This window comes from Parafrigoribacterium mesophilum (genome assembly GCF_039652555.1).
In the GTDB taxonomy this organism is placed as follows: domain Bacteria; phylum Actinomycetota; class Actinomycetes; order Actinomycetales; family Microbacteriaceae; genus Parafrigoribacterium; species Parafrigoribacterium mesophilum.
Window position 1 is genome coordinate 1350223 of sequence record NZ_JBDJAF010000001.1, and the last position, 57671, is coordinate 1407893.

Annotated in this window: 53 protein-coding genes, 1 tRNA gene and 1 other RNA gene (1 of these 55 running past the window's edge); 19 read left to right on the plus strand and 36 right to left on the minus strand. The window is 65.0% G+C overall.

Annotated features, from left to right (window positions below; genetic code table 11):
- The 9 genes from ABFX56_RS06420 to ABFX56_RS06460 form a co-directional block, all read right to left on the minus strand.
- Positions 1-378: the start of an MFS transporter gene (locus tag ABFX56_RS06420; RefSeq protein WP_346232430.1), read on the minus strand. 885 nt of this gene lie to the left of the window's left edge; 378 of the gene's 1263 nt are visible here — the first part of the coding sequence; its start codon is at positions 376-378; the stop codon falls past the left edge of the window.
- Positions 375-950, minus strand: coding sequence for a helix-turn-helix domain-containing protein (locus tag ABFX56_RS06425; protein WP_346232431.1), 576 nt, complete (start codon positions 948-950; stop codon positions 375-377). The genes ABFX56_RS06420 and ABFX56_RS06425 overlap by 4 nt, the downstream gene beginning before the upstream one ends.
- Before the next feature lie 180 nt (positions 951-1130).
- Positions 1131-1227, minus strand: an RNA gene (ffs, locus tag ABFX56_RS06430) — signal recognition particle sRNA small type.
- A 90-nt stretch (positions 1228-1317) separates the two neighbouring features.
- Positions 1318-2385: a tellurite resistance/C4-dicarboxylate transporter family protein gene (locus ABFX56_RS06435; protein ID WP_346232432.1), complete on the minus strand. Its 1068-nt coding sequence runs from the start codon at positions 2383-2385 to the stop codon at positions 1318-1320.
- A gap of 24 nt (positions 2386-2409) precedes the next feature.
- A complete protein-coding gene (locus ABFX56_RS06440; RefSeq protein WP_346232433.1) occupies positions 2410-2778 on the minus strand; it encodes a carboxymuconolactone decarboxylase family protein in 369 nt (122 codons plus the stop codon).
- 101 nt (positions 2779-2879) lie between these two features.
- Entirely contained in the window at positions 2880-4178 is a 1299-nt protein-coding gene (locus tag ABFX56_RS06445) for a dihydrolipoamide acetyltransferase family protein (protein WP_346232434.1), read from the minus strand.
- A 9-nt stretch (positions 4179-4187) separates the two neighbouring features.
- Positions 4188-5231, minus strand: a complete 1044-nt coding sequence (locus ABFX56_RS06450) for an alpha-ketoacid dehydrogenase subunit beta (protein ID WP_346232435.1) — start codon at positions 5229-5231, stop codon at positions 4188-4190.
- Positions 5228-6304: a pyruvate dehydrogenase (acetyl-transferring) E1 component subunit alpha gene (pdhA, locus tag ABFX56_RS06455; protein ID WP_346232436.1), complete on the minus strand. Its 1077-nt coding sequence runs from the start codon at positions 6302-6304 to the stop codon at positions 5228-5230. The genes ABFX56_RS06450 and pdhA overlap by 4 nt, the downstream gene beginning before the upstream one ends.
- A gap of 114 nt (positions 6305-6418) precedes the next feature.
- Positions 6419-7336, minus strand: a complete 918-nt coding sequence (locus ABFX56_RS06460; RefSeq protein ID WP_346232437.1) for an HpcH/HpaI aldolase/citrate lyase family protein — start codon at positions 7334-7336, stop codon at positions 6419-6421.
- A 204-nt stretch (positions 7337-7540) separates the two neighbouring features.
- Between ABFX56_RS06460 and acnA the strand changes: the two genes are divergently transcribed.
- Entirely contained in the window at positions 7541-10345 is a 2805-nt protein-coding gene (acnA, locus tag ABFX56_RS06465; RefSeq protein WP_346232438.1) for an aconitate hydratase, read from the plus strand.
- Between the two features lie 70 nt (positions 10346-10415).
- Here the strand turns inward: acnA and ABFX56_RS06470 are convergent, their stop codons facing one another.
- On the minus strand, positions 10416-10859 hold the full coding sequence (locus ABFX56_RS06470; protein WP_346232439.1) for a universal stress protein: 444 nt from the start codon (positions 10857-10859) through the stop codon (positions 10416-10418).
- Between the two features lie 126 nt (positions 10860-10985).
- Between ABFX56_RS06470 and ABFX56_RS06475 the strand changes: the two genes are divergently transcribed.
- A complete protein-coding gene (locus tag ABFX56_RS06475; protein WP_346232440.1) occupies positions 10986-11984 on the plus strand; it encodes an NTP transferase domain-containing protein in 999 nt (332 codons plus the stop codon).
- Complete coding sequence (locus ABFX56_RS06480; RefSeq protein ID WP_346232441.1) at positions 11981-13162, plus strand: molybdopterin molybdotransferase MoeA; 1182 nt, start codon at positions 11981-11983, stop codon at positions 13160-13162. Before ABFX56_RS06475 ends, ABFX56_RS06480 begins: the two co-directional genes overlap by 4 nt.
- A gap of 234 nt (positions 13163-13396) precedes the next feature.
- Here ABFX56_RS06480 and moaA read toward each other — a convergent pair whose 3' ends face one another.
- Complete coding sequence (moaA, locus tag ABFX56_RS06485) at positions 13397-14479, minus strand: GTP 3',8-cyclase MoaA (RefSeq protein ID WP_346233162.1); 1083 nt, start codon at positions 14477-14479, stop codon at positions 13397-13399.
- A 97-nt stretch (positions 14480-14576) separates the two neighbouring features.
- The gene (locus ABFX56_RS06490; protein WP_346232442.1) at positions 14577-16310 is read right to left on the minus strand and encodes an FAD-binding protein; all 1734 of its coding nucleotides are present in this window, start codon (positions 16308-16310) and stop codon (positions 14577-14579) included.
- 60 nt (positions 16311-16370) lie between these two features.
- Between ABFX56_RS06490 and ABFX56_RS06495 the strand changes: the two genes are divergently transcribed.
- A complete protein-coding gene (locus tag ABFX56_RS06495) occupies positions 16371-16754 on the plus strand; it encodes a cupin domain-containing protein (protein WP_346232443.1) in 384 nt (127 codons plus the stop codon).
- Between the two features lie 170 nt (positions 16755-16924).
- Here ABFX56_RS06495 and ABFX56_RS06500 read toward each other — a convergent pair whose 3' ends face one another.
- The 5 genes from ABFX56_RS06500 to fdhD all read right to left on the minus strand — a co-directional run bounded on the left by ABFX56_RS06500 (position 16925) and on the right by fdhD (position 23982).
- Positions 16925-18718 (minus strand): molybdopterin-dependent oxidoreductase, encoded by a 1794-nt coding sequence (locus ABFX56_RS06500; RefSeq protein WP_346232444.1) that lies wholly within the window; start codon positions 18716-18718, stop codon positions 16925-16927.
- A 61-nt stretch (positions 18719-18779) separates the two neighbouring features.
- A complete protein-coding gene (locus tag ABFX56_RS06505; protein ID WP_346232445.1) occupies positions 18780-19229 on the minus strand; it encodes a hypothetical protein in 450 nt (149 codons plus the stop codon).
- Positions 19230-19303: 74 nt separating this feature from the next.
- Positions 19304-20635, minus strand: a complete 1332-nt coding sequence (locus tag ABFX56_RS06510) for an L-lactate MFS transporter (RefSeq protein ID WP_346232446.1) — start codon at positions 20633-20635, stop codon at positions 19304-19306.
- A 147-nt stretch (positions 20636-20782) separates the two neighbouring features.
- Complete coding sequence (locus tag ABFX56_RS06515; protein ID WP_346232447.1) at positions 20783-23122, minus strand: FdhF/YdeP family oxidoreductase; 2340 nt, start codon at positions 23120-23122, stop codon at positions 20783-20785.
- Positions 23119-23982, minus strand: coding sequence for a formate dehydrogenase accessory sulfurtransferase FdhD (fdhD, locus tag ABFX56_RS06520; RefSeq protein ID WP_346232448.1), 864 nt, complete (start codon positions 23980-23982; stop codon positions 23119-23121). Before fdhD ends, ABFX56_RS06515 begins: the two co-directional genes overlap by 4 nt.
- A gap of 131 nt (positions 23983-24113) precedes the next feature.
- On the opposite strand from fdhD, the gene ABFX56_RS06525 reads away from it, so the two are divergent.
- Both ABFX56_RS06525 and ABFX56_RS06530 read left to right on the plus strand, forming a co-directional pair.
- Positions 24114-25286, plus strand: a complete 1173-nt coding sequence (locus tag ABFX56_RS06525) for a ThiF family adenylyltransferase (protein WP_346232449.1) — start codon at positions 24114-24116, stop codon at positions 25284-25286.
- A gap of 2 nt (positions 25287-25288) precedes the next feature.
- A complete protein-coding gene (locus ABFX56_RS06530; RefSeq protein WP_346232450.1) occupies positions 25289-25720 on the plus strand; it encodes a molybdenum cofactor biosynthesis protein MoaE in 432 nt (143 codons plus the stop codon).
- A gap of 3 nt (positions 25721-25723) precedes the next feature.
- On the opposite strand, the gene ABFX56_RS06535 is transcribed toward ABFX56_RS06530, so the two are convergent.
- Positions 25724-25969, minus strand: coding sequence for a MoaD/ThiS family protein (locus ABFX56_RS06535; protein ID WP_346232451.1), 246 nt, complete (start codon positions 25967-25969; stop codon positions 25724-25726).
- 116 nt (positions 25970-26085) lie between these two features.
- Here ABFX56_RS06535 and ABFX56_RS06540 point away from each other — a divergent pair, with 116 nt between their 5' ends.
- Positions 26086-26361 (plus strand): hypothetical protein, encoded by a 276-nt coding sequence (locus ABFX56_RS06540; RefSeq protein WP_346232452.1) that lies wholly within the window; start codon positions 26086-26088, stop codon positions 26359-26361.
- Positions 26362-26395: 34 nt separating this feature from the next.
- On the opposite strand, the gene ABFX56_RS06545 is transcribed toward ABFX56_RS06540, so the two are convergent.
- Positions 26396-26797: a ChaB family protein gene (locus ABFX56_RS06545; RefSeq protein WP_346232453.1), complete on the minus strand. Its 402-nt coding sequence runs from the start codon at positions 26795-26797 to the stop codon at positions 26396-26398.
- 124 nt (positions 26798-26921) lie between these two features.
- On the opposite strand from ABFX56_RS06545, the gene ABFX56_RS06550 reads away from it, so the two are divergent.
- Positions 26922-28163 (plus strand): molybdopterin molybdotransferase MoeA, encoded by a 1242-nt coding sequence (locus ABFX56_RS06550; RefSeq protein ID WP_346232454.1) that lies wholly within the window; start codon positions 26922-26924, stop codon positions 28161-28163.
- On the plus strand, positions 28160-28645 hold the full coding sequence (gene moaC / locus ABFX56_RS06555; RefSeq protein WP_346232455.1) for a cyclic pyranopterin monophosphate synthase MoaC: 486 nt from the start codon (positions 28160-28162) through the stop codon (positions 28643-28645). The genes ABFX56_RS06550 and moaC overlap by 4 nt, the downstream gene beginning before the upstream one ends.
- 48 nt (positions 28646-28693) lie before the next feature.
- Here moaC and ABFX56_RS06560 read toward each other — a convergent pair whose 3' ends face one another.
- Positions 28694-29206, minus strand: a complete 513-nt coding sequence (locus ABFX56_RS06560; RefSeq protein ID WP_346232456.1) for a MogA/MoaB family molybdenum cofactor biosynthesis protein — start codon at positions 29204-29206, stop codon at positions 28694-28696.
- A 101-nt stretch (positions 29207-29307) separates the two neighbouring features.
- Between ABFX56_RS06560 and ABFX56_RS06565 the strand changes: the two genes are divergently transcribed.
- Positions 29308-29754, plus strand: coding sequence for an OsmC family peroxiredoxin (locus ABFX56_RS06565; protein WP_346232457.1), 447 nt, complete (start codon positions 29308-29310; stop codon positions 29752-29754).
- Position 29755: 1 nt separating this feature from the next.
- Complete coding sequence (locus tag ABFX56_RS06570) at positions 29756-30049, plus strand: DUF2249 domain-containing protein (RefSeq protein ID WP_346232458.1); 294 nt, start codon at positions 29756-29758, stop codon at positions 30047-30049.
- Positions 30050-30089: 40 nt separating this feature from the next.
- Here ABFX56_RS06570 and ABFX56_RS06575 read toward each other — a convergent pair whose 3' ends face one another.
- Both ABFX56_RS06575 and ABFX56_RS06580 read right to left on the minus strand, forming a co-directional pair.
- A complete protein-coding gene (locus ABFX56_RS06575) occupies positions 30090-32690 on the minus strand; it encodes a multicopper oxidase domain-containing protein (RefSeq protein WP_346232459.1) in 2601 nt (866 codons plus the stop codon).
- Positions 32687-33961: a hypothetical protein gene (locus ABFX56_RS06580; protein ID WP_428834425.1), complete on the minus strand. Its 1275-nt coding sequence runs from the start codon at positions 33959-33961 to the stop codon at positions 32687-32689. Before ABFX56_RS06580 ends, ABFX56_RS06575 begins: the two co-directional genes overlap by 4 nt.
- Before the next feature lie 99 nt (positions 33962-34060).
- Here ABFX56_RS06580 and ABFX56_RS06585 point away from each other — a divergent pair.
- Both ABFX56_RS06585 and ABFX56_RS06590 read left to right on the plus strand, forming a co-directional pair.
- A tRNA-Ser gene (locus ABFX56_RS06585) sits at positions 34061-34148 on the plus strand.
- Between the two features lie 132 nt (positions 34149-34280).
- Positions 34281-34880, plus strand: coding sequence for an NADPH-dependent FMN reductase (locus ABFX56_RS06590; RefSeq protein ID WP_346232461.1), 600 nt, complete (start codon positions 34281-34283; stop codon positions 34878-34880).
- 9 nt (positions 34881-34889) lie between these two features.
- Here the strand turns inward: ABFX56_RS06590 and ABFX56_RS06595 are convergent, their stop codons facing one another.
- Positions 34890-35177 (minus strand): hypothetical protein, encoded by a 288-nt coding sequence (locus tag ABFX56_RS06595; protein WP_346232462.1) that lies wholly within the window; start codon positions 35175-35177, stop codon positions 34890-34892.
- Positions 35174-36088 (minus strand): RNA polymerase sigma factor, encoded by a 915-nt coding sequence (locus ABFX56_RS06600; protein WP_346232463.1) that lies wholly within the window; start codon positions 36086-36088, stop codon positions 35174-35176. Before ABFX56_RS06600 ends, ABFX56_RS06595 begins: the two co-directional genes overlap by 4 nt.
- Positions 36089-36248: 160 nt before the next feature.
- Between ABFX56_RS06600 and ABFX56_RS06605 the strand changes: the two genes are divergently transcribed.
- The 3 genes from ABFX56_RS06605 to ABFX56_RS06615 all read left to right on the plus strand — a co-directional run bounded on the left by ABFX56_RS06605 (position 36249) and on the right by ABFX56_RS06615 (position 38199).
- Positions 36249-36965 (plus strand): hypothetical protein, encoded by a 717-nt coding sequence (locus ABFX56_RS06605; protein ID WP_346232464.1) that lies wholly within the window; start codon positions 36249-36251, stop codon positions 36963-36965.
- 70 nt (positions 36966-37035) lie between these two features.
- Positions 37036-37458: a hypothetical protein gene (locus tag ABFX56_RS06610; RefSeq protein ID WP_346232465.1), complete on the plus strand. Its 423-nt coding sequence runs from the start codon at positions 37036-37038 to the stop codon at positions 37456-37458.
- A 252-nt stretch (positions 37459-37710) separates the two neighbouring features.
- Positions 37711-38199: a hypothetical protein gene (locus ABFX56_RS06615; protein WP_346232466.1), complete on the plus strand. Its 489-nt coding sequence runs from the start codon at positions 37711-37713 to the stop codon at positions 38197-38199.
- Between the two features lie 14 nt (positions 38200-38213).
- On the opposite strand, the gene ABFX56_RS06620 is transcribed toward ABFX56_RS06615, so the two are convergent.
- The 6 genes from ABFX56_RS06620 to ABFX56_RS06645 form a co-directional block, all read right to left on the minus strand.
- A complete protein-coding gene (locus ABFX56_RS06620) occupies positions 38214-39887 on the minus strand; it encodes a helicase HerA-like domain-containing protein (RefSeq protein WP_346232467.1) in 1674 nt (557 codons plus the stop codon).
- 110 nt (positions 39888-39997) lie between these two features.
- A complete protein-coding gene (locus tag ABFX56_RS06625; protein ID WP_346232468.1) occupies positions 39998-40672 on the minus strand; it encodes a phosphatase PAP2 family protein in 675 nt (224 codons plus the stop codon).
- Between the two features lie 129 nt (positions 40673-40801).
- Positions 40802-42313: an arabinosylfuranosidase ArfA gene (arfA, locus tag ABFX56_RS06630; protein WP_346232469.1), complete on the minus strand. Its 1512-nt coding sequence runs from the start codon at positions 42311-42313 to the stop codon at positions 40802-40804.
- A 50-nt stretch (positions 42314-42363) separates the two neighbouring features.
- Complete coding sequence (locus tag ABFX56_RS06635; protein ID WP_346232470.1) at positions 42364-43245, minus strand: carbohydrate ABC transporter permease; 882 nt, start codon at positions 43243-43245, stop codon at positions 42364-42366.
- Positions 43242-44177, minus strand: a complete 936-nt coding sequence (locus ABFX56_RS06640; RefSeq protein ID WP_346232471.1) for a carbohydrate ABC transporter permease — start codon at positions 44175-44177, stop codon at positions 43242-43244. Before ABFX56_RS06640 ends, ABFX56_RS06635 begins: the two co-directional genes overlap by 4 nt.
- Positions 44178-44251: 74 nt before the next feature.
- Entirely contained in the window at positions 44252-45592 is a 1341-nt protein-coding gene (locus ABFX56_RS06645; RefSeq protein ID WP_346232472.1) for an ABC transporter substrate-binding protein, read from the minus strand.
- A 285-nt stretch (positions 45593-45877) separates the two neighbouring features.
- On the opposite strand from ABFX56_RS06645, the gene ABFX56_RS06650 reads away from it, so the two are divergent.
- A complete protein-coding gene (locus tag ABFX56_RS06650; RefSeq protein ID WP_346232473.1) occupies positions 45878-46951 on the plus strand; it encodes a LacI family DNA-binding transcriptional regulator in 1074 nt (357 codons plus the stop codon).
- Between the two features lie 29 nt (positions 46952-46980).
- Here the strand turns inward: ABFX56_RS06650 and ABFX56_RS06655 are convergent, their stop codons facing one another.
- Positions 46981-48210 (minus strand): multidrug effflux MFS transporter, encoded by a 1230-nt coding sequence (locus ABFX56_RS06655; RefSeq protein ID WP_346232474.1) that lies wholly within the window; start codon positions 48208-48210, stop codon positions 46981-46983.
- 228 nt (positions 48211-48438) lie between these two features.
- Between ABFX56_RS06655 and ABFX56_RS06660 the strand changes: the two genes are divergently transcribed.
- A complete protein-coding gene (locus ABFX56_RS06660) occupies positions 48439-49407 on the plus strand; it encodes an acetylxylan esterase (protein ID WP_346232475.1) in 969 nt (322 codons plus the stop codon).
- Positions 49408-49422: 15 nt separating this feature from the next.
- Here ABFX56_RS06660 and ABFX56_RS06665 read toward each other — a convergent pair whose 3' ends face one another.
- From ABFX56_RS06665 to ABFX56_RS06685, 5 genes are read right to left on the minus strand one after another with little or no spacing between them, the layout of a single operon-like run.
- Entirely contained in the window at positions 49423-50622 is a 1200-nt protein-coding gene (locus tag ABFX56_RS06665) for an ROK family protein (protein ID WP_346232476.1), read from the minus strand.
- Between the two features lie 45 nt (positions 50623-50667).
- Positions 50668-53112, minus strand: coding sequence for a beta-xylosidase/alpha-l-arabinosidase (locus tag ABFX56_RS06670; RefSeq protein ID WP_346232477.1), 2445 nt, complete (start codon positions 53110-53112; stop codon positions 50668-50670).
- 53 nt (positions 53113-53165) lie between these two features.
- A complete protein-coding gene (locus ABFX56_RS06675; protein WP_346232478.1) occupies positions 53166-54035 on the minus strand; it encodes a carbohydrate ABC transporter permease in 870 nt (289 codons plus the stop codon).
- Complete coding sequence (locus ABFX56_RS06680; protein WP_428834407.1) at positions 54035-55060, minus strand: carbohydrate ABC transporter permease; 1026 nt, start codon at positions 55058-55060, stop codon at positions 54035-54037. The genes ABFX56_RS06675 and ABFX56_RS06680 overlap by 1 nt, the downstream gene beginning before the upstream one ends.
- 9 nt (positions 55061-55069) lie before the next feature.
- Positions 55070-56377: an extracellular solute-binding protein gene (locus ABFX56_RS06685; RefSeq protein WP_346232479.1), complete on the minus strand. Its 1308-nt coding sequence runs from the start codon at positions 56375-56377 to the stop codon at positions 55070-55072.
- Between the two features lie 158 nt (positions 56378-56535).
- Between ABFX56_RS06685 and ABFX56_RS06690 the strand changes: the two genes are divergently transcribed.
- On the plus strand, positions 56536-57567 hold the full coding sequence (locus ABFX56_RS06690) for a LacI family DNA-binding transcriptional regulator (protein WP_346232480.1): 1032 nt from the start codon (positions 56536-56538) through the stop codon (positions 57565-57567).
- Positions 57568-57671: the final 104 nt, after the last annotated feature.

Here is a 57671-nt window from a genome sequence, read left to right on the forward strand (position 1 = left end):
GTTGCCCGGAGTGTCCAGCACGCCGCTAAGGAACACCAGGGTGAGCAGTGCCCAGAACGGCAGCCCCACGGTGGCGGCAAGCACGGGGATAGCGAGCACGGTCAGCCCGCTGGCCAGGTCGGCGGCGATTGCGGAGCGGCGGAAGCCGAGCCGGTCGACGAGCACGCCGCCGAGTGCCCCGCCAACGATCATCGGCACCGTCGCGAAGACTCCCGCAACCCCGGCGGCGAACACCGATCCGGTGACCTGCAGCACGTACAGCGGGATGACCACCAGCGTGACCGCGTTGCCGGCGAGCGAAAGCCCGTGCGCGGCGAGCAGTGACACCAGCGGGGCGAAGCGCATCCAGTGCACAGCCGCGGTGCGAACGCCACTCATGGTCGGCGCACCGCGTGCACGATGAGTTGCACGGCCCGGGTGCCCGCACGGTCCCGATCGCGGCCTTCTCTATGCCACTTTTCGATCACAGCCTCCAGTTCCGCGCCGGCGTCGGCCAACTCGGCGGCGGTGAGGAACGCGATGGTGTCCGAGGAGCCCGCGGCCTCCACCCATTCCCTACTCTGGCCGGGCAACGCGTCGATCGCCCGATGCAAGGTCCCGGCGTAGACGTCGATGATCTGGTGCCGGATGGCGGCGGCAGCGTGCTGCTCCGCGGCCGGGGCCTCCACGTCGACCGGATGCAGCCGGGTGACCTCGTGGGCGGCCCGCCACCAGTGCTCGCGCCGGTCCGCCGCCAGCTCCGGCACTTCCTCGACAAAGCCGAACTCGGCGAGTTTGCGCAGGTGGTAGCTGAGCGTACCCGGCGCTTCACCGAAGAGCTCTGAAAGCACTCCCGCGGTGCGCGGCCCGTTGACCCGGAGTTCTCCGAGCACCTGCATGCGCAGCGGATGCGCCAGCGCCCGCATCTGCTTCACGCTCGTGAGTGCGACCGATCGGATGTCCCTACGCATCGGCTCAGCATATATCCACAAGACTTCTTGTGCAACACTTCTTGTTAGTCTGAAACGAGGACGAACTTCTTCCGGGAATCAGTAGGGCGCCCACGAGAGTCGACCCGGCAGGACAGTCGAGCGAAGCGAGCCATCGGGTGCGCCCGCGAGCGCCGGCGAGCCGGACGTTTGCCCGAAAATGTAAGCGGCCCCTCGCGCACCCATCAGAGCCCGGTTACCCTTGCTACGTTTCCGTCCTGGGGGAGTTGGCCTGGATGACGCCACGCGAGGAGCCACCGGTATCCTACCTGCTGTCCGCCCGGCAACTGTTCCCGTTCCGGCTAACTGTTCCCCGCGCAACGGACACAGTTGCCCGCAACGGGAACAATCACGGCACGCGAACGGTACGCACCGACGCCACCATGGCGACTGTCACCACGAGCCACGCGAGTCCGGCGATCCAGGTCCCCACCTGCCCGATGCCGACCAGTATCGGCAGCTCGGCGACGCCACCGAAGTGCATGCTGGCGACCGAATACATGCCGAGCGGAAACACGATGCTCCACAGTTCCGATTCGTACCGCACGGGTTCGCGCCGGATCCCGTGCCGCCAGACGGCGAAGACGATCAGCAGGGGTATCCACCACATCCCGAAGGCCCACAAAATGTAGGTGAACCCGGAAATGAACGCCGCGGTTGCGGTGAAGACCGGCAGGTCGGGTGAGAGCGCGAGGATGCGGGACCCCGCCAGCACGGTGATGGCGGTCGCACCCATGTAGATCCAATAAGAGGGACCGAGTTTGTGGGGGTCGCGCCGGGTGGTGAGCAGCCGCAGCGTGACGAGGGTGGCGAGCATGATGTACAGCATCACGCCGATCCCCCACAGGGCGACAGCGACATCGGCCAGGGCGGCGTTGTTCGCGTGTTCGTCGAGCGCGGCTGCGGCTGTGGCCAGCGACTGAGTGCCGACCACCCACAGGAACCAGCTGCCGTTCACTTCCGCCGACACCGGGCTGTCCCGGTCTCGAAGAATGAGCGTGCCGGGCACACCGTAGGTCAGCAGCAGCCACAGTGGCACGCTGAGCACGGCCAGCACGACGGTGGGGATGGGCGCCTCCGGGGTGTACAACCGCACCCCGACGACGTTGACAGCGGCGACCACGGTGAAGAACCCGAACGCGCGAGCAGGCTCGCCGGCATCTCGGAGCACATCGGCACGGTATGCCGCCACCCGCCACACCATGGCGGCAGTGATCAGAACCAGCCCGAGCACCGCGATCACGAGCAGGGCCAGTGAGATCACGCGCTGGCCGACTAAACCATACGCCGAGGATACGATGCCGGTCGCCATCACGAAGGCGAACGCCCCCGGCGGCAGGTGCCGCACAGCATCCGTCAGCCAGGAGGAGCGCATTATCGAACTGCCGACGTCATCGAACTGCCTTGTCCGTGTCATCCGCCGGGCTCGCTGACACCGCCGTCAGGCGTGCGCGTGCGCCTCGTGGGCGGCGTCCGGAACACCTTCGCCCAGCGCGCGCAGCGCGATCGCGGAGTGCGCATAGGCGCCGCCGGCACGCATCTCGGCCGCAACCCAGATGGCTTCCATGATCTCTTCGGAGCTGGCGCCCTTGCGCTTAGCGAGCTTGGTATGACCTTGGATGCAGTAGGGGCACTGCGTCACGTGCGCCACCGCGACGGCGATCAGCTGCTTCGTCTTCTCCGGCAAGGCGCCCTCGGCAAACACCTGGTGGCTGAACGCCTCAAAGGCATCTTGGATGTCGGGGGCGAGTTCCTTGCGCCTTGCGGCGACCTCTCGCGTGGTGTGTTGGTAGACGGACTCGTCAGTCATAGAGCAGCTCTCCAAGAATCTCGCAGCAGTTTGTGCCGGTTCTTCCAGTTTACGGCGGGCAAGCCTCACCCCCCGGGCTGCTCGATCCGCGAAACCGCCGGCTAGAGCACGATGCTCAGCGGGGCCTCGAGAATACCCTTCAAATCGCGCAGGAACGCCGCGGCCATCGCCCCGTCCAGCACGCGATGGTCGACGGTGAGGGTGATCTTCATCTTCGGCACTTCGACGAGCTGGCCGTCGCGCACTTCCGGCACGGGGACCGCCGCACCGACAGCGAGGATCGCGGCCTCGGGCGGGTTGATCACCGCGGTGAACTCGTCGATGCCGAACATGCCGAGATTGCTGATGGTGAAGGTACCGCCGCTCATCTCGTCGAGCTTCAGCTTGCCGGCGCGGGCCTTCTCGGCTAGGGCGACCGTGGTCTGCGCGATCTCGCCCAGCGACTTGCGATCCGCGTCCTGCACGACGGGCACGATGAGTCCGTCGGGCAAAGCCACCGCGATGCCGATGTTGATCCGGTTGTGGCGCAGCAGCTTGTCACCGCCCCACGAGGAGTTGACCTCCGGATGCGCACGTAGCGCCACGGCGACCGCGCGCACGATGAGGTCGTTGATGCTGACCTTGCCGCCGGATGCCGCCAGTGACTCGTTGACGTCCTTGCGGAAAGCGATGAGCTTTCCGGCATCCACCACGTTCGTGAGGAAGAAATGCGGGACCGCCTGGCTCTCGGTGAGTCGACGGGCGGTGACCTTGCGGATGTTGTTGATCGGCACCTCGACGGTGTCCGGTCCGGCCTGCACCGCCGGAGCTGCTGCCGGTGCCGCCTGAGCGCTGGGCCCCGCGGCGATGGCCGCTTCGATGTCGGCGCGCACAATCCGGCCCTGCGGGCCGGTGCCGGTCACGGAGGCCAGATCGATGTCATGATCGCGGGCGATTTTGCGGGCCAGCGGCGAGGTGCGTAGGGCGCCTGCTGCCAGGCCGGTGTCCGGCGCCTGGTCCTTCTTCTCCGGTTCCGACTTGGCCGGTTCCGACTTGGCCGGTTCGGTGGTGCCGGGCTGCTGCGTGCCCGGCTCGGACTTCTCGGGTTCTGATTTCGCCGGTTCGGTCTTCTTCGCGTCGTCCTTCTTCGCGTCGCCGGCCCCAGCCGGAGCGGATGCGGCGTTGCTACCGTCACCGATCACCGCGACGGCCTGGCCGATGGGGACCACGGTGCCCGCGGTGACGAGTTGCTTCTCGAGCACACCGTTCTCAAACGCCTCGAGATCCATCGTCGCCTTGTCGGTTTCGATTTCGGCGAGCACGTCACCCTTGTGGATCTCATCGCCAACGTTCTTGAGCCAGCGGGTGAGTTCGCCTTCCTCCATCGTGTCGGACAGACGGGGCATGATTACCTCAGGCATGTTCGCCTCCTAGCGTTGGAACCGTGTGGCATCGAGCACCTCACGGATCACCTTGATCAAGTCGGCCGCATCCGGAATCGCCGCCAACTCGAGCGGCTTGGCGTACGGCAGCGGCACCTCCGCGGCGGCGACGCGACGCACCGGCGCATCCAGGAAGTCGAACGCTCCCTCACTGATGGTGGCGGCTACTTCCGCGCCGATGCCGTAGGTGAGCAGGTCGTCCTCGAAGATGACGGCGCGGCTCGTCTTGCGCGCCGAGGCGCAGACGGTGTCGCGGTCCAGTGGGCGCAGGCTGCGCAGGTCGATGACCTCGATCGAGACTCCTTCCGCTTCGAACTGCTTCGCGACTTCCAGCGCCGTGACCATGCCGCGCGAGTAGCTGATCAGGGTCAGGTCGGTGCCGGCCTTGACGACGGCGGCCTTGCCGATTTCGGCGACCTGGTCTCCATCCGGAACTTCGCCCTTGAGGTTGTACAATCCGAGGTTTTCCAAGAAGATCACCGGGTCATCGTCGCGAATCGCGGCGGTGAGCAATGCTTTGGCATCCGCCGGGGTCGATGGTGCGACCACCTTGAGGCCTGGGATGTGGGCGTACCACACCTCGAGGTTCTGCGAGTGGGTGGCGGCCAGTTGTTGCCCGCCTCCGCCAGGAGTGCGGATGACCAGCGGCACGTTCACCTGGCCTCCGAACATTGCGTGCATCTTGGCGGCGTGGTTGACGATCTGGTCGATCGCGATGAGGCTGAAGTTGATCGTCATGATTTCGACGACCGGGCGCAGCCCGAGCATCGCGGAACCGATAGCCGCTCCGACGAAGCCTTCCTCTGCGATGGGAGTATCGACGACTCGCTTGGGACCGAACTCGGCCAGAAGCCCGGCGGTGATCTTGTACGACCCCTCGAACACGCCGATCTCTTCACCGATCAGGTAGACGTTTTCGTCCCGAGTCAGTTCGGCGCGGAGTGTCTCGTTGAGCGCTTGCCGGTAGGTGATGACCCGCGAACCGGTCTCGGATTTCTGGCTGTTCTCGTTCGTTGTGACCTCGTTCGTCATGACAGCGCCACCACCGGGTCGCCGGGGAGTGCGGTGGATGCGTTTGCGACCGGTGTCGCGTAGGTGTAATCGAACAGTTGGTCCACACTCGGATCCGGACTGTCATCGGCGAAGGCCACAGCCTCGGTGACGCGCTGCTCAGCGGCGGCGTCGATCTTCTCGGCTTCCGCCGCGTCGAAGACGCCGGCGGCGATCAACCGATCCCGGAACAGCGGTATCGGGTCGGCACTGCGTGCCTCCTCGTTGTCCTCCTTGGAGCGGTACCTGGCAGGGTCCACCACCGAGTGGCCCCGGAGGCGGAAGCTGGTCGCCTCGAGGATGCGCGGCCGGCGCTGCACCCTAGCGATTTCCAGGGCCTTGCGGGCCGCGTCGCGGACCGCGATCGGGTCGTCGCCGTCGACCCGCTCCCCCTCAATGCGGTAGGAGCAGCCGCGCTTGTAGAGGTCAGGCTCGGCGGCGGCCAGGGCGACCGGAGTGCCCATGCCCAGCTTGTTGTTGATGATGACGTAGACGATGGGGAGATTCCACAGTCCGGCGAGGTTCAGTGACTCGTGGAAGGCGCCGATGTTCGTTGTGCCGTCACCGAGCAGGCACATCACCGCTTCGGAGTCCGGCCCAGCCTCGCTGCGGTAGCTGACGGCGAGCGCCGCACCTGTTGCCGGGGGAATCTGCCCGCCAACGATGCCGTAGCCGCCGAGCATTCTCAGGTCCATGTCGAACATGTGCATGGAACCGCCGCGGCCACCCGAAACGCCCGTGCTCTTGCCGAACAGTTCCGCCATCACCGGTCCGGGCTCCATGCCGCGCGCCAGCGCGTAACCGTGGTCGCGATAACTGACATAGAGGTAATCGCGTGCCTCCAGCGCGGCCATCAGGCCGGTCACGGTGGCTTCCTCGCCCAGGTTCAGATGACAGTAACCGCCGATCTTGGCCCGCGCATACATCTCGCTGGCGCGCAGCTCGAACGCCCGCACCAGCGACATCTGCTCGTAATACCCGCGTAGGACTTCCGCGGACTCATTTCCGGGAAGGCTACGGACCTTAACTTTTGTGGAGCGGGTTTTGTCCGCCATAACGCGCCTCGCTTTCGACACACCGCGTGCTCCTAGTTTATGGGCCCAACGGTGGTGGCCGAGACCGCGAGCGCTGCTCACGCCCTGCGAGGCGGGATGCGCGGCATTGAAGCGTCAGTAGGCCGGTGAAGGCGGCACCTGGAATGCCGTCGCCAGCTCGATGATCTTCTGCGCGCGACCCAATCGGGGCCGGTCGCTGCCGTCGCGGATGACGCATCCGCCCGCTTCGAAATCGGCGAGGAACTTCTGCGCCCACGCGACGTCGGTCGGCGTGGGGCTGATCACCTCGTTGACGATCGGAGTCTGTGCCGCGGACAGGCAGATCTTGCCGGTCATGCCCATGAGCACCGTCACGGCGGACTGCTCCCGCAAAATCGGATGGTTGCCACCGACGGTCGGGCCGTCGATGGGCCCTGGAAGCTTGCCGGCGCGGCTGGCGACCACCAACCGTGCGCGCGGGTAGGCCATGGCTTCTTTGTCGGCACTCATGCCCGTGTCGCGGCGGAAGTCGCCGCTGCCGAACGCGAGCCGGAACGCGCCGGTTGCACGTGCGATGGCTGTCGCTTCCTCGATGCCCAACGCGGACTCGATGAGCGCCACCACGGGCTTGCGCGCTGCCAGCCGTTCATACGTGTCGCTGACCTGTTCCGGGCCCTCGGTTTTAGCGAGCATGACTCCCAACAGGCCAGGACATCCCGCGAGGGCGTCGAGATCGTCCGACCAGAAGCCGGACGTTGCATCGTTGACGCGCACCCAGGCGTGGCCACCGGCCCTGAGCCAGTCCACGACGTCCGCCCGCGCCTCGGACTTCCGGCTGGGATCGACGGCGTCTTCGATGTCCAGCACCACGGCGTCGGCGGCGGAGGCTTCCGCCTGGTCGAATTGGTCGGCGTGCGTGGCCGGCACCAGCAACCAGGAGCGCGCCAGCTCAGCCGGGACCCGCGCGATTCGCGGTGCGGAGAGCACGTCCTCCCCCAGCACACTCTCCAATGAGGGGCCCGTCGCCTGGTCGAGGTTCGCCGGATCAAACATGCTGATCGCGGCCGCTGCTGCTGGGAATGAAAATCTGTGTGTTGGCCATTGAGAAAGGCTAGGCCGCTCGGCGCCAATCCTCCAATCCTGCCCCGCGGCCCGCGTTTCGTTGACACACGGATGCCCCAGGCGCACGATAGGGGAAACGCAGCGCGCCCTCGACGCCTGGGCGCCCCAGTTGCGGTCCAACTTCAGTGGAGGTCAATGATGACGAACGGTGCGGCGAACAGCTTCGGGGCGCGCGACACCCTGACCGTGGGCAGCAAATCGTACGAAATCTTCCGGCTGGATGCGGTGCCCGGATTCGAACGCCTCCCCTATAGCCTCAAGGTGCTGCTGGAGGACCTGCTGCGCAACGAAGACGGGACGCTGGTCACCGCCGACCAGGTGCGGGCGGTTGCCGAGTGGGATCCGGCCGCCGAACACGGCTTAGAGGTGCAGTACACCCCGGCGCGCGTGCTACTGCAGGACTTCACCGGAGTGCCCTGTGTGGTGGACCTCGTGGCCATGCGCGACGCCATGGCGGCGTTTAACGGCGACCCGCAGAAGATCAATCCGCTGATCCCCTCGGAGCTCGTGATCGACCACTCCGTCATCGCTGACTCCTTCGGTGGCCCCGGATCGTTCCGGATCAATGCCGACCTCGAGTTCTCCCGCAACCAGGAGCGGTACCAGTTGCTGCGCTGGGCGCAACAGGCCTTCGATGATTTCCTCGTGGTGCCACCGGATACCGGCATCTGCCACCAGGTGAACCTCGAGTACCTCTCCAGGGTCGTGTTCACCCGGGTTCGCGGCGGCGTGACGCAGGCCTACCCCGACACCCTCGTGGGCACCGACTCGCACACCCCGATGGTCAACGGGCTGGGGGTGCTTGGCTGGGGGGTCGGCGGCATCGAAGCAGAGGCCGCCATGCTGGGCCAGCCGATGAGCATGCTCGTGCCTCCGGTGCTGGGTTTCAAACTGACCGGAGCGCTCCGCGAAGGCGCCACCGCGACCGACCTGGTGCTCACCGTGGCGCAGTTGCTGCGGCAGACCGGTGTCGTCGGCAAGTTCGTCGAGTTCTTCGGGCCGGGGGTGGGGAATGTTCCTCTGGCCAACCGCGCCACCCTGGGAAACATGAGTCCCGAATACGGCTCGACCTGCGCCATCTTCCCGATCGACGACGTCACGCTGGAATACCTGCATCTGACCGGGCGCTCCGAGGAGCAGATCAGCCTCGTCGAGGCGTACGCGAAGGAGCAGGGCCTTTGGCATGATCCCGAGCACGTGGCGGACTACTCGATTGTCCTCGAACTGGACCTCGCCGATGTTGAGCCGTCCATCGCCGGACCGAAACGCCCGCAGGACCGCATCCCGCTCTCCCACGCCCGTAGCGTCATCGGAGCGATTCTGAACGGGGGTTCGCTGGCCCCTGAGGAGCTTGAGGGTCTGGATGAGGCCTCTGCCGAGTCTTTCCCCGCCAGCGACCCAATCGCGTTCGGCAAGATCGGTCCGAGCGAGCATCCGGTGGACCGCTCAGAGCCGGAGCCTCATCAAGTCTGGCCATCGAACCCCGCCCCGGTGACCTTCGCCGACGGACGCACCATGAGCGTGGACAACGGGCACGTCGTCATCGCGGCGATCACCTCCTGCACCAACACGTCCAATCCGTCCGTGATGATCGGAGCCGGACTGATGGCGAAGAAGGCGGTGGAGCTGGGGCTCAGTTCCAAGCCCTGGGTGAAGACTTCGCTGGCTCCCGGCTCCCGCGTCGTGACCGACTATTACGACAAGGCCGGACTCACCCCTTACCTCAACCAGTTGGGCTTCGATCTGGTCGGATACGGCTGCACCACGTGCATCGGCAACTCAGGACCGCTGATCCCCGAGGTGGGCGATGCGGTCACCGCGAACGAGCTCAACGTGAGCGCGGTGCTCTCCGGCAACCGCAACTTTGAGGGCCGCATCCACTCTCAGACCCAGATGAACTTCCTCGCCTCACCACCGCTGGTGATCGCGTACGCGCTGGCCGGCACGATGAACACCGATCTGATGACCAGCCCGCTCGGCGTGGGCACGGACGGGCAGCCGGTGTACCTGCGGAACATCTGGCCGAGCAGCCGCGAGGTGGAAGAGGTCGTCGGCGACGTGCTGGAGGCAGACATGTTCTCCAAGGGATACGCGAACGTGTTCGAGGGCGATCACAATTGGCAGGACCTGGAAATCCCCGAGGCTGACATGTTCGCCTGGGACGATTCCTCCACCTACGTGCGCCAGCCGCCGTACTTCCAGGGGATGCCCCGGGAGCCGGAACCGCTACGCGACATCACCGATGCCCGGGTGCTGGCTCTACTGGGCGATTCGGTGACGACGGACCACATCTCACCCGCCGGTGCGATCAAGAAGGACTCGCCAGCAGGAAAGTACCTGATGGAGCACGGGGTCGAACCGCGAGACTTCAACTCGTACGGGTCGCGCCGCGGAAACCACGAGGTGATGATTCGCGGCACGTTCGCGAACATCCGACTGAGGAACCAATTGGTCCCGGATGTCACTGGCGGCTTCACCCGTCACCTGCCGGACGGCGAGCAGCTGAGCATTTTTGACGCCTCGACCCGCTACCTCGAAGACGGCGTCCCGCTCGTGATCGTCGCCGGTAAGGAGTACGGGTCCGGATCGTCCCGCGACTGGGCGGCCAAGGGCACCCTGCTGCTGGGCGTGAAGGCGGTGCTGGCGGAGTCCTTCGAGCGCATCCACCGCTCGAATTTGATCGGCATGGGCGTGCTGCCGCTGCAGTTCGCTCCGGGGCAGACGGCGCAGTCCCTGGGGCTCACTGGCGAGGAGGTCTTCTCGATCACCGGATTGGCCGGAGCGACGCAGGTGCCGCACGAAGTCACCGTGCGCTACACCCGCGGTCCGCAGACCGGCGAATTCACCGCGGTCGTGCGCATCGACACACCCGCCGAGGCGGCATATTTCCGTCACGGCGGCATCCTGCAGTACGTGCTGCGCAGCCTGCTCGATCACTAATCGAGGGGATCCGGGCGGCACGCCGTTTTTCGCGGCGCGACACGCCGAGCCGGGTGCCCGATCTCCTCGGTTATTGACCGGAAGGGGGGTTCCGCACGACCAGAACCGGGCAGTGTGCGTGCGCGGTGACGGCCGCGCTCACCGAGCCGAGCAGCAGACCGGTGAAGCCGCCGAGACCACGGCTTCCCACCACGAGGATGTCGGCCTCGGCGCTTTCGTCGATGAGCACGGATGCCGGTTGCCCCTGTCGCACCACGCTGCGCAGCCCGGCGGGACGGTTATCGCCGTAGGCACGGCCGAGCGCTTCTTCGAGCACCTGCGCCGCGTCCTTCTCTGGCGACCATTCCAGAGCGACGAAGTTGTCGTACGCCGGTGGGTAACGCCAGCAGGCCACCGCCGTCACCGTCGATCCCAGCGCCTGAGCCATGGCGGCCCCCTGGCGCAGCGCCTCGATCGAGGGCTCCGATCCGTCCACGCCGACCACGATCGTCCCACGACCGAGCGAGTCAGACATTGGAACCGGCCCCCAGCCCGCGAGAGGAAGCCCGATCTGGCTCCCCGACGTTGCCATGGATGCTCATGTTCCCGAGCCTAGTGCGACCTGCCCAGCGCGACCAGGGCCGGTCAGTAGAGTGAGAGAGTGCTCGTGGATGCGCTCATTTTGGCAGGAGGCCGGTCGTCGCGCCTGGATGGCGTGCCGAAGGCCCAGCTGCGCTTCCGAGAGCACACTCTGCTTGATCAGACCATCGCCGCCGTCGTTGCGGCGATGCGCAACATCGTGGTGGTGGGCGACGTCACCGGGGCTCCCCTGCCGACCGGCGTGCTCGTGACGCGCGAGGAGCCGCCGTTCAGCGGACCGGCAGCGGGGATCGCCGCCGGCCTGACCGCGCTCGCGTCTGCCGATCCGATCCCCAGCGACTACACGCTGGTGCTCGCCTGCGATATGCCGGGCATCGACGCAGCCATCGTCCGGTTGCTCACCGCGCTGGAGGCGCAACCCGCAGACGGCGTGCTCGCGGTGGACGGCCGGCACCGCGTGCAGCCGCTGGCCGCTGCCTACCGCACGTCGCGGCTCACCGCCGCCGCCGAGGCCAAGCGCGCCGCCGGCATCCTGGAAGGCCTTTCGATGTTCCAGCTCATCGCCGGACTCGCACCGATCGAGGTCGCCGTTCCCGAAGGCGCGACGGACGATGTTGACACCTGGGCGGACGCTGGTCGCTTGGGCGTCGCCCTCCCGCCAGGACACGCGCAGCCGGCGACGACGCATCCGACGCAGAACCAACCAACACAGTCGAGGGAGAAGAAGATGGCCAATCCTGAACAAGCCAACCCGGGCATGAGCCGCGAGGACGAGGACGAGCTCTTGAAACGGTGGTCGGCCAGACTCGTGGAGGCGCTCGCGGTCGAGGGACTCGAGGTGGATCTCAAGGGTGTCTTGGGGCTGGCCGGCCGGGCAGCCCACTCCGTGCTCCGCCCGGCGGCACCGCTGACGACGTTCGTCGTCGGCTACGCAGCCGGACTGACTGTCGGCGCCGGGCAGGCCACCAGTGAGGCGGCGGTGAAGGCCGCACTTGATGTCGGATTCCAACTCTGCCGCGACGAGATGATCGCGGCGAACCCCGACCACGACAAACGATGAACGTGGAGCCGCTCGGCACGCGGCCGGACTGGCACGCCGCTCGCTCCTATAGTTACCGCGCGCCGCAGCGGTTGGAGCCGGAGTCCGTGCCGCTGAACGAGGCGGTCGGCAGGGTGCTGGCTGCAGACCTGGTTGCCCTCTGCGACGTGCCGCATTATGCGTCCTCGGCGATGGACGGTTGGGCGGTCGCCGGCGATGAGCCATGGCAGCTCGCCCCAGGGCACCGGCTGGAACCGGGACACGCGGCCCCGATCGTGACCGGCGGGCTGATCCCGGCCGGGGCGCGTGCCGTGCTCCGCAGCGAGCACGGCACGGTCCGCGGCGCCGACGGCGCCCAGGTTTTGGGAACCAGCGCTGGCGCGCGCCCCGGCGAACCGGCGGACGGCGACAACGTGCGTCCCGCTGGCGAAGAGGTGGCCCAATCCGACGTCGTCTTTCCGGGCGACACCCGCCTGAACCCTGCACACGTTGCTGTTGCGGCGGTGTGCGGACACGACGAACTGACGGTGCTACGTGCCCCGCGCGTCGCACTGATCCTCACCGGCGATGAGGTGGTCGGTTCCGGTATTCCCGAGCCCGGTCATGTGCGGGACACCTTCGGACCGCAGTTTCCGGCGTTGATCCGGATGTTGGGCGGCATCGTCACTGCGGCTGATCACCTCCGCGACGACCTCGACGTTCTGCTCGACACAATTGCCGAGGACACCATCGCGGACGTCCTGATCACCACGGGCGGCACCGGCCGCTCGACCGCCGACCATCTGCACGCTGCACTGAGGCAATTGGATGCACGCATCCTCATCGATGGAATCGCGATGAGGCCCGGTGGTCCGAGCCTGCTGGCGCAATTGCCCGACGGCCGCTACCTGGTCGGACTCCCGGGAAACCCGCTGGCCGCGATGATGGGCATGCTGACTCTCGCGCAGCCGCTGCTCGCCGGGCTGGCCGGGGCCGCAGAGCCGACCCTTGGTTCGGTGGTGACGGGGCGAGACCTTACCGGCAGGCCAGGACTGTGCCGACTGCTCCCGTATCAGTTGCAGGGCGGCACGGCGGCTAAGAGTCCCTGGTTCGGGTCGGGAATGTTGCGGGGCCTCGCGACGGCGAGCGGAGTGCTGGTGTCACCGCCGGAGGGCGCCCGCTCGGGAGAGAGTGTTGCGACGGTGCCGCTGCCCTGGTGAAAAAGCCGCGAACGGGCCGGCGCGGTTTCGATATGCGGCCTCCTTCGTCGGGCGCTACTCAACCCGCGGACCTGGTCAGTGCGAGCCGTATCGACCGCGTCAGCGGGTTGAGTGCGAGCGTATCGAAACCGCGTCAGCGGGTTGAGTAAGCGAGCGTCAGCGCGAGCCGTATCGAAACCGCGTCAGCGGGTTGAGTAGGCGAGCGTCAGCGCGAGCCGTATCGAAACCCCAAGACTACCCGCCGATGTAGTGCATCTCGATCCGCTTTGCCGAGTTCTTCGGCTTGGTTGATCTGATAACGCTCGTGTTCAGGGCGCGCTGTTCTGAGTAGTTGTCGGTGCGGGCGCGCCAGATGTGCGCCATCACCGTCGCCAGCTCCTCGTCCGTTGCGCCGGCGCGCATCAGGGCGCGTAGGTCGTGGCCGTCCGTGGCGAACAAGCAGGTGTACAGCTTGCCCTCCGAGGAGATCCGCACCCGGGTGCAGGTGGCGCAGAAGCATTGGGTGACACTCGAGATCACGCCGATCTCGCCGCCACCGTCTCGGTAACGCCACCGCGAGGACACCTCGCCGGTGTAGTTCGGGGCAACTTCCTCCAGCGGCATTTCCGCGTTGATGCGCCGGATGACCTCCGCCGACGGCACTACTTCGCCCATCTCCCAGCCGTTGGTGGAGCCGACGTCCATGAACTCGATGAACCGCAGGATGTACGGCGTCGCCTTGAAATGTCGAGCCATCGCGACGATGTCCTGGTCGTTGTGCCCCTTCTGAACGACCATGTTGATCTTGATCGGTCCGAGCCCCACCTCGTGGGCGACCTCGAGTCCGTGCAGCACCTTCTCCAGCGGGAAGTCGACTCCGTTCATCGCCATGAAGGTGTCGTTGTCCAGCGAGTCCACCGACACGGTGATGCGCTTCAGCCCGGCATCCTTCAGCGATTGGGCCTTGTGCGCGAGCGCCGACCCGTTCGTGGTCAAGGCCAGATCAAGGTCCCGACCATCCGGTGTCTTGATCTCGCTGAGCATTCCGATGAGGTCTTCAATACCCACCCGCAGCAGTGGTTCGCCGCCGGTCAGCCGGATCTTCTCCACGCCGTGAGCCACAGCAACGCGCGTAATCCGCACGATCTCCTCGAAGCTGAGCAGCATCGCCTTCGGCAAGAATTCGAAGTCGCGCCCAAAAATCTCCTTGGGCATGCAGTACACGCATCGGAAATTGCACCGGTCCGTGACAGAGATCCGCAAATCCCGAAGCGGTCGATTCCGGGTATCGGTGAGAACTCCGGTGGGGATCTCACGGTCATGAGGAATCTGAGACACCCGCCGGTAATAGCGAGGCTCCGCTGTGCGAACTTCAGTGTCTGTCACGACCTCAGCCTATGCGGAGAGGGCCGACAAGGCGAGCATGGATCTCATATCACTCGACCAGTTTCCCCACGACGCTGTCTTCGCCGGTCGGCATCAGATCCAGAATCTCCTGCGGAGTCTCGGGCACAGGCTCCTGGGTCACTCCGGTGGCCGGCGACCACAGCATGTTGACCGTGAGTTCAGGGTCTTGGTCCGGGTAATCGGCGCGATTGTGTGCACCGCGGGTTTCCCGTCGCATGAGCGCCGATTCCAGCGTGGCGCGGGCGGCGATCAGTGAACCCTTCATGTCGAGGGCGTGGGCGAGGTCACCGAATCCGGCAATGTCCGGGTGCACGGCCAGGTCGGGCATCCGGGCTTCGACGGCATCGAGCTTGATCAACCCGGCCTTCAATCCCTCTTCGTCCCGCACCACACCGGCGTGCTCACTCATCAGGTCGCGGATGGCGCGCTGCATGCTCCGCACGTTGTCGTAGCCTCGGCCTGCCAGCAGTTCGTCGATCTCATCTCGCGCCTCGGATACGGCGGCGGCGCTGCGAACCTGGGCCGGCAGCGTTCGCGAGTACGCGGCTGCGGCCGCCCCGACGATGCGGCCGTAGACCAGGAGTTCGGCCAGGGAGTTGCCGCCCAGCCGGTTGGCGCCGTGCGTGCCGGAGGATGCCTCCCCGATCGCATACAGGCCGGCGACCTCGGTGCCGTGATCGTCGGCGCGCACCAGCACTCCTCCCATCGAGTAGTGCGCGGTCGGTGCGATCTCGATCGGGTTCTTGGTGATGTCGAGCATCTGCAAATCGAGCATGTTCCGGTAGACCCGAGGCAGCCGGGTGAGCACGACGTCGCGGTCCAGGTGGGTGAGGTCGAGCAGCACGCCGCCCTTGGGCGTTCCCCGACCCTGCGTGATCTCGGTGGAGATGGCCAGCGCCACCCTGTCCCTGGTGGACAATTCCATCCGCTCCGGGTCATAGCGGGACATGAACCGCTCGCCGTCCGCGTTGAGCAGGATCCCACCCTCGCCACGTGCCGCTTCCGAAATGAGCAGGCCCTGCGCATCCGCGGGCTCGAGGATGCCCGACGGGTGAAACTGCACCAGTTCCGCGTCCCGGATGCGCGCGCCGGCCAGCACCGCGAGCCGGAACGAGTCGCCGGTGTTCTCGTCACGCCGGGACGACGTCTGCCGCCAGATCCTGGTGTGTCCGCCGGTGGCGAGGATCACCGCGTCGGCGTGGATGACCATTCGGGTACCATCGACGAGATCGAAGCCATACGCGCCGAAAATTCGCCCGTCGGCCACCAGGAGCCGGGACACGTAGACGGTGTCGATGATCGGCACGTCGACCTCGGCCGCCCGGCGCAAGAGGGTCCGCTGGATTTCCAGACCGGTGTAGTCCCCGGCGAAGCACGTCCTGCGGTAGGTATGTGCCCCGAAGAACCGCTGCGAGATCCGGCCGTCCGCTTCCCGGGCGAACGGCATACCCCAGCCTTCGAGTTCCTTGATGCCCTGTGGCGCGTTGCGCGCCACCGTCTCGACGATGCTGGGATCGGCGAGGAAGTACGCTTCCTTGATCGTGTCGGCGGCATGCTGCTGCCAGGAGTCTTCGGGGTCCATCGTGCCCAGGGCCGCGTTGATGCCGCCGGCGGCAAGGGTGGTGTGTGCGTCGTACTTGCGGCGTTTGCCGATCGCGAGGACATCCACGCCCTGCTGCTTGAGTTCGATAGCCGCACGCAGGCCCGCGCCTCCTGTGCCGATCACGAGGACCGAGGTGGAAATGACGCTTTCGTTGTTCACGGTGCTTTCTTTCTGGTCCGTGCTGGACCGTTTGGATCGATGGTCGACTATCGTGAGACGATGCAGAAGACCTCACTGACTGCCTTGATGCGCCACGAACTGGAGCACGCGCGTACCGCTCCGGCCGGCCGGAGTTCTAAGACTGTTTTCGGCGGGCACGAGAAGATCCTTCGCCAGACGGTGATCGCGTTGCGCGCCGGCGAAGGCCTGGATGAACACGTGAGTCCTGGCGAAGCCACCATCTATGTGCTTCACGGCAGGGTGTTGCTGGAAAGCGGCGGCTCATCCTGGTCGGGGTGGATCGGCGACCTGCTCATCGTGCCGACCGCGAACCTCACGCTGAAGGCGCTGGAGGATTCAGCACTGCTGTTCACGGTGGCAAAACTGGTGCAACCCGGCCAACCTGCCACGCCTGACGTCGGGGCTTCCGTCTCCACAGTCTGACCTCTCGCGTTGAGAATCCGCGACTCCGTGGCCCGAGCATGATCTGTCGAGGAGGTCGTGGAAAACAACGCTGTCCTGATTAAAAGGCTAACGAGAGGGTAGGAAAATACCAGACTAGAAACTCCCGCACCGTAGTGCTACGGTGCGGGAGTTCCGAGACGCTCACCGTGTTAAATCGACTGGCGGTACCCGAAGAACTCGTGGTCCTGGTTGTAGCCGCCATAGCCGCCGCCGACTTCAGAGAAGTGCTCGACGAACTCGATTCCCTTGATCCACTTGACCATCTTGAAGCCCAGCTGGGTTTCATTGCGCAGTCGCAGCGGGGCGCCGTGGCCGAAGGACAGCGTCTCGCCGTTCATGTCGTAGGCCAGCATGGTGAGCTGATAACTCATGTGCTCGATCGGATGCGCATCGTAGTAGATGCCCTTGTCCGGTCCGTCGCCGAGCGAGTAGAACACCACCCACTTCGCCTCGGGTTTGGGCTTCACGAGATCGAGGATGTCCTGCATCCGCACCCCGCCCCACTTCGCCACGCCGGACCAGCCCTGGATGCAGAAGTGCTGCGTGATCTGCTCGTGGTACGGCATGGCGCGCAGCTGCACGAGGTCGAGTTCGACCGGGTTCTCCACGAGACCGTTGATGCGCAGCCGGTAGTCGGCGAAGTTACCGTCGAACAGCGCCTTGTACTCCTCGGAGTCCGGGTACTGGCCGTTGTGCCACAGGTAGGGCGAGATGTCCTTCTCGGTGTACTGCCCTGGCTTGGAGTCGATGTGCTCGAACAAGCGCTGCGCCGGCCCGATCAGCGCGTAGCCGACCCGCTGCACCACCCGCGGGTAACGGATGGTGAGTGGCGTCGCCGCGACCCAGCCGACGATCATGACGACCAGGGAGGCGGCGAAGATCCAGAACCCGACCCAGGTCTCGTCGTCGCGGCTGGCGTACATGTGGTTGAGATTCCGCAGCGCGCCTGTGGTGAGCACAAGCGTCACGTGCACCACGATGAACAGCAGGAACCACACCATGACGACGAAGTGCAATGATCTGGCCACCTGGATGCTGAACACCGAACTGATCCACTTGAACTTCGTCGACAGCGCCGGCGACATGCCGAGCCCGGTGATCAGGGCGGCCGGGGCCGCGAGAAAGACGGTGATGAAGTAGGCGATGAGCTGCAGACTGTTGTAGTTCACCCAGCCGGTCTCGGCCGGCCAGTCCAACGACAGGTACTGGATGGCCACCGAGATCGAGTTCGGGATGACATCCCAGCTCATCGGCACCAGGCGCATCCACTGTCCGGTGACGAAAATGAGAACGAAGAAGACGATGCCGTTGAGCAGCCACAACGTGTCGACGCCCAGGTGCCACCAGCGGGCCAGGCCGATCGAGTGGCGCATCCCGGGCAGTCCGACCTGGTGCGGGAGACTGATCGAGTCCTTCTTCGCCGTCCACAGCGGATCATCGGGCACCGGCCGCTGCACCCGGAACCAGTCCTTGCCCGGAGTGGAGTGCCTGGTCCAGTACAGCCGGGGATGATCGGTGAGAATCTGCCAGCCACTGCGGATGATGAAAATGAGCAGGAACGCGTTGAGGAAGTGCTGCCAGCCGAGCCAGGCGGGGAAGCCGACCGGCGCGTTGTCGGGCAGTTCCGACGTTCCCGGGTACTGCGCCATGAAGTCCTGCACGGCGGGCAGTTCCCGGATGCCTTTGGCCACAGCAATTCCGATGATAAGCAGCAGCAGCCCGATCGGGATCAGCCAGAGCAGGTTGAACCACTTGCTATTGCCGATGCGCACCCGAGGTGCAATGCCGCGGTCCTGCGGGATGGTCCCGGCGAACGTGTGCGGGTCGATGACATCCTCACCCTGCCTGAGCTGGGATCGGAAGCTGTGCACGACCTCCGGTGAGATCTTGGAGGCGGCCGGACTGGGCAGGTCGGACGGGGTGGGGCGCTGTTCGGTGTCCATGGGTCCGAGCGTAGCAACGTGCGTCGTCGACCCACCAGGCGCAACGGAGTGTCGCTCGAATTTACGCTTTCAGGTTCGCGATGACCACGCCGATGGGCGTCGTGATCAGCACGATCAGGATCATCACCCGAAAGCCGTACAGCATCCACCGGTTCCCGGCGCTCGCTCCGCGCACCGACCAGATGAACAGGCCGAGCGCGACAACGATGAGCGCGGCGCCGATGTCGACCATCCACGCGGCACCGATGATGGTGCCGAGCAGCACCGCAACATGGGCCAGGTTGAAGGCCACTGCCTCGGCTGCGACTACCCGACCGGGCGGCTGATGCGACGCCAGCTGTGCCTGTCCCAGTCCAAGGACGAGTTGCGCAACGCCCGCCACCAGCACGATGTAGGCCACTGCCCAGGATGCCGTGTAACTGGGCGCCGGAGCCGCCGCTGCGGACAACACGCCACCGGCGATGACACTCACCCCGCCGAGAATCAGGAAGGGGATCGCGGGCCGCTGCACGATCTCCAGTGTAGGTGCGGCAGAACGCGAATGTGGCGCCGGTCCCCCGACGCCACACTCCAGTTCCGTTGCTGTTACACGACCGACGCTTCGTCCGCATCCGCGATGACCGGAGCCTTGACCGCGTCCACCTTCGGCTTCGGCATCCTGGTGATGATCGGGAGGATGATCGCCGCGAGGGCGATGACGCCGATCACCGTGTAGCCGGACACGTAGTTCTTGTCTCCGCCGATCAGCGCCGCGATGATGGGCGGCCCGATGATCCCGCCGAGGCTCCACCCGATGATCATCAGCCCGTAGATGGCACCGGCGTGCTTGACCCCGAAGAAGTCGCCCGCCGTTGCCGGCATCGTGCCGAATCCGCCGCCGTAGCAGAGGTAGATGATCGCCGCGAGGATGAAGAACAGCGCGGCGTTACTGGCGTGAGGGATGATCAGCAGGCAGACGCCCTGCAGGCCGAGCATCAACCCGAACGCCGTCATCCGACCGGTGAAGCCGGATACCCACGCCCAGAAGATCCGGCCGCCGCCGTTGAACAGCGACAGGATGCCGACGAGCGCCGCTGCACCCGCCACGCTGTATCCCGCGATGTCGATGGCGCTGGAGTTGGCCTGCGCAATCAGCGCGATACCCACTGTCACGTTGAGTGTCAGGATGGCCGCAAGCAAGTACCACTGCACGGTGTGCAGCGCCTCGCCCTCGGTGAATTGCTTCGCGCTGTCCCGGGTCCGACCGGTTGTCGCTGGCACCCAGCCGGGAACGGTGTAACCGGCCGGCGGGTTCCGGAAGAACGACGCCCCGACGAGCGAGAGCACGAGGTATCCGATTCCCAGGGGAAGGAACGCCCAGTTCGGTTCCGTCGGACGCATGGCGATGAGCCACTGTGCCACCGGGGCCGTCAACACGGCGCCGAAGCCGAACCCTGCGACGGCGAGGCCGGTGATGAGGCCGCGCTTGTCGGGGAACCACTTCTGCAGCATGGCGATCGGCACAATGTAGGCGAAGCCGAGTCCAAACCCGCTGATCACTCCGTAACCGAGCACGAGCAGCCACAGTTGTGAGTGGTCGTGCGACAGTGCGAACGAGGCGAGGATGCATCCGACGGCGTAAATGATGCCGCCGGCCAGGGCCACCGGACGTGGTCCTACCTTGTCCTGGATGCGGCCACCGACATAACTGCCGATGAAGATCATCCCGATGGTAACGGTGAACGGAAGGGAAGCTTCCGGGTTGGTCAACGCCATGGCGTCTGGTTTCTTCAGTGCCGAGCTGAACACACTCCACGCATAGACGGCGCCGATGGAGAATTGCAGCAACAGTGCGGCAATGACGATCCACCATCGACCGTGTGTTGGGTTCTGCCTGTTCCCGAGCGCGGACGTCGACCCGGTAGCGGATTGGGACATCGTTGTACCTTTCTGTTCGCGCCCGAGTCACTCCCTGATGGGACGGGCGACGCTTTTGGGGTCGCTGAACGACCCGAGGGTGTTCCGAAACAAAGCTGGCGGTCGCGAGCGACCGGGCACCGCCCGGCCGCCGCGAGGGGTCATCATTCAGACGCCTGCCAGGGCGCCTTCCGTCGTGCCGACGTGCCGTTCATGTATTGTCCTGGACGGTTCCAGCCGCACCACGACCGACTTCGAGGCGGGCGTGTTGCTGCCCTGCGCCGTGAAGTCCAGGGGCACCAGCGGGTTCGCCTCCGGGAAGTACGCAGCCGCGCATCCGCGACTGGTGGGGAACGCGACCGCCTTGAACTGGTGCACGACGCGATCGACGTTGTCGGTGAACTCGCTGTGCACATCGACCAGTTCGCCGTTGTCGATGCCGAGCGCGGCGAGATCATCAGGATGCACGAAGATCACCTTGCGGCCCTTCTTGATGCCGCGGTAACGGTCGTTCAAGCTGTAGATCGTCGTGTTGAACTGGTCGTGCGAACGCATCGTCTGCAGCAGCAGCCGTCCTGGCGGGCACTGGATGTACTCGAGTTCGTTCACCGTGATCTTCGCCTTGCCCGTGTCCGTCGTGAAGGTGCGGGAGTCGCGGGGGCCGTGAGGCAGGATGAATCCGCCGTCCTGGCGGATCAGCTGGTTGTAGTTCGCGCAGCCCTTGACCACGTGGCCGATGTGCTCCCGGATCAGATCGTAGTTGCCCTCGAATCCGGCCCAGTCCACGTTCACCTTGTTCCCGAGCACCGCACGCGCCAGCCGGGTCACGATCGAGACCTCGGACAGCAGTTTCGGTGAGATCGGGTCGACGCGGCCGTGCGTCGGGTGCACTGCGCACACCGAGTCCTCGACGGAGAGGAACTGTTCCCCGCCCTTCTGCATGTCGATCTCACTGCGACCCATCGTGGGCAGGATCAGTGCCTCCTCGCCGATGACGGCGTGGTTGCGGTTCAGTTTGGTCGAAATCTGAACCGTCATCTCGGTCTTCTGGAACGCGGCTTCGGCGGCCGCGGTGTCGGAGATGGCTGCCACCATGTTTCCGCCGAGAGCTATCCAAACCTTGATCTTGCCGTCCCGCATTCCGCGGATGGCCTGCACGGAGTCGACGCCCTCTTCACGGGGCGGGTTGAATCCGAATTCCTTCTCGAGCGCGTCGAGGAAGGCGGGTGGCATCTTCTCCCAGATGCCCATCGTCCGGTCGCCCTGAACGTTGCTGTGTCCCCGGATCGGAGACGCGCCAGCACCGGGCTTGCCGATGTTGCCGCGCAGCAGCAACAGGTTGATGATCTCCTTGATGCTGGGGACCGCCTCCTTGTGCTGCGTCAGTCCCATCGCCCACGTGATAATCACCCGGTCTGCCTTGAGGTAACGCGCCGCCAACTCGTCGATTTGCTCCGTCGTGAGGCCGGTGGCCTCCCGCACCGCAGCCTCGTCGAGGTGCAGCAGGTGCTCCCGGAATTCCTCCAGGCCTTGGCAGTGCTCGGCGAGGAACTGGTGGTCAAGCACCTTTCCCGGGTTCTTCGCCTCAGCCTCGAAGACACGCTTCGAGATTGCCTTCATCAGCCACCCGTCACCGCCGAGGCGGATCTGGAGGTACTGGTCGGCGAGACCGGTGCCGTGGCCGAGGACGCCCTTGACCTTCTGCGGGTTCTTGTAGCGCATCAGTCCGGCCTCTTGCAGCGGATTGACCGCAACGATCTCGGCCCCGTTTTCTTTCGCCTCCTCAAGAGCAGTGAGCTGACGCGGGTGGTTGGTGCCGGGGTTCTGGCCCATGATGATGATGAGGTCGGCCTTGCGGAAGTCGCCGTACGACACCGTATTCTTGCCGATGCCGATGGTCTGGCCCATCGCCAGGCCGGTGGACTCGTGGCACATGTTCGAGCAGTCCGGCAGGTTGTTGGTGCCGAAGGCGCGCACGAACAGTTGGTAGGCGAAGGCCGTCTCATTGGCGGTCCGTCCGCTGGTGTAGAACGCCGCCTGGTTGGGCGAGTCGAGGCCCTTCAGCTTGTCGGCGATGATCTGGATCGCCTTGTCCCAACTGACCGGCTCGTAGTGGTCTTTGCCCGCCGGCTTGTAGACCGGCTCCACGAGCCTGCCCTGCATGCCGAGCCAGTAGTCCGATTTGGTCAACAGGTCGCTCACCGAGTGTTCTCTCCAGAAACTCGTCGGCACGGTCAGTGGAGTCGCCTCCCAAGTGACCGCCTTCGCGCCGTTCTCGCAGAACTCCGCAGTCTTACGGTGTTCCGGATCCGGCCAAGCGCAACTCATACAGTCGAAGCCGTCCTTCTGGTTCATGGAGCTGAGGAGCTTCAGGCTGCGACTGACCCCCATCTCCTTGAAGGCGGGTCCCATCGAATGCGTGACCCCGGGCACTCCGGCGGCCCATGTCTTCGGCTCGCTGACCTCGATGTCCTCGATGACGTCATCAACAGGCGGTTTGCTTGTCATGCTGCACTACCTTCTTTAACTTTTACTCGGTTGCCGACAACGCGTTCGGCGCCGGCATAGATCACCATCGACTTTCCGCGCAAGAAACCAACCAGCGTCATCCCGGCATCCGTGGCCAATTCAGCGGCAAGCGACGACGGCGCCGACACAGACGCCAGGAGCGGAATCCCGGCCATCGACGCCTTCTGGGTAAGTTCAAAACTGGATCGGCCTGACACCATGAGCACGGTGCCGCTCAGCGGCAACCGGTTCTCCTTGAGCGCCCAGCCAACGACCTTGTCCACGGCGTTGTGCCGACCGACATCTTCGCGAAGGACGAGCAGTTCACCGGTGGTGCCGTCGAACAACGCCGCGGCGTGAAGTCCCCCGGTCTTGTCGAACACCGCTTGCTGCTCCCGCAGTTTGTCGGGGAAGCTGGCCAACAACTCCGCGTCGATCACCAGCGGGTCGTCCTTCACGCTGTAGGCGGATTTCGTGCGCACCGCCTCGATGCTTGCCTTGCCGCACATCCCGCATGAACTGGTCGTGTAGAACGCCCGCTCCAGGCTCGGATCCGGCGCGGGTACCCACGGCGCGAGGGTGACATCGAGCACGTTGTACGTGTTCAAACCCTCCGCGGTCGCGCCTGCGCAGTGCCGTGCGGCGCCGAACTCGTCGCCGCGGGAAATGATTCCCTCCGACACGAGAAAGCCCGCCGCCAGGTCCACGTCGTTTCCAGGCGTTCGCATCGTGATGGCCAGCGACTGGCCACCCACTCGAATTTCCAAAGGTTCTTCGACGGCGAGAAAGTCCTCAACCATGGTGGAGGTGTCGCCCACCGTAAGGCGGGTGACTCGTCGTCGAGCCGTAATTCTGCCCACACGGCATGCCTACCACGTAACTTCCAGCTTCACAAGAGAATCGCTCGCAATGAGGATGCTGTTCGTGCCGCTATCCGAATCCGACCGGAGTGGATTAGCCTGACAGTCACGAAGACTTCAGGGAGATGATCGTGGCGCTGCTCACTGACACGCAGCGGGTGCCGGCGCTTGTCGAACCTGGCCCGCCGCTGCCACCGGACCGCCTCGCGCGATTCAGCAGGCAACTGCTCATGCCGGGGTTCGGCGACCTCGCGCAGCGGCGACTAGCCGCCGCCCGCGTACTGGTCGTCGGCGCAGGCGGCCTCGGCAGCGCGAGCATTCCTTACCTTGCTGCGGCGGGCGTTGGAACCATCGGCGTGATCGACTCGGATGTCGTCGAGCTGTCGAACCTGCACCGTCAGGTCTCGCATTCCCTTCGTGATGTCGGCAGGAACAAGGTCGACTCGATCGCCGATACCGTGGCCGCGATCGACCCGGAGGTCGAGGTCATCCGGCATCGGCTGAGGGTGGATTCCAGCACCATCCTCGACATCCTGGCCGACTACGACCTCGTGCTGGATGGCAGCGATAACTTCCCGACCCGGTACCTCACCAACGACGCGGCCGCCCTGCAGCACAAGCCCCTGGTCTGGGGCGCGATTCTGCAATACAGCGGGCAAGCGAGCGTCGCTTGGGTGGATTACGGCCCGACCTACCGCGACCTGTTCCCGGTGCCTCCGGCGCCTGGGGAGGTGTTGTCATGTTCGATCGGCGGGGTGCTGCCAAGTGTGTGCGCGGTCATCGGCGCGATCATGTCAGCCGAGGCGATCAAGTTGATCACCGGAATCGGCGCTCCGCTGCTCGGCCGGGTGACCACCTACGACGCCCTGAGCGGACGGCACCGTGACATCGAGTACGGCAGCATCCCGGAGGCGGAACCCGTCACCGAACTCACCGACTACGAACTGTTCTGTGGCGTCAGCTCGCGGCCGTCCGCCGGTTCGGCACCGGAGGCTATCGACGTGGCCGAACTCTCGCGGCGGCTGGCGACGGGCTCGCCGATGCAGCTGGTGGATGTGCGGGAGCCGTTCGAAGCGCAGATCGCACGGATCGACGGCTCCGAGCTGATCCCGCTGGGCTCGCTGGAGCAGTCCCTGGAACGCATCCGCACCGATGTTCCCGTGGTGGTGTACTGCCACCACGGCGTCAGGTCCGACCGCGCGGCGGCGATGCTCCGTCAGCACGGGATTGCGAACGTGCTCAACCTGGAGGGCGGCATCGACGCATTCGCCGCCCGCGAAGACCCGACGATGGCGAGGTATTGAGGATGGCAGCTGTTTCCGGCATGGACGAGGCCGTCGCCATGATCACCTCGGAGCCCATCGACGAAGCGCTGATCCGCCACGCGGTCGAGGCGCCGGAGAGCGGTGCCGTGGTGTTGTTCTGCGGCGTGGTGCGCAACCACGATGACGGCCGGGCGATCCTCTCGCTCGACTACCAATCGCATCCGGATGCCGAGTTTCTGCTCAGGCAGTGCTGCGAGGAGACCGCAGCGAAGTCGGGGCTGCGGGTGGCGGCTGCCCATCGGGTCGGTTCGCTTCAGATCGGGGACATCGCCCTCTACGCCGCCGTCGCCGCGTCGCATCGCAGGGAGGCATTCGACACCTGTCAAGAATTGGTGGAACGGATCAAGGCCACCATCCCGATCTGGAAGCGCCAGTACTTCGTCGGCGGCGTGACCGAATGGGTGGGGCTGTAGTCACTACCCTCCGGCGAACGGTGGAAGCACGTCCACGCGCCCGGTCAACGGGAACGAGCTGTCCCGCCGGACCACCTTGTCGATGAGGAACGAGCCGGTACGCATCACCCTGCCCATGGGCTCGCCGTATCTCGCCTCGAGGAGCGAGCGCAACGAACCGAGTGTGGCGCCGTCCTCCAGCGACAGCTCTTCCTCATCCCGGCCTGCGGCTTCGGCGGCCGCAGCGAAATATCTCACGGTGACATCCATTACGCCCCAATGTACGACATTTGCAGCCCTGAAGGGCACCCGTAGCCGGGCTTGCCTCCGAGTCGATCCCGGCCTACCGTCGGCACCGACCTGAATGATCGGGAGGGCAGAGCACCATGGCATCCACAAGTCACACCACCACCGACCACGACGAGATCCGCCGGTGGGTGGAGCAGCACGACGGCAAGCCGGCAAGCGTCGCGGGCACCGAGGGAGGCGACACCGCCGGAGTGCTCCGCATCGACTTCCCCGGTGGTGCCAGCGACAAACTGGAGCACATCGACTGGGATGACTGGTTCGCGAAGTTCGACGCGAGCGAGCTGGCCTTTCTCTACCAGGAGCGCAAGGCCGACGGCAGCGACAGCACCTTTTTCAAGCTGGTGCAGCGCTAACCTTCGACGGCGCTGAGGTTCTACGGCGCCGGCGCTAGCTGCTCTTTCGGGTGAGTTTTCTGTTCTCGCGCCCGATCGCATCCACGAGGTCGTCCTTGGACATGGCGGAGCGCCCCGGGATCTCCAAACGTTTCGCGATGTCGTAGAGGTGCGACTTTGAGGCGTTCGCGTCCACTCCGCCCGCGGTTTTCACATCCTTGCCTCGACTCTTGGTGGTGCGCGCCGCTTGCGCGTCCGATGGCCCGCGCTTCTTCTTCGCCTCCCAGTGATCGCCGACTTTTTCGAATTCGTTCTTCAGCGCCGCGAACGCGGTGCGGTGCGAACGCTCGCCCTCGCCGTATTCCTTGACGGCCGAATCGTGCACCTTCGACCAGAGCGCTTGGGCGTGTTTCGGCGATCTGCGGATGGTGTCCGGCATTTCCTCTGACGCGGGCATGGTGTCATCTCCCGATGTACTGACGGATATTTGCGGCCAAGATACGCTCGGCGCTTGCCCGCGACAACGCCGGCCGGGACCATGGCAGACCGGTGCGCCCGCGGCGGGCGATTAGAGTGGCAGCATGGCAGAGCAGGCCTCCAGCGTCTCCGTGGAAGAACACGTCGAGCGCATCCTCTCCGGGCTGACCGCGATGCCGGCGATCAGCGTCCGGCTGGAGGACGCCGCCGGGCTGGTGCTGGCCGAGGCGGTCAGTGCGGCGGCGGATGTGCCCGGTTTCGACAACTCCAGCATGGACGGCTACGCCGTGCGCCGGGACGACCTGCTGGGGGCCAGCGCCGGCGCCCCTGTCGTACTCCCGGTGATCGCGGACATTGCCGCGGGCTCCAAGCAGAGCATCGTCGTGACGCCCGGAACAGTGACCCGCATCATGACCGGCGCTCCAGTGCCCGACGGCGCGGACGCCGTCGTGCCGATCGAGGCGACCGACCAGGGCACCGTGCGGGTGGCTATCACCGAGGCACCCGCCCCGGCCGCCTTCATCCGGCGCGCCGGCAGCGACGTGCGCGCCGGAGCTCCGGTGCTGGCTGCCGGGACAATGCTCACCGCCCGGCACATCGCCGCGGCGGCCGCGTCCGGATGCGGCGAGGTGGTGGTGTACCGTGCGCCGCGCATCGGAATCATCTCCACCGGCAGCGAGTTGGTGCCGGCGGGCGCACCACTGCGGCGCGGGCAGATCCACGATTCGAACTCGCACCTGCTTGCCGTGGCGGTCGCCGAAGCCGGGGCTGTCCCGGTGCGAATCGATTCGGTTCCCGACGACGACGATGCGCTCCGGATCACCCTCACCAGCCACGCGGCCGAGGTGGACGGCTTCGTGCTCTCCGGAGGCGCCAGCGTCGGCGCCTACGATGTGTCCAAAGCCGTTCTCGCTCCGCTGCCGACGATGCTGTTCTCGCGGGTGCGGATGCAGCCGGGCAAGCCGCAGGGATTCGGACGCTGGACCGATGGCACGCCGGTGTTCGCCTTGCCAGGCAACCCGGTCAGCTCCTTCGTGTCATTCGAGTTGTTCGTGCGCCCGGCGCTGCAGAAGATGCTGGGCCGCCGCATCCTGCACCGCCCCACCCGGGAGGCGGTCGTCTCAGCCGGATGGCGCAGCCCGGCGGACCGCCGCCAATACATGCCCGTCGCGTTCGAACCCGGCGATGTGGGCGGCGAACTACGGGTGCGTCCGGCGACACCGGGCGGCTCGGGCTCACACCTGGTGACCAGCCTCGCCAGCGCCGAGGCGCTGGCCGTCATCGACCAGGACACCACCGACGTGCGCGAGGGAGACCGTGTGACTGTCATGCTGTTGGAATCATGAGCGACCAGCCTTTCACCCACCTGGATTCCTCAGGCCAGGCGCGGATGGTCGACGTGACGGCGAAGACTCCGACGGTGCGTGAGGCGACGGCGGCCGGGTTCGTCAGTTGCGGAGCGGCCGTCATCGCGGCACTGCGGTCCGGCACAGCACCCAAGGGTGATGTGCTCGCGGTCGCAAGGATCGCGGGAATTCAGGGCGCCAAGCGCACCGCGGAGCTGCTGCCGCTGGCCCACGTGATCGGCGTGCACGGCGTCACCGTGGACATCGAGGTCGAGGATGCCGGGGCGCGCATCCAGGCCACGGTGCGCACCGCGGATCGCACCGGAGTCGAGATGGAAGCGATTACCGCGGTGTCGGTGGCGGCCCTCGCGTTCGTCGACATGGTCAAGGGTATGGATCGCACCGTGGTGATCCGCGACATCCGGCTGCTCGCGAAGTCCGGTGGTCGCTCCGGCGATTGGAAGCGCCCAGAGCCGGCGTAGCTCCACCTCACGGTTCCCTAGGCGAACCGTCCACTCGACCGTTGAGGGTTAGTGGTCGCCGCCGTCCAGTTGATCCAAGATGTGCGGCACCAACGGCAGCACCACCTCGAGCCCCTGTTCCACGGCGCGCGGCGAACCCGGCAGGTTGATGATCAACGTCTTCGGCGGATGCCCGGCGATGCCGGCGAGTCCCCTGGTCAGCACCGCGTGCCTGCTGTGCTTCGCCCCCTCACTGCGCAACAGTTCGGCGATACCCGGCAGTTCCCGAACGAGCAGTGGGCGGGTGCCTTCTGGAGTCAGATCGGTCGGGGACACACCGGTTCCTCCGGAGGTGAGGACGAACCGCACGCCGGACTCGACGGCATCCTGCACCGCATCGTGAACGCTCGCGATGCCGTCAGGCACAACCCGAGCGGCACCAACGTCGTACCCCGCGTCCCTCAGCAGCTCGACGGCGCGCAATCCCGAGGTATCCGCCCTCTCCCCGCGAGAACTGCGGTTCGACACCGTGATGACGACGGCGGGCACCCGCGATCCCGAACGTGCATTTTCTTCAGCCATACCAATACCGTAGGCCAAGCAATAGGGTTGAAGATGGCGCGCCGGGAAATGGTCTTAGGCGCACACCGCAAGAATCCGGTAAATCAAAAGAGGAGTTCATTGTGAGCATCGCCGTACGGCACGCCGAAACCACCTGGGAGGGCTCGCTCGCCGAAGGTCGCGGAACGATCAACGGCACCACGAGCGGAGCGCTAGATGGACAGCCTGTTACCTGGGCGGCACGTACGGAGCAGCCGGGTGGATTGACCAGCCCGGAAGAACTGGCCGCCGCCGCGCACTCCTCCTGCTTCTCCATGGCGCTGTCCGCCGTCCTCGGCCAGCACGACCTTGTGCCGACCCGCCTGGTGGTCGACGCTGCAGTCACTTTCGACTCCGTCGATGGCAAGCCGACCGTGGTGTCTTCCGAGGTCACCGTGCGCGGGACCGTGCCGGGAGTCGATGCGCAGGCATTCAAGGACATCGTCGACGAGGCATTTGCCTTCTGCCCGATCTCGCGACTGTTCGCCGGTGCGAAGCTCAGCGTCGAAGCCACTTTGGAGGCGAACTGACATGGAAACCCAACCAGCCACGCACGCCGACGGCACCGCCTGCACCTGCGGTGAGGAGAACAGCAAGCGGGTCGTTCTCGACACCCGGCTCATCCCGCACGCCATCCGCCACGCGACGATCTTCGGCGCGCTCGACTCCATCGGGCTCGGCGCATCAATCGACCTGATCGCAAGCCACAACCCGTTGCCGTTGCTCGCCCAGTTGAACCAGCGGAATCCGGATGTGTTCAAGATCGACTATCTGCTTGAGGGCCCGGAGGACTGGGCACTGCGCATCACGCGCGTCGCCAAGTAACACCCGCCGCAGCATATTCGGAGCGCTCCGCGCTTGAGTACTACTGCCTCACCTGGAACAGGCCGCTGGCACCTTTTTCTGCGTCGGACATGACGTGACTGAGCACTGAGTAGTTCCCCGCCTCCGGGAACGTCAGCTCCACAAATCCTCCCTGAGCGGGCGACAGATCCAGCGCCTGGGATCCCCCGGAGCCGGTGCTGCCCCCGTCCTTGAGCAGGTAGTCGCCTTCCTTGTAGACGGTGTCGAACTGCGCGCCGACGATGTGGAACGCGCTGCCGATGTTGGGCCCGGCATCCAGCACCCATACCCGCACTTTTTCGCCCACCGTCGCGGCAATCGGGCGGTCGCGGTACTGGTTGGCATAGCCGTTGAACACGACAAGATCGGGCTTCTGGGCCGCCACCTTGACCGCGTCACCCGCGCCACCCTGCGGACCGAGGTAGTACTCAGACTGCACTACGAGGTACTCCTGGTCCACTGGCGTCAGGCCGATCGGATCGATCACGACCGCGCCGAACATGCCGTTGGCGATGTGCAACGACATCGGCATGGTCGAGCAGTGGTAAAGCCAGATTCCGGAGCGCGTCGCCGTGAATCTGTACTCCAGCCTCTGCCCCGGTGGGATGGTGCGCATCGGCTTGTCCGGCGCCAGCGCGCCGGCGTGGAAGTCGATCGAATGACCGATGGTGCCGTCGTTCACCAGGGTGATGTCGAAGACGTCGCCGACCTTGCCGCGCAGCGTCGGGCCGGGGGCGGTGCCGTTGTAGGTCCACAGCTCCTGGGTGACGCCCGGCGCCACCTCGGTCTTCACGTTCTTGACCGTCAGGGTCAGCGTGTGCACAGTCTGCGCGGATGCCGCAGGCAGCACGGGATCGCGCGCGACGAATCCGGCGCCGGGGCGGGCCATCAAGTCGAGATCCCCGGCGGCCGATGGGCCGCTGGCCGCGGCGTGATCCGAATGGTCGCCGGACGCTGCCGCTCCCCCAGCGGCGACAACTTTCATTACCATTCCAAGTTGGCGATGGCCCGCCACCGAGCACCAGCCCTCCAGGTCGGCACCGATCACCCCGACATCGACCGTGACGCTGCGGCCGGGCGCGACGGAACCCGAGGTGACGCCGTTGGAGAGCACCAGGTCGTGGAGCATGTCATCGGCGTTGGTGAGGTGGATGACCAGCTTGTCGCCGACTGGCACCTCGACGGTGCTCGGAGTGAATCGGTAGTTCGCCATCGACATTTCGACCGTCGTCGTGTGACCGGTGGCCACGGTCTCACCACCGGCCGAGGTGACCGCGATCCCGATGGACCCGGGATCCAGTGCCACTCCGATCGACATCGCCAGGACGAGCGCACCGGCAGCCACCGTGACCATGCCACTGCGGCGCGGAATCGGCGGCGGCACCGCGCGGGGGCCGCCAACGGAGGCCGCTCCGGCGTTGGGCCGCAGCCGAACGCGACGGGCCACCGCCACGGCTCGCACCGCAAACACCAGAAACGAGACAAGGGTGCCGAAGACCAGCACCGCGAGTGCGGCTTTGACCAGGCTCGGCACCGGCAGCACATACAGCAGCCCGCCGAAGTTCGTCACGACGATACGGAAAATGCCCGCACGGTCCAGTTCCCGAGCCGAAGCCCTGGCCGCCTCCGGACCGCCGCCGAGCGCGACAGGCAGCAGGTAGCTGAGCGCGCCCAGGAGGATTTGCGCCGCGAATCCCACTGCGAACAGCGGCACGAGCGCAGCGACTCGGTCGCCGATCTGCGTCCAGGTGGGTGCCGTCACGACGAACACACCGAAGCCGAGAACGGCGATCGCAAACCAGATGAGGGCGGCACCGATGCTCCAGCTGGCGAAGCTGGCCGGGCGGGACTGTTTGCCGTGCTGGTACACCTCGATCAGGACCTGCCCGAACCCGACCAGGTAGATCAGGACGCCGAAGGCGACGGCGATCCGCAAGTCGAGCAGACACGCCAGACCGATGAGCACTACGCCGGCACCGAGAAGCGGCAGCGCGCCTTTCGCCGCGGTATCCGAGGAGGCCCGGGCCTTCGTGCGCAGCACCGTGGGCCACAGCAGCACGACGGTACCGATGACGGTCAGGCCCACCCACCCCAGCACGTTCATGCCGATGTGCGCAACGAAGAGGCGGTCGTGCACTTGGCCGACGACATCCGGGCGGGCCATGATCACACCGAGGGTGATACCGACGACGAGCGCGGCCGCCGCGGCAACGTAGTAGCGCACCAGCGGGCCGAACCGCGCCGGCAGGGAGCCGCGCAGCTGCTGAACGAGGCTGACGGCGTGCACGATCGCGGCAACCGCGATCAGCGCCGCGCCGGCCACCACAACCGGCCAGAAACCCGTGACCACGCCCGTCACCACCCCGAGAGCACCGAACGTGTGGAGGCCGACCCGCACGCCCAACGAGACTCGGCCGCCCGACGAGCGATGACGCAGCAGGGTGTCCGCGAAGTGTTGACTCCACACGAAGATCGCCGTGCTGAGCGCCCCGAGCAACAGCAAGTGCACCATCAGCCAGTTGCCCGCCGGAAGCAGACGGAAGCAGACGGCGGCGATCCCGGCGGCTGCCAGCCAGAGGCCGACGAGCGCATTCAGGATGACGTACCAGGTGCGGCGGCTCACTGTCGGAGGGCCTTGCCTGGCCCGTCGGACGAGGCTGCGGCCGCCCGTGCGGCGCGCACCGTTGCCGTGGCGCCGTCAGGCACTGCCGATGCCGGTGGCATCCGCTTCACCGTCGGCGTGCGCTTCCCGGCGGGTGTGCGCCGTGGAACGCCGATGATGACCGACACCACGGCAATCACGACGAACAACAACAGTGCGACGATGTTGATCACGCCGCCCAGCTGCACCATGCCTACGTCACCGCGAGCGTCACCCCACAGGGTGCGTAGCAGCAATGAGGCGTGCAGGAGCACGACCGGCAGGTACATGATCGGACGATACGGCAACGGCCGGCGCAACACCGCGGGCAGAATCGTCGGCGCGTGGGCCATGATCATCGAGATGACGAAGCCCAAGAAAATGGCGTGCAGCACGGCGTCGTACGGCGGCCCCGAGTACACCGGTCCTCCGGTGAGCCAGACACCGCCGGCGACCACAAGCCAGACATAGCCGACCAGAAGGCAGATCGCCATGTAGCGAGGCAGCCCTGTGGAACGGATCAGTTTGGTGGCCACGTCATAGCGGAAGAGCCACACCACCAACCCGAGCATCGAGGCGCCCAGCAGGGGGAAGCCGATCACCGGCCACAGCAGCGCGGCGATCGCGCTTCCGGTCAGGCAGAGCGAGGGGATGAGCAGCCACAGTTCGGCGCGGGCATCCACGGTCGGCGAAATGCGGGCGAGCTCGAGTCGTTCGCCGCTGATGGTGAGAATGAGGAACAGCCCCATCGCCGGCACGATCTGCGGGATCGACGCGCCGCCGAGCCAGAGCACCGTCGCCATGATCGCGGTGACGGCGCCGAGTGCTTGAACGGCGGTGGATGCGGAAGTCTGCTTACGCCAAATCTCGGCATAGATGGCGGCCAAGAAGAAGGAGCCGATCACGAACGCGATCTGCCCGACCGCCAAGGGGAGCGGGGACATGATGGCGAGCCCGCCAAGACCGAACAGGCCTGGGGAGAAAAACGCCCACCACCGCCTGGTGGCAACCGCACGCTCCAAGACGACAACGGTGCCGACAAACCCGAACACCATGAGCGGGCCGTGCACCTCTGCCAAGCGCACGGTCACCACGGGGGCACCCAGTCCCAGCAGCAGCAGCGCGGCATCCACCCCGGCCAGTAGTGCGATGCCACCGGTGAGGAGAAAGGTCAGCCGCACTGGGGTGCGGTCGAGGACCTTCGCTTTCGCCCTTTGCGAGGCACCCTGACGTCCTGTGGATCGAGGCTGCATACTCACACATTGATCGTAGCTGGGCACCACTGGCGCTGCCCAGAGTCGTCATCCCGTAAGCTGTGTGTGGTCGGCTGTCACGAGCAGCGCGGCTCGCCAGGAGGATTCGCCTAGTGGCCTATGGCGCACGCTTGGAAAGCGTGTTGGGTGAAAGCCCTCGGGGGTTCGAATCCCCCATCCTCCGCCAATTTCTATACGATCCCAGAAGGCCCCACCGGACCGAGCTTTCGAGGCCGGTGTATCAACCAGCTGTGGTGTCCCTGCCCCTTGTGCTCTGCACGGACGAGCGTTGAATGGTCGGGTCAGAAGGGACCGCACCATGGCGAACATCATTGAGCACGAACCTCCTTACACGGTGGGCTACCTGGTCGGGAGCCTGGCGAAAGCATCCATCAATCGCACACTGTCGAAGGTCCTGGTGCACTTGGCACCCCCGGAGTTCGAGATGACCGAGATCCCCATAGGGAACCTGCCTCTGTACAGCTACGACTACGACGCGGACTACCCTCCGGTCGCGCGGGAATTCAAGCGGTCGATCGAGTCCAAGGATGCCGTGTTGTTCATCACCCCGGAGTACAACAGATCGATTCCCGGCGCCCTGAAGAACGCGATCGACTGGGCGAGTCGGCCGTGGGGGACAAACTCGTTCACGAACAAGCCGTCGGCGGTGATCGGCACCTCGGGCGGTTCGATCGGCACGGCCGTGGCGCAGCAGGATCTGCGCAGCGTCCTCAGCTTCTGCAACTCCCCACAGATGAACGCACCCGAGGCCTACATTCAAACCCTTCCCGGCCTGTTCACCGAGGACGGCGAGTGCACCAACGAGGGCACGCGTCAATTCCTGCAGAGCTGGATGGACGACTTCTTGGTCTTCGTCGAGCGCGTGCTCACGGTGGTCCCCAACCCGTCCCGCAGCTAGAGCCGCGGTCTAGGCGCCCAATCCCTCGACGGCGGAATCAAGCCGCGCGACGGCCTCTGCTGGTGACAGCCCGTGCTCGGCAGCGACGATTGCCGCCAGCGACCGCGCTTCCTCGTGGCAGGCCGGGCAACTGCGCAGGTGAACTCTGAACTCCTCGGAAAGTGAGGCGGACGAAACCACCAACGCATCGATGACGACGTCAACGTGCTCGAAGCAATCGTCACACGAAAGCCACGGTTCAGTGTCCGCGGTCAAGCGGTCTATCGCTTCGGAACTCAAGGACCTAAGGTTCGTCATTTGGTCACCTCCCTTCCGGTTGCGCCGGGCAATAAGAAGTCATGAGCGGACAGGTGGGCCCGCAGGCGCTGTCGGGCGTCGTGCAATGTCTTGTAGAGGGCGCCCCGGCTCGTTCCGAGCCGCTCGGCCAGCACATCTATGGGCACCTCATCGACGAGCACGGCGAGCGCAACGCGTCGTTGATGCGGCGTCAATGCCTCTCGAAGGCCCTCGCGGACGGCCCGCGCCAAATCGCGTCCTTCCGCGTACACCTCGGGAGACGGTGCCACACTGTGGGGTTCGGAAATGTCGTCCAGGTGTATTTCACGATCACGCCAGGCGCTTCGCCGTACCTCGGTGCCTGCGTGCAGGATCCCGAACTTGTACGCCCAGGTCGTGAAGGCGCTCCGACCCTCGAAGGTGCTCAGCCGGGACAGGACCGCCACGGTCGCCTCATCGGCGGCGGAGTGAATGATCTCCGCACGGCGGGAGGCACCAAGCGCGGCTGCTGCCGGCATTCGGCTGACCTGGTGCCGTGCTGCGCGCAGCAGCAGTTCGTGCAGCTGGGCGACCGCGATCTCATAGTCCCGCCCGGTCGCCGAAAGGCGACTGATCCAGTCATCGGCGGGCGGGACGACAGGTTCGGCCCGACGTAAGGGCTGTTCGTGGACCATCAACCCGGCTGGTTCACTCACTCCGCTCACCTGCCGACCTGCCTTCCAGCGCGCCTTCGCACCCAACTTGGTGAAGTAATCATCGCCCACCACGACCAGGGTATGAACATCGGCTGTGCGGTCGACTGCCATCCGGTGTGCGGAGAGTTCGTCGTACCCGGCAGCGATGAGCTGCTCCCGGCGCCATCGTAACAGCGGACCGTGCAACTGAGGGCAACCCGACGACGGGATGCCTCGGGGTGCGGCAGAACTGTCCATAACTGATTAGTGTCGCCGGCTTGGCTTGTCTTACCGGATCCGGGTGATCTCGCAAAGATCGGTAAACCCGTGAGTCCGACGGGCCACTAAGGAGGTGAGTCTGGTCGCGCACCACCAGGGTTCGCACGCCGGATGCTGATCAACCACGAAGGAGCACACCATGTCCATCCATCACACGGCGCGGCACCGCGGTTACGCCGCTTCTCTGATTGCCGCACTGGCCCTGACCGGCGGCCTGCTGACCGGCTGCAGCGTCAGCCATGCGGACGCGCCGGCAGCGGCTCCGGCCGAAGCGGTCGCCCCCGCCATGGCGCTCAGTCACACGGGCCACTCTGCCGACCAGGGAGCACAAATCGCCCTGCACAGCGCCATGCGCACACTGTGGGACCAGCACATGCAATGGACCTATGACACCGTGGTGGCGTTTGCCGCGAACTCGCCCGGACTGGGACCCACCCTCGATCGCATCCTGAGGAACCAGGTCGACATCGGCAACGCGATCGCTCCGTATTACGGCAACGCCGCCGCCACCCAACTCACCGATCTGCTCTCTACCCATATCGCGGATGCCGTTCCCGTCCTGACCGCCGCCAAGGCCGGCGACACGGCGGCGCTGAACACGGCCGTGCAGGCCTGGTACGCCAACGCCCAGGACATCGCGGACTTCCTGGCCAAGGCCAATCCGAACTGGAAGCGGTCAGACCTGCGCGACATGATGAAGTCGCACATCACGCAGACCATCGGGTACGCCAGCGACGTGCTCACCGGCAACTATTCGAACGCCATCTCCGGCTACGACGCGGCCCAGGCGCACATGGACCAGATGGCCGACATGCTCAGCGACGGCATCATCGCCCAGTTCCCCGGCAAGTTCTGACCAACGACGCGCGGGCGGCCGGACCATCGAGTCCGGCTGTCCCGCACGGCACACCGAAATGGAGCGTTCTATGTCCCGCCTCTGGAGCCCCCAGCAGTCGCCATTGCGGTGGCCGGCCGCACTGTTTCTCATGGTCAATGCGGCCATCCACCTTTACCTGACACCGATGCACCTGGTCGAGGCCCCCTATATCGGTGCCCTGTTCATCGCCCTGTCAGCGGCATGCATCATTCTCGCCGTGCTCGTGACCTTCTTCGACAACTTGCTGGTATGGACAGCTACCGGGGCCATGAGCCTGCTCGCGCTGATGGCGTTCCTGATCTCACGCACCATCGGCATGCCACAGATCCGCGACGACATCGGCAACTGGACCGATCCGCTCGGCTATCCGGACATGGTGGTCGAAATACTCACCGTCACCGTCGCCCTCGTTGTGCTGCGATCCTGGCGGCTCGCTGCACCCGCCACTCGCTACCGTTCCCCACGCGAGTGAAAAGTCGCAGCGATCCGGCCCGACACTAAGCACGATCGGCGGACTTCCGCCAGCACCCTCCTCAATGCGCGTAGATTTCACTTCACGCACACAATGTTGAGGGGGCGTCAGTGACATCCGTTCTGCCAAGCCGCGTGGTGGTGCGGCCGAAAGCATCGCTGCTGCGCAACGTCCTCTCCTCCGTGGTGCTGTTCTCGCTGCCGCTCTACGGTGCGCTGTACGTTCTGGGGGGTGTCGCGAGGCTCTTGGCTTGTGGTGCTCGCCAGCCAGTGCATCGGCATCGCGCTGTGTGCGTTGGTGCGGGTGCGTTATCGCGCGATCTCGGTCGCGGTATCCGAGACGAGCATCGACGAGCAGGGCTTGTTCTTCCGCCAAAGCTGCCCCTTGGGGGCGGTTTACCGGGTGATCCTCGCCGAAATCTATCGTTCATCGTCGGCTGAGACCTGGCACGAACTGCTGGTCACGGACGCCGAGAACAAGCGCCTGTTGCGGATGCGTGGTGTGTTCTGGGGCGAATCGGAAATACGTCGTGTCGCTGCGGCCATCCCCCTTCCGCTGACCGAAATACCGGAGCCGGTGACCCGGCGCATGTTCGTAACGGCACATCCCGAGAGCGTCGACTGGTATGAGAGAAGTCGAACCCTGGCGGCTCTCGGTCTCTGTGCCGCGCTGATCGCCGCTATCGGCATCGTCGTCGGCCTGATGGCCCTCGCCGGTGTTCCCGTCGGCGGCGCGACGTAGGGAACCGCTTCAGGTCAGCGGCGCCGCAAAGTGCCAAAGATGCCTTTGACCACGGAAGTGACGATGGCCCGGCCCTGACGGGAACCGAGGAAATCGGTGAGGGGATTAGATGCCTTCTCCGGCGGGCGCCGTTTCGGGGCCGGTGCGGGCGGATGCGCTTTCTCCATGTCCCGCCGCATCCGCTCGAATTCTTCGCCAGCATCCGGCGCATTCTCCTGCGCCGCAGCCGCCGCCGCGTCGAGCTTCCGGCCGAGGATTTCGCGGGCGGACTCCGGATCGATCGGCGTACCGTATTTCGCTTGCAGCGGGGAGGCGGCGATGGTAGCCGCAATCGCGGCGGCCGGTGAGGGATCCATCGAACCCTGCGGGGCACGCAGCCGGGTCCAGGCGACCGGCGTCGGGGCGCCCTTCTCGCTCATCACCGTGACAATCGCCTCACCGATGGCCAATTGCGTGAGCACCTCCTCTAGGTCGTAACCGGAGGTCGGGTACGTCGACACCGTGGCGCGGAGCGCTTTGGCGGCATCCGGCGTGTGCGCCCGAAGCTGATGCTGGATGCGCGACCCCAACTGCGCGAGAACGTCTTCGGGAACGTCTTTGGGGGTCTGGGTCACGAAAACAATGCCGACACCCTTGGATCGGATCAGGCGCACGGTCTGGAGGATCGCGGCGAGGAAGTCCTTGGAGGCGTCTTTGAACAGCAGGTGAGCCTCATCGAAGAAGAAGACCAGCTTGGGCCGGTCGGTATCGCCCACCTCCGGAAGGTCGTTGAAGAGATCCGCGAGCATCCACATCAGGAAGGTTGAGAACAGCGCGGGCTTATCCTGCACTCCCGGCACCTCGAGCAGGCTGATCACGCCGCGGCCGTCCGCTGCGCTCCGCACGAACTCGGCGGTGTCGATCTCGGGCTCACCGAAAAACACGTCGGCACCCTGGTCGGCGAACGCGATTAGTTCGCGCAGGATGACGCCGACCGTCGCCGGGGAGAGTCCGCCGAGCTCGCGCAGCTCGCTCTTGCCCTCGTCGGCCAGCCAGGTGAGGACGGCACGCAGGTCGGTGAGGTCCACCAGCGGCAGTCCGGCGTTAGCGGCATAGTGGAACACGAGTGAAAGCGAGGATTCCTGCGTGGCGTTCAACCCGAGCACCTTGGACAGCAGGATCGGCCCGAACCCGGACAGAGTCACCCGCACCGGCACTCCGGCCCCGGTGCCGCCGAGGCTGAAATATTCGGTGGGAAAGCTGGCGCCGGACCAGTCTTGCCCGATGCCGGCGGTACGGGCGAGCAGCTTGTCGCTGGGGGTGCCGGGGGTGGCCACGCCGGACAGGTCACCCTTGATGTCGGCGGCGAACACCGGGACTCCGGCCGTGGAGAGTTGCTCGGCCAGCACCTGCAGCGTTCGGGTCTTGCCGGTTCCGGTGGCGCCGGCGACAAGCGCGTGCCGGTTGAGCATGGCGATCGGGATACGTACCTGTATCTCGGGCAACGCCTCGCCGTTGACCAGCGCCCCGATCTCGAGCACGTCCCCGTCAAAGGCGTAACCCGCTCGAATGGCGTCCACGTCGAGTGGGGAAAGCGGGACGGTCTGCCTGGCTGGTTCGGCGCCATCGGCCTGCGCCCGTTCGAGGGCCGCTTCCGCATCAGCCAGTGCCTTCTTCGCCGCCTCGACGCGCGCCGCTGCATCCGTCATGGCGATCAGCATAGGCGAGGAGCCTTCGCGTGTCTGCCCCTTGCGCGACTGTTTCTGTTCCGGCTGTTTGTTCCCGGCGCAACGGAAACTACTAGCCGGAATGGGAACTATTACCGGAGATGTTCGGCCTCGCGTCGCAGTCGGTCCGCCAGGGGGGCCCAGACCATGATGGCGACGGCGACGCCCAGCATAAGACCGCCGATGGTGTCCGTCAGCCAGTGCACCCCCAGGTAGGTGCGGCTGAGCATCATCAGCAGTGTGTAAGCCGCCCCGGTCAACCACACCCAGGTTCGCCAGAAGATGATGCACATCACTGCCGCCATTGTGGCGGCGTTCGCGACGTGCCCGGACGGGAACGAACCGGTGTCGATTTGCACCAACTTGTCCAAGGGACGGGCCCGCCCGAGCAGCTGTTTGAGCACCTGCACCAGGATGGCGCTGGCCGCGATGGAGGTGCCGAAGAAGATTGCCGCTTTCCAGCGACTGGCCAGGCAGAGCGCTCCGATGACCACGATGGGTACGACCACGACCGCGAACCATCCGCCCCCGAGGAAGTTCATGATCAGAGCCGGCACTTCCCCGAGCGGAGTGCGGTATTCGAGCATCTCTCCCATCCACTCGGTGTCGATGCTTGGGGCGGCGTGGCGGGCAGCCAGAAGCACTCCACTCACCGTGATCAGCAGCAGCGCAACCGCGGAACTGACCAGCGGCCACATTCGGGAAACCCGCCGGGTGGTGATCGGCGATGGCGCCGCGGTGCCCCCACTGGTGTGCCGTTCGGTCATGTCGCCAGACTAGGCGCCACTCCCTTCACGACAGCCGCAAGTTCGCCGCGCTCCTCGGAGAGCCGCTCGATCGGTTCGAGGCGGCTCCTCACCCCGTTGTCCGTCGACCCCGTCGCGCGCGCTCGTTCGTCATCGCAGCGTCACCGCCGTCCAGGAGACAGGCGGGAGTGTGATGTGCAGTTCCCCATCGGCGAGCTCAGCGGTGCCATTCGGCTTCAGTCCCACTCGTTCGGGATCGGACAGTGTATTAGCCGCGTGGATGTCATCGTCGCAGAGACTCTCGGCGTTGACGACCGACACATTCCCGAGAATGCTCGTGTCGATCACGATCGCCACTGGCTCATCCATGCTGCGGTTGACCAGAAAGACCGCGGTGTCGCCGGTCACATCGTCGTGCGTCGCGACAGCGTCGACCACGGGGACGACGCCGTGAAGTTCCGACTGGTATGTCGGGCAGTCAAGCTTGAGCTCAAGCGTGACTCCCCGCGCCAGGCGCGATGTGACCGCGAACGGGAAGAACGTCGTTTGCCGCCACGCCCCACCCCCCGGCTCGGTCATGATCGGGGCGATGACGTTTACCAATTGCGCTACGCTCGCCGCGGTCACTCGATCGGCGTGTCTGATGAGTGAGATCAGAAGATTGCCGAAGACGACGGCATCCACGACCGAGTAGACGTCCTCGAGCAGGCGGGGCGCTACGGGCCACTGCTGAGGATCGGTGATCCGGTCTACCGCGGCGTAGCGGGAGTGGTACCAGATGTTCCACTCATCGAAGGAGATGTTGATGGTCTTGTCGCTATCTCGGACCGCCTTAACATGGTCGACCGCGGCGATCACCGACTCGATGAACCGGTCCATGTTGACCGCTGAGGCTAGGAAGCTCGCGTAATCGCCTTCGATCGGTTCGTAATAGGCATGACAGGAAATGTAGTCGACCTCGTCGTAGGTCTCCTCAAGAATGATCCGTTCCCAGGTGCCGAACAACGGCATCTGAGCGCTCGAGCTGCCGCAGACCACAAGTTCCAGTGCTGGGTCAATCTGGCGCATCGCACGGGCTGTCTTCACTGCGACGCGCGCATAGTCGCGAGGTGTCCCGTGACCGAGTTGCCACGGTCCGTCCATTTCGTTGCCGAGGCACCAGATGCGGATGTCGTACGGTTCAATCGCTCCGTTCGCGATTCGGCGATCCGACAGTTCGGTGCCGCAGCGCACGTTCGCGTACTCGAGCACATCGAGCGCCTCCTGCACTCCCCGCGTGCCGAGGTTCACGGCGTACATGAGCTCTCCGTCAACCTTGCTCAGCCAGCGGGAGAACTCGTCGAGCCCGATCTCGTTGGTCTCCACCGAATGCCACGCCAAATCAAGCCGGCGGGGGCGCTGTGATCGTTCGCCGACACCGTCCTCCCACCGGTAGCCGGAGACAAAATTGCCGCCCGGGTACCGGATGGTCGTAGCACCCAACTCCTTCACCAGGGCGATGACGTCGCGGCGGAAGCCGTCCTCATCGGCGTCCGGATGATCGGGCTCGTAGATTCCCCCGTAGACGCAGCGTCCGAGGTGCTCGACAAAGGAGCCGAACAGGCGGCGGTTGACAGGACCGACCACGAAATGGGGGTCGATGGTGAGATGTGCGGAGATCACGTTTCCTCGAAGGGTTAGATGCTGGAAAGTCGGGGGCGGGGAGGCCGGAGCTACTTGAGACTTCCGATCGCGAGCCCTCCTTGCCAATAGCGCTGGAGGGATAAGAAGGCAATGATCAGAGGAATGACGGAGACCAGCGAGCCGAGGATGATGATGCTCCACAGACTCTCTCCACCCGCGGCGCCGTACGTGGAAGCTGTGGACTGCCACAGCCCAATTCCCACCGTAACCGGGAAGAGCCGGTTGTCCGACAGCATCGCGAGCGGCAGGAAGTAGTTGTTCCACGACGACACGACAGACAGCAGCAGCACCGTGACGATCGCCGGACCCATGAGGGGCAACGCGACCTGGATGAATGTCCTGAACTCCCCTGCGCCGTCGACGCGTGCGGCATCCAGGAGCTCATCGGGCACCGCCTCACGGGCGTAGACGTTCATGAGATACACACCGAACGGGTTGAGCAGCGTCGGGAGGATCACCGACCAGATGGTGTTCGTGATGCCCCACTGGGAGAACAGGATGAAGGTCGGGATGACGAGCGCGGTCATCGGGACCATGACGGCGCCAAGGAGGATGGAGAACCCGGCGCGGCGTCCGGCAAAGCGGTACTTCGCTAAGCCATAGCCGGCGAGTACCGCCAACACCGTGGCCCCAATCCCGCCGACGAACGCGTACAGGGCGGAGTTCAGCAGCCAGTTTGCGAAGATACCTCCGCCGTAGCTGAAGAGCTGCACCATGTTGCCGACGTAATCAATTTTGGTGGCGAACCACAGCGCGTTCCCACCGCCGAATAGTCCGGCCGAACTCTTCGAGCTGTTCACAATGACCCACCAGAAGGGGATCAGGAAGTAGATGACCAGCAGGCCGAGCACGATCTGCAGCGGTATATGTCGAGGTCTGCGATGGACGCGCCCGAGCCGTGCGGCACTCATGAGAGGAAGCTTCCTCGCTTGCGAGTGGCGAATAAGAAAATGTAGACGCAGATGAAGACGACGGCGCCGAGCGCAAACGAGATTGCAGAACCGTAGTTGTAGTTCGCCAGTGTGAACGCCTGTTGGTATGCATACAAGTTCGGGGTGAAATCCTCCGGGATTGCTCCGGCCGCGAGTTGCTGCAGGATCTTGGGCTCGTTGAAGAACTGCAACGTTCCGATCAGGGCGAACACGAGGATCAGCACGAGCGCTGGCGCCACGAGCGGGATTTTGATCCGGAGGATGATCTGCCAGTGAGAGGCGCCATCTATGCGAGCTGCCTCGTAGAAGGTGGGGTCGATCCCTTGCAACGCAGCGTAGAGGATGATCATGTAATAGCCGGCCCATTGCCAGGTCACGACGTTCATCAGGCCCCAGAAGATTAACTGCTTGCTGAGGAAATCCGGCCCCGTCGTACCGAGCGCATTGAAGAAGTCTGCGATTGGGCCGAAGTTCTTGCTGTACAGAAAGCCCCACATCAGCGCGCCGATGACGGCAGGGATCGCATATGGCATGAAGATCATGAGTCGCGAGAACCGTGCGAATCTCGTGGTCACCATGTCAAGGATGAGCGCCATGGCGAGTGAGATGGCCATCTGGATCGGGATCAGCACCAGCGAGAAGCGGATCACGAACCAGACCCCGTCGACAAAGGACGGATCGCTGAAGGCCTTGGCGTAGTTGCCGAGGAAGACGAACCTGGTCCCACCGATCAGCGCCTTCTGGAACGTGCTGAGATAGAACGCGAATCCGAGCGGGAGCACGAGCATGGCGAGGAAGACGATCGCGAACGGGCCGACGAACAGCCAGCCTGTAAGGTTCTGGCGACGGCTCGTACCGCGACGAGCCCGTCGCGATCCGGCTCCGCGTCGAGCCGGCAGTGTGAAGGTCATGGATCTTGCTTTCTGGTCGAGGGAGGGGATCGGTGGGCCGCCCCGTCATTCGGCCGGCCCACCGGGGTCAGGGATCACTTGACAGTGAAACCCTGCTCCTTCGCATACTTCGCGACATCCGCCTGCAATGCGTCGGCCGCCTGGGATCCGGTGGTGGATCCGTCATTAATCGCGGCGATCTGCTTCGTGAACGCGCTGTAGAAGTATTGTCCGATCGGCGTATAAGTCATGCCCGTGTAAGCCTTGGCCGCTGGCACGTATACCTCCCTATTGGCCTGCTGGCCATTGAAGAACTTGACTTTGGCATCAATAAACGCCGGATCGTTCAATACGTTGACGTTGAGTGGGAATATGATCTGGTTCTCCCACCCGTCCTTCAGTGATGCGTCGTCTGCGTAGACTCCGAAGGCGACCTTGGCCGCGAGCTTCTGATCCTTCGCCTGCTTGGTCACCGAGAAGGCGGAACCGCCCCAGTTCACCGCTGGGTTGCTCGGGTCCCACTTCGGCATCGGAGCCGTCGCCCACACGCCGGCATCGTCGCCCTTGCCCACGCCCGCACCCTGCAGGTAGCCCGGTGCCCACGCGGCCGAGAGGTACGTCGCGTACTTGCCGCCGATCACACCGGAGATGTATTCCGGGGTGAACTGGTCTTGCGTGCCCACCAGACCCTTCGACACGAGCCCTGCCCAGTAGTCGAGCACCTGTTTGGTGGCGTCGTCGTTCAGTTTGATCCCGATCTCGCCCTTGTTGGCGGGGTCATAGGTGAACGGCTGCGCGCGGTTCTGGTACAGCAGCGCCGTGACATAGGCGGCCTGGTTCGCGGGGAAATCGCCGAACAACGGTCCGCCGGCATCCTTCACCTTTTGTGCCGCGGCCTCGTATTCCACCCACGTGGTCGGGGGCGTAATACCGTACTTGTCGAAGATGTCCTTGCGGTAGATCATCCCCATCGGACCACCGTCGATCGGGGCACCGTAAACACCGTCGCCGACCGAGACATCCTTCCAGGCGCCGTCGCTAAAGTTTGCTTTGACGTCCTTAAAGCCAAGGTCCCTGAGGTCCACGAGGGCGTCCTGAACTTGGTAGGTCGGAATCCGGTCCGCTTCCAGCATGACGACGTCGGGAGCCCCGCTGCCTGCGGAGATCGCCGTCTGGAACTTGTCGTACTCATCGCCTCCGGCACCGGCGTTCGTCCAGCACACCTGGACGTCGTCGTGCTGCTTATTGAAGTTGTCGACGACGAGTTCGGTGTTGGGATACCAGGCCCACAGCGTTACCACCGGTGCGTCTTTCTTGGTGATCTTGTTGGTGCAGTTGGCCGCCTCATTACCTTCCGTGGCTCCGCCGGAACAGCCGGCGAGCGTACCTGCGACCATGAGCGCCGCAAGGGCGGCGATGACTTTCTTGGTCTTCACTGATCCATTCCTTTCGATGCTTGGACATGTTCGGTGCACCGCGAAGCGAACAGATAGCTATGGCCGTCAGCTTCGACAACCATCGCGATCATGTAGGGGTTGTTCGCGATATGCAACGTTGTACTACAACGTTGTAGATCGACTATGGCTAACCTTGATCGGGGTGTCAAGCATTTCCAGAAATCTTCTGGCTGCGAACCTTCAGGGCCGGACCGTGCTCGTGCCGTGCCCTGTCGCTACAGTGAACTGCAACGCAACCTATGGAGCCCGAACAAGAGGAGCCGCATGGTGTCAACCCTGCACGACGTGGCTCGTATCGCCGGCGTCTCGATCAAGACCGTTTCTAATGTTGTGAATGACTACCCGCACGTTCGCGCCGCCACGCGAGACAAGGTACTCGCGGCGATCGCCGAACTGGGCTATCGGCCCAATCTTTCGGCACGAGGTCTCCGCTCAGGAAAGACGGGCGTGATCGGGCTTGCAATTCCGGAGTTACGCCAAAACTACTTCGCCGAGCTGGCCGACACGATCATCCGGGCGGCACGCCGCCATAACGTCGACGTGGTTATCGACCAGACGGGCGCCACACGGGAGGGTGAGCTGGCCATCCTTTCCGGCAAGCGGCTGCGGCTCACCGACGGTATCCTGTTCAGCCCTGAACGTCTCGGGCAGGAGGACATCGACCTCCTCAACGTCGATTTTCCCCTCGTCTTACTCGGCGAGCGGATGTTCGGTGGGCCGACCGATCATGTGACGATGGCGAACGTCGAGTCAGCTCGTGCCGCGATGGATCATCTTCTCGGCATCGGCCGGCGCCGTATTGCCGTCATCGGAGCCCACCCGATCAACCAAAACGACATCCGGTCAGCGAACTTGCGCATTCGCGGATACCGGGAAGCTCTCGAGGCGGCGGGACTCAGTTACGACCCCGCGCTCGTCCGCGTAGCGGCACCGTGGCACAGAGAAAACGGCGCAGCGGCAATGCGCGGCCTACTGCAAGACGGCATTCCGTTCGACGCGGTGTTCACCCTGAACGACACACTCGGCCTAGGCGCCCTGCGAGCACTCGGTGAAGCAGGCGTGCGAGTGCCGCAGGACGTCGCGGTCATCGGCTTCGACAACATCGATGAAGCCCGGTTCTCGTTGCCATCACTCTCAAGCGTCGAACCGGGACGGGACCAGATCGCTCAGGTTGCTGTGGATCTGCTCATCGAGCGGATCCACGAAAAGGGCGACCGGCAACCCCCACGAGAGATTCTGGCGGACTACCACGTCGTCGGGCGCGAATCGACAGGATTCTCTGAGCCCCTGGAGCTTGCCGAACCGGCAGCTGCGGTCGGCCCTCTTGAAGCAGGCTGACTGGCTCGGCGACATGTCGCCTCGCGTCGTTACCGCGCGAGCCTCGGCACCGTCCATGGCCGTACGACGAACCACAGCGCCAAGACCGAGAACACGGCGGTGACCGCCATCACCGCGCCCATCGGAACCGCGTCGTGGATGCCGAAGAGTCCGGCGATCGGAGAGGTGAGGCCAGCCAATCCGAAGTTCAGGGCGCCGAGCACCGAGGCCGCCGTGCCGGCCTCGCGGGGATGATTGACCAGCGCGAGCACTTGCACGAGAGGAAACCCAAACCCGCAGGCGGTGAGGAAGAACCAGAGCGGGATCACGATTCCGAGCAGCCCGAGGTGGGCCGAATCGAACACGATGATGAGCAGCGCGGAGACCAGCAGCACCGCGGTGGTCACCGCCAGAATCCACTGTGGTCCGACGTACCTGGCCAGGCCGGCACTGGCTTGCACGCCCAGTACGACACCGATCGAGTTCACCGCGAAGAGCAGCCCGAACTCCTGTGGATTGAGTCCATAGATTTCCTGGAACAGGAACGATGAGGAGGAGAGATAGGCGAACAACCCCGAAAAGGTCATCGCCGAGATGACAGCGACCCCGACGAAGGTGCGGTCAGTCAACACCGACCGATATCGTTCTCGAACAGTGGCATGGCCCGTGTCCACCCGACGAGCCGGTGGCAGCGTTTCAACAATGAAGAGGAAGGTCGAGAGCACCACGACAAAGCCGTAAGCCGCCAGGAAGTAAAAAATGCCGCGCCAGTCGAGGATGACCAGAAGTTGCGACCCGATCACCGGAGCCAGGATCGGGGCGAGGCCATTCACCAGCGCCAGCCGGGACAGCATCCGGACCAGTGGAAGGCCACCGAAAAGGTCACGGACCATCGCCATGGCGACCACGCCGCCCGCTGCTGCGCCGAAACCCTGGAGCACCCGGAACACGCCCAGAGTGACGATGTCTGGGGCGAAGGCGACGCCGAGCGACGCTGCCACGTGGAGCGAGGTAGCCAGAACCAACGGCAGTCGCCGACCGACGCGGTCACTCCACGGTCCCACCAGGAGCTGGCCGAAACCGAAGCCGACGGCGGTCGCCGTGAGTGTGAGTTGGATGACGGCGGTGGTCGCCGCGAAGTCGTCCTCAAGGGCGGGGAACGCCGGTAAGTAGAGATCAACGGTAAACGGCCCGAGCGCCGTCAGCGCACCGAGGACGAGGATGTACACCAAGCGCTGTTTGGGGGACAGCGAGTCGCCGGGATGGACGACGGTGGTCACAGGCAAACCTCGAACTCGGCGGGCGAGGCAGAGCGCCCGATAACCGCCTCCAGAACAAAGAACGGCACGACTGGCCGCTCGACATGCCTGCGGCCTCGTTTACTGTAACCGACGGCAGCAGTCGCTATTCCCGACCGACTGGCGGTTCGGAAGACACTGGGGTATCCGCCAGTCCGTAGGCTGGCGTCGGTGACTCAGTGAGCTCGAGTCGGAACGAGGGGAACGCTCGTGTATTTCGATCTACCCGAAGCGCAGTTGACCAGATATCAAAGTGCCCAGGAGGACCCGGAAGACTTCGACGCGTTTTGGGCAGGCACCATCGCCGAGGCTCGCTCGGCGGCTTCGTCCGTCATTCTCGAGCGGGTGAAAACCCCGCTGACGACTCTGGAAGTTTTCGATGTGACGTTTTCCGGATTCGGCGGGCAACCGGTGAAAGCGTGGTTGCGGATGCCGGCCGGCGCGGATGGCCCTTTGCCGGCCGTGGTGCAGTTCGTGGGCTATGGTGGCGGCCGTGGCCATGCCCTGCAGAACCTGCTGTGGGCATCCGCCGGCTTCGCCAGCTTCCAGATGGACACGCGCGGGCAGGGCTCGTCCTGGTCTGCCGGCGACACGGCGGACCCGGCCGGCTCAGGCCCGCAATACCCAGGATTCATGACCCGCGGCATCCAAAGCCGTGAGAGCTACTACTACAGAAGGGTTTTCACCGACGCCGTGCGCGCCATTGACACAGTGCGCGAACTGGACCGGGTGGAGGCCTCGAAGGTCACGGCGTTCGGACAAAGCCAGGGTGGCGGAATCACCCTGGCCGTTTCCGGCCTCGTGCCCGACCTGGCTGCGGTGGCACCCTGCGTGCCATTTCTTTGCGATTTTCCGAGGGCAACCACGCTCACGGACAACTTCCCGTACAAAGAAATCGGCAACTACCTGGCCGTGCACCGGGACCGGTCGCGCGACACTCATGCCGTGCTCGCCTATTTCGATGGTGTGAACTTCGCTCGGCGCGCGAATGCACCCGCCTTGTTCTCGACCAGTCTGATGGATGCTGTATGCCCGCCTTCGACGGTCTTCGGAGCCTTCAACGCCTACGCGGGGTCGAAATCCATCACCGTGTGGGAGTACAACGGTCACGAGGGTGGGCAAATTCTTGATGAAGAGCGTGCCATCGCCTTCTTCCAGCAATCGCTGCCGCGCCGGTAACGACGAAACGTTCGATCAGCGGGAAGTCCCGAACGCCGCCGGATCGGCCAAGAGGCGGGCGAACGCCAGTTCAGCCGCGCCGATCATGAGGATGTCCGAACCCAGTTGCGCGCGCGCGATCCGCAGGCACGCGTACGACGCCGACAACGCGTGTCCTGCGACCTGAGCCTGCAGGTAGTCACCGTCGACCGCGAAGAGTGCGCCGAGGAACCCGCCCAGCACGATCAGTTCAGGATTCAGAACGTTGACCGCGTTACGCAGAGCGATACCGAGAAAGCCCAACTGCCGCCGCACCTCGGCACGCACCAGCGGAGCGGTGGAGGCCACAAGAGCACTCTCCAACTCATCCGGGTCGGCTCCGCTCAATCCGAGAACCCGCAGCAGGTCGTCGCGGTTCACTTCCAGCTCCAGACTGCCCTGCGCGCCAGCGGCATCCCGGTCAGCTCGGTGGGTCACGAGCGTGTGGCCGAACTCGCCGGCATAGCCTTCGACGCCGCGCAATGGGGTGCCATCGGTGATGATGCCACCACCGATGCCGCTGGCGCCGCCGTTCAGGTAGATGAGGTCATCGACGCCCCGGCCGGCGCCGAACAAGCGTTCGGCGTTCGCGCCCAGTCGTGCGTCGTTGCCGGCGACGACGGGAAATCCGGTGTCGGCCTCCAGCATTCCTGCGACCGGTTCGTCGGTCCAGTCCAGGTGCGGCGCCAGACGGACCAAGCCGTCTCGCCCACGCACCAGCCCGGGAAGCGCCATGCCGATTCCGACCACTCGGTGCGAACCGTCGAGTTCTGCCTCGATACCCCGGATGATCTCGGCGGCGACGCGAACGGCCTCGGTCGCCGACGGCGAGTGCTCCAGCGCGTGGCGGACGCGTCTCACCATCGTGCCGCCCAGACCGACCACCCCGACCGTGATCGCATCGATTTCGGGGTTAACGGCGATGGCGACGGTGCGCGGATCGGGCCGCACCACGGGGCTGGGCCGACCTACCGCCTTGTTGGGGCCTGGCTCTGACTCCACCACGAGTCCGGCATCCATCAGCTCGGCGACAAGAGCGGCGATGGTGGAGCGGTTGAGCCCGGTGGCTTTCGTCAGCCTCGACCGCGAAAGCTCACGGGAGTGGTGCACCAGGGTCAATACCGCGGAGAGATTATGGCGACGCAGGGAGTCACTGCTGTTCCCTCGATTGGCCGAAGCGGCGCCGACCAGTGTCATGGCGCTAACTTACCCTGGAACGACTGCGGTTCCGGCGACCCGTCGTCAGACCACCATCGCCGTTGATGACACTGCGGCCTCATGGTGCACGCTCGCCATGCGAGGATCCGACGTGGTGACCTCGTACACGTCGCCGGTGATCGCGACGACCGCCCGGGAACTCGATACCCCGGGGAGCGGCCTCACCTCGACATGGTTCTCGCTGACGATCGGACCACTGCTGGATGCCCCGGTGCGCGCGTCAGCCGACACCTCAGCGTGCGATGCCACCCACACCTGTACGTCACCTGGCTCCACGATCTTGACCATCCGACGGTCGGTGAACGCGAATCGGGTCGTCGGTACCGAGAACGTGAGGCGAGCCGAATCGCCGGCGTCGAGTTCGACGCGTGCGTAAGCCAGCAGCTGCGCCACCGGGCGCGTCACCGAAGCACGCACATCGTGGCCGTAAAGCTGCACGGTGTCCGTTCCGCGCACCGCACCGGTGTTCGTCACCGTCACCGCCGTTGTGAAGGAGTCGCCGGCGGTACAGGCGGGGTCAACGGCGAACTCGGAGTACTCGAAGCTGCTGTATGACAGCCCGAACCCGAAGGGGCGCAACGGCGTCGAGTCGGTCTCGGTCACATCGGATGGTCCACCCAGAATCGGATGCAGGTACGAGTACGGCTGCGCACCGACCGACCGCGGCAGTGACACCGGCAATCGCCCAGAAGGGTTGATGCGGCCGGTAATGATGTCCGCAAGAGCGAGGCCACCGCCCTCGCCGGGAAAGAATGCTTGGAGCACCGCGGCCGGCAGCGGCGCAACGCCGTCGAGTGCCCAGCTGATCGCGTATGGCCTCCCGGTCAGCAGCACCATGATGACGGGAGTCCCGGTTGCGACCACCGCCTCAACAAGTCGACGTTGCACGCCAGGCAGGGTCAGTGTCTCGGAGTCGTTGCCCTCGCCGACGGTGCCCCTGCCGAAGAGTCCGGCCTGGTCACCCACGACGACAATGGCCAGTTCGGCTGCGGATACGGCGTCAACCGCGCGCTCGAAGCCGGAAACATCCTCGCCCTCGACGGAGCATCCTTCGGCATAGACGAACTCGGGCACGGTGAGGCCCGCCGCCTCGAACGCGCGGGGGAGCGACTCGAGAACCGTGGGAATCTGGAATCCGAGCGGCAGTTCCGGATAGCTTGCGAGCACATGATTCGCAAAGGAGTAACACCCTTGGAGCGCCTGCGCTCGATGCGCGTTGGGACCGATGACAGCAACCCGGGAGAGCGTAGTCGAGCGGCGATTGAGCGGAAGCACGCCGTCGTTGGAGAGCAGAACCACCGACTCCTCGGCGAGCCGCCGCGCCAGCTGGCGGTGACGAGGAGAGTCGAGGTCGACGTTGGTCGGTGGATCGGACTCGAAGGCATCCTCGTCAAGAAGCCCCAGCTCCTCCTTCTGCGCAAGCGCACGCAGCACGGCACGGTCCACGTAGGCCTCATCGAAAGCGCCGGCGCGAATGCGATCTGCTAGCGGCCGCAGGTACGCGTCACCGGTCGGCAGTTCGATGTCGATGCCTGCTTCGAGCGCCAGCGCGGCGGCCTCACCTCGGTCTGAGGCGACGGCGTGCATGACCTCGAGGAAGGCCACCGCGAAGTAGTCGGCAACCACGACGCCGTCAAAACCCCAGGTATCGCGCAAAAGATTCGTGAGATATTGCCCATTGGCGGCCATCGGCACGCCGTCGATGTCCGTATAGGAATTCATCACGGATTTGGCCCCTCCGTCGAGGACGGCCATCTCGAACGGCGGCAGGAAGACATCCGCTATCTCGCGCGGTCCGACGTGCACTGGCGCATGATTGCGCCCCGCGCGCGACGCCGAGTACCCAAAGAAGTGCTTGAGCGTCGCGTGCACACCGGCGCTCTGCAGGCCGCGCACGTAGGCCGTCCCGACCGTGCCAACGAGATAGGGGTCTTCCCCGATGCATTCGTCGACCCGGCCCCACCGGGGGTCCCGGATAACGTCGAGCACCGGGGCCAGACCCTGGTGGATACCCAGCTCCTTCATCGAGTCGCCGATGGCGACGGCCATCTGCTGAACCAGTGCGGGGTCGAACGATGCGCCCCAGGCCAGCGGGGTGGGGAACGTCGCCGCCTTCCAGGCGGCCAGGCCGGTGAGGCACTCCTCGTGCACCAGCGCTGGGATGCCGAGCCTGGTCTCGCGCTTGAGCCGCCGCTGCTCGCTCCACAGCCATGCCGCGCGCTCTGCCGGCTCGACAGGACGGGTGCCGTACACGCGGGTGTAATGGCCGATGCCGTGGCGAGTCACCTCGCGCAGGTCTTCTGACGCTTTCTGTCCGGCAGCCATCTCGCCTTGCATCGGCGCAACGAGCCCGTTCTGATCGAGCCAGTAACCCACGATTTGGGCGAGCTTCTCCTCGAGGGTCATCCGAGCGTGCAGCGCACGCACACGCTGCGAAACTTTGGGGCTGGCCGCCACGACATCCGTCACAGGATCATCACTTTCGTTGAGTATGGAAACAAGACGTCGGGGGCCGGGCGCACCTAGCCCTTGACCGCACCGGTCAATCCCCCCACGATCCGGCGTTCGAATATCGTGAAGAAGACCAACGCAGGGATCATGGACAACGAGGTGAACGCCAGCACCTTGGCGGTATTCACCGAGTACTGGGAGGCGAACGCCTGCACCCCGAGCGGCAAGGTGAACGTCGACTGGTCGTTCAGCAGGAACAGCGGCAGCAGGTAGGCGTTCCAGCTTCCGACGAAGGCCAGAATGCCGGTCGTGACCACTCCGGGCACCGATAACGGGATGACCATGCGGAAGAAGAATCCGAGTTTGCTCGCCCCGTCGATCGACGCCGCTTCCTCGATCTCATCAGGGATCGCCTTGAGGAATGGCACCAGGATGATCACCGTGACCGGAAGTCCGAACCCGATCTGCGGCAGGATCACCCCAGCGAGATTGTTCGTCAGGCCCAGGTTCTTAATCAGAATGTAGAGCGGAGTGATCGCGACGGTGATCGGGAACATCAGACCGGCGGCGAACAGCGAATACATTGCTCCCCGGCCCACGAAGTGGTACCGGGCCAGGACGAAGCTCACCATCACGCCGAGCACGACGACTCCCACCGTGGTGGCGAATCCGACAATCGCCGAGTTGCCGATCTCCAGCCAGAAGGTGGAACTGCTCAGCACGTCGATGTAGTTGTCGAACCGCCACGGGTTCGGCAGGCCGGCGGGCGACGAAGTGATCTGTGAGTTGCTGCGAAAGCCGCCAAGCACGATGTAGAACACCGGCACGAGGCACACCGCGATAAAGAGCAAAGCGATGAAATAGGTAACCGGATTGCCCCACTTCTGCCGGCTGGGCCTGCCGACCGGGCGCGATGTTCGGTCAAGAGTGGTAGCGGACATTACTGAGACCTCCCGGTGACCGCGCCGGCCATGTCGCGTCGCAACACGAAGCGCTGGTAGATCAGTGCGATGGCGAGCGAGATAACGAACATGACCACCGCGACGGCACTGCCGTAGCCGAAGTTGCCCGAGGTGCGCCCACTGGCGACCATGTAGGTCGCCATGGTGGAGGTGCCCGCCGTTGAGGCGATGTACTGGCCCCAGATGATGTAGACAAGATCGAAAAGCTGCAGGGAACCGATGATCGACAGGAACGCCCAGATCCGAATCGTCGGGGAGAGCAATGGCAGCGTGATGTCACGCTGAATCTGCCAGTAGCTGGCCCCGTCGATCGAGGCCGCCTCGAACAGTTCCTCCGGGATGCTCTGCAACCCGGCGAGGAAGAGGATGACGGCGAAGCCGATGTACTTCCACGAGATGATGAGCATCAGCGACCAGATCGCGATCTTCGGATCAGACAGCCAGTCCGCCTTGAAAGCACCCAGCCCGACCGTCTGCAGGAAGTCATTGACCGCGCCCGCCGTCTGCAGCATGAGGCTCCAGCCGACACCGACGATGACCTCGGAGATGACATACGGCACGAAGATGAGCACGCGGATGATCGAACGCCCTCGGATCTTCTGGTTCAGCAAGAGCGCAAGTACAACGGCGAACGGGCCCTGGATTACGAGCGACAGCACAACAATGAAGCCGTTGTGTATCAACACCTCGTGGAAGGCCGTGTCGGCGAAGATGATGAAGTAGTTGTTCAGACCGACGAAATCGGTCGGCGCTCCGAATCCCTTCCAGCGAAAGAAGCCGTAATACGCGGCCAGAACCACCGGAAAAATAACGAACGCGACGAAGACGATGATCGCCGGGCCCGAGAGGATGGTGATTTCGAGGCGCTTGCGCCAGACTGTCGCATTTCGCCCCGGCCGCCCGGCGGCTGGGGACGACGCGCGTTGCGCCTCATCCCCAGCCGGTCGGGTGCCCTGAGGCGGATGCTGACCAGTCAACGATTCCGCGCTGAGGGAACTGCTCATGATGGCGAACTATCCCTTGGCTGCAGCCTCATTGACCGCCTTGATGATGTCGCCGGGTGTGCCCTTGCCGGCGAGCACATCGACGACGGCGGTGTTGAGCGCATTGCCAACGTTCTGACCGTACAGAGTGTCGAGGTACTGTGACACGAACGGCGCCTTGTTGTAGGCCTCGAGCACTGACTTGAGGTAGGGCTCGGTGATCACGCTCTGCGCGTCCTTGTTGGCCGGGATCGCGTTGAACGCCTTGTAGTAGCCCTCTTGCACGTCCTTCGTCGTCATGTAGTTCAAGAACTCGGTGCACTCTTTCTTCGGAGCCTTGGCCGAGCAGGAGTACCCGTCGATTCCGCCCATGATGGCGCCGTCAGCGCCGTCGCCACCCGAGATGTTCGGGAACGGGAACCAGCCGAGGTCTGGCAACGGCTTCTCGTCGGGCGTCAGCGATGCGATGACTCCGGGATCCCACGCGCCCATGAGTTCCATGGCGGCCTTGTGGTTCGCCAAGAGTCCCGCGGAACTGCCCGCACCCTGCTGAGCCGAGGTGGTGAGGAAGCCGTCGTTGAACGGGTTGGTGTTCTTGAAGGTGTCGAGCAGCGCACCCGCCTTCGTCCAGCACGAGTCCTCGAACTTGAGCGTCTCGGCAGCCTTCGCGAGCGTGTCCTCGCTGCACTGGCGAAGCGCGAAGTTGTAGTACCAGTGGGCGGCCGGCCAGGCGTCCTTCGCTCCGACCGCGATGGGTGCGACACCCGAGGCCTTGAGCTTGGTCACGGCGGAGTCAAGCTCGTCCATCGTGGAGGGCGGGGTGTCAATTCCTGCGGCCTTGAAGAGGTCCTGACTGTAGTAGATGCCCTCTGGCAGTACGCTGACGGGCATGGCGTAGATCTTGCCCTTGTAGGTCTCGCCTTTGAAAGCGCCATCGCTGACCGCCGACTTCGTTTCCGAATCGATGGAGTCGGTAAGATCCATCAGCTGGCCGGCATCGGCCATGGCCGCCATTTTGCCACCGCCGCGCTGCAAGAAGACGTCCGGTGCGTCACCCGCGTTCAGCGAGGTCTGCAGCTTGCCGTCGAGGTCTTCGTTCTGGATGGTCTGCACCTTGATCGTGACGTTCTTGTGCAGGGCTTCGAAGTCGGCTGCCGTCTTCTCCCAGAAGGCTTTGCCAGGACCCGTCGTGGCATTGTTCCAGAACGTCATGGTGACTTTGTCTGTGCTGTTGCCCCCGGCGTTGTCGCCGCCTCCGCCGCTGGAACAACCGGTGGCCAGCAGGGCCGTGCTCGCGGCGAGCAGCAGGATACCCGCGGTTCGAACGTTCCTCATCATTATCGAACTCCTTCGTTGTGACTGATGACATGCGGCCTCGGTATGCCGTGCAGTCAAGATTGACAGCGGATCCGCCATTTTGTCAATCGATATCGATAACGATTTCTATACCGGTGATTGCGCCTCGAAACGAGCGTTCGGCGCTGTACTGTGAAGCCATGAGTCCTGACGCCACTCCGGTTGCCTCACTGGGGCGAGCGACCATCGCGGACGTGGCGCGCGCCGCCGGCGTCTCGGTGCCGACGGTGTCCAAGGTCGTCAACGGCCGATACGGTGTCGCTCCGGCGACCTCGAAGCGCGTGCTGGAGGTTGTCGCAGCCCTGGGCTACGAGACGTCGTTGGTGGCGAGCAGCCTCCGCAGACGACGCACCAATGTCATTGGGGTTCTCGTCGCGGAGTTCGAGTCGTTCTCCGTCGAGCTGCTCAAGGGTATCTCAACCGCCGCCAGTGGCACCGGCTACGAGCTCCTCGCCTACTCCGGTCTCGTGGCGGGAGGCAGCCGTACCGGCTGGGAGCGCAGATCCCTCTCACGCCTGGCCGGAACGCTCATCGACGGCGCCATCGTCATCACGCCGACCGTCCTCATGCCGACGACCTCGATCCCGGTTGTCGCAATCGACCCGCACACCGGTCCGGGCGGCCCCTCGACGATCGACTCGGACAACGTCGGCGGTGCCCGCACCGCGATGCGCCACTTGATCGGGCTGGGTCACCGACGCATCGCCCATATCCGGGGTCGTAGCGACCTCGCATCCGCCGAACTGCGCGAAGCCGGCTACCGTGAATCGCTGGCGGAGGCCGGCATCGCGTTCGACCCGACTCTGGTGCGCGACGGCGGATACCAAGCCGCACTGACCGCCGGAGCCGCGCGCGAACTACTCACACGCCTCGACCGGCCCACCGCCGTGTTCGCCGCGAACGATATGTCCGCGCTCGGGGTGCTCACCGTAGCCGGCGAACTCGGGCTGAGCGTGCCGCACGACCTCTCCGTGATCGGATTCGACGACATCCCCGAGGCGGCCAGTTCGACGCCACCGCTGACAACCATGGCGCAGCCACTGCATGATCTCGGTGCCCAGGCATTGGAGATGCTCGTCGAGTTGCTGGACGGCCACGAGGTCCCGGGCCACGTCCAGCTGCCAGCCAAGCTGGTTGTCCGGGCCAGTACCGCCCCCGCGCCGGTGCTCTGAGCGACGGTCGCCGATTTCGGCCGGTTCGAGTATTGGAATTTCGGCGACGAGCAGTAATATGTTTTACCAGCCAACAAACCCAGATCCGACGACGATGAGGAAAC

Excerpts from the sequence above, each read along its gene's own strand:
- ABFX56_RS06425 (WP_346232431.1), bottom strand. The coding sequence starts at position 950 with ATGCGTAGGGACATCCGATCGGTCGCACTCACGAGCGTGAAGCAGATG.
- ABFX56_RS06435 (WP_346232432.1), bottom strand. The coding sequence starts at position 2,385 with ATGACACGGACAAGGCAGTTCGATGACGTCGGCAGTTCGATAATGCGC.
- ABFX56_RS06440 (WP_346232433.1), bottom strand. The coding sequence starts at position 2,778 with ATGACTGACGAGTCCGTCTACCAACACACCACGCGAGAGGTCGCCGCA.
- ABFX56_RS06445 (WP_346232434.1), bottom strand. The coding sequence starts at position 4,178 with ATGCCTGAGGTAATCATGCCCCGTCTGTCCGACACGATGGAGGAAGGC.
- ABFX56_RS06450 (WP_346232435.1), bottom strand. The coding sequence starts at position 5,231 with ATGACGAACGAGGTCACAACGAACGAGAACAGCCAGAAATCCGAGACC.
- pdhA (WP_346232436.1), bottom strand. The coding sequence starts at position 6,304 with ATGGCGGACAAAACCCGCTCCACAAAAGTTAAGGTCCGTAGCCTTCCC.
- ABFX56_RS06460 (WP_346232437.1), bottom strand. The coding sequence starts at position 7,336 with ATGTTTGATCCGGCGAACCTCGACCAGGCGACGGGCCCCTCATTGGAG.
- acnA (WP_346232438.1), top strand. The coding sequence starts at position 7,541 with ATGATGACGAACGGTGCGGCGAACAGCTTCGGGGCGCGCGACACCCTG.
- ABFX56_RS06470 (WP_346232439.1), bottom strand. The coding sequence starts at position 10,859 with ATGTCTGACTCGCTCGGTCGTGGGACGATCGTGGTCGGCGTGGACGGA.
- ABFX56_RS06480 (WP_346232441.1), top strand. The coding sequence starts at position 11,981 with ATGAACGTGGAGCCGCTCGGCACGCGGCCGGACTGGCACGCCGCTCGC.
- ABFX56_RS06495 (WP_346232443.1), top strand. The coding sequence starts at position 16,371 with ATGCAGAAGACCTCACTGACTGCCTTGATGCGCCACGAACTGGAGCAC.
- ABFX56_RS06500 (WP_346232444.1), bottom strand. The coding sequence starts at position 18,718 with ATGGACACCGAACAGCGCCCCACCCCGTCCGACCTGCCCAGTCCGGCC.
- ABFX56_RS06510 (WP_346232446.1), bottom strand. The coding sequence starts at position 20,635 with ATGTCCCAATCCGCTACCGGGTCGACGTCCGCGCTCGGGAACAGGCAG.
- ABFX56_RS06515 (WP_346232447.1), bottom strand. The coding sequence starts at position 23,122 with ATGACAAGCAAACCGCCTGTTGATGACGTCATCGAGGACATCGAGGTC.
- ABFX56_RS06530 (WP_346232450.1), top strand. The coding sequence starts at position 25,289 with ATGGCAGCTGTTTCCGGCATGGACGAGGCCGTCGCCATGATCACCTCG.
- ABFX56_RS06535 (WP_346232451.1), bottom strand. The coding sequence starts at position 25,969 with ATGGATGTCACCGTGAGATATTTCGCTGCGGCCGCCGAAGCCGCAGGC.
- ABFX56_RS06540 (WP_346232452.1), top strand. The coding sequence starts at position 26,086 with ATGGCATCCACAAGTCACACCACCACCGACCACGACGAGATCCGCCGG.
- ABFX56_RS06545 (WP_346232453.1), bottom strand. The coding sequence starts at position 26,797 with ATGCCCGCGTCAGAGGAAATGCCGGACACCATCCGCAGATCGCCGAAA.
- ABFX56_RS06550 (WP_346232454.1), top strand. The coding sequence starts at position 26,922 with ATGGCAGAGCAGGCCTCCAGCGTCTCCGTGGAAGAACACGTCGAGCGC.
- moaC (WP_346232455.1), top strand. The coding sequence starts at position 28,160 with ATGAGCGACCAGCCTTTCACCCACCTGGATTCCTCAGGCCAGGCGCGG.
- ABFX56_RS06560 (WP_346232456.1), bottom strand. The coding sequence starts at position 29,206 with ATGGCTGAAGAAAATGCACGTTCGGGATCGCGGGTGCCCGCCGTCGTC.
- ABFX56_RS06570 (WP_346232458.1), top strand. The coding sequence starts at position 29,756 with ATGGAAACCCAACCAGCCACGCACGCCGACGGCACCGCCTGCACCTGC.
- ABFX56_RS06580 (WP_428834425.1), bottom strand. The coding sequence starts at position 33,961 with ATGCAGCCTCGATCCACAGGACGTCAGGGTGCCTCGCAAAGGGCGAAA.
- ABFX56_RS06590 (WP_346232461.1), top strand. The coding sequence starts at position 34,281 with ATGGCGAACATCATTGAGCACGAACCTCCTTACACGGTGGGCTACCTG.
- ABFX56_RS06595 (WP_346232462.1), bottom strand. The coding sequence starts at position 35,177 with ATGACGAACCTTAGGTCCTTGAGTTCCGAAGCGATAGACCGCTTGACC.
- ABFX56_RS06600 (WP_346232463.1), bottom strand. The coding sequence starts at position 36,088 with ATGGACAGTTCTGCCGCACCCCGAGGCATCCCGTCGTCGGGTTGCCCT.
- ABFX56_RS06605 (WP_346232464.1), top strand. The coding sequence starts at position 36,249 with ATGTCCATCCATCACACGGCGCGGCACCGCGGTTACGCCGCTTCTCTG.
- ABFX56_RS06610 (WP_346232465.1), top strand. The coding sequence starts at position 37,036 with ATGTCCCGCCTCTGGAGCCCCCAGCAGTCGCCATTGCGGTGGCCGGCC.
- ABFX56_RS06620 (WP_346232467.1), bottom strand. The coding sequence starts at position 39,887 with ATGACGGATGCAGCGGCGCGCGTCGAGGCGGCGAAGAAGGCACTGGCT.
- ABFX56_RS06625 (WP_346232468.1), bottom strand. The coding sequence starts at position 40,672 with ATGACCGAACGGCACACCAGTGGGGGCACCGCGGCGCCATCGCCGATC.
- ABFX56_RS06635 (WP_346232470.1), bottom strand. The coding sequence starts at position 43,245 with ATGAGTGCCGCACGGCTCGGGCGCGTCCATCGCAGACCTCGACATATA.
- ABFX56_RS06640 (WP_346232471.1), bottom strand. The coding sequence starts at position 44,177 with ATGACCTTCACACTGCCGGCTCGACGCGGAGCCGGATCGCGACGGGCT.
- ABFX56_RS06650 (WP_346232473.1), top strand. The coding sequence starts at position 45,878 with ATGGTGTCAACCCTGCACGACGTGGCTCGTATCGCCGGCGTCTCGATC.
- ABFX56_RS06665 (WP_346232476.1), bottom strand. The coding sequence starts at position 50,622 with ATGACACTGGTCGGCGCCGCTTCGGCCAATCGAGGGAACAGCAGTGAC.
- ABFX56_RS06675 (WP_346232478.1), bottom strand. The coding sequence starts at position 54,035 with ATGTCCGCTACCACTCTTGACCGAACATCGCGCCCGGTCGGCAGGCCC.
- ABFX56_RS06680 (WP_428834407.1), bottom strand. The coding sequence starts at position 55,060 with ATGAGCAGTTCCCTCAGCGCGGAATCGTTGACTGGTCAGCATCCGCCT.
- ABFX56_RS06685 (WP_346232479.1), bottom strand. The coding sequence starts at position 56,377 with ATGATGAGGAACGTTCGAACCGCGGGTATCCTGCTGCTCGCCGCGAGC.
- ABFX56_RS06690 (WP_346232480.1), top strand. The coding sequence starts at position 56,536 with ATGAGTCCTGACGCCACTCCGGTTGCCTCACTGGGGCGAGCGACCATC.